The organism is Flavobacterium aestuarii, assembly GCF_040049115.1.
Classification (GTDB): Bacteria; Bacteroidota; Bacteroidia; order Flavobacteriales; family Flavobacteriaceae; genus Flavobacterium; species Flavobacterium aestuarii.
Window position 1 is genome coordinate 57,672 of record NZ_JBDLZZ010000015.1, and the last position, 55,242, is coordinate 112,913.

The window sequence follows — 55,242 nt, forward strand, 5'->3', positions numbered from 1 at the left end:
TCCGATGATGCTTTTTACATTGACCTCAAGCAATCCTAAATATGATTCAAAATTCCTGAATAACTATGCCAACATCAACATAGTGGATCAGTTGGCACGTATTAAGGGAGTTGGTGAAGTTTCCCTTTTCGGGGGAAGTGATTATTCCATGAGAATCTGGTTAAAGGCTGATGTAATGAGCAAATTAGGCATTACAGTAGATGATGTCAAAAATGCCCTTAATGCTCAAAATATGATTAGCCCTGGTGGAAAATTTGGAGCAGAACCAGCTCCATTGGGAACAGATTTCACTTATGGTGTTACCCTTCAAGACCGATTGGTTACTGAAAACGAGTTTGGAAAAATTGTCGTTAAAAGCAAGTCAGATGGCTCTGAAGTGTTATTAAGTGACATTTCAAGAATTGAATTGGGGACTGAAAATTATAGCTCAAATGCTCGTAGAAATGGCAGCGCCACAGCTGCAATTACTGTATTCCAAATGCCTGGAAGTAATGCTTTGGAAGTGGCTCAATTGGCTAAGGATGCCATGAAAAAAATGTCTGAGAAATTTCCAAAAGACATTGCTTATCAAGAGTCATTAGATACAACACTTGCCATTACAGCTGGGGTGGACGATATTGTCCATACATTATTTGAAGCTGTAATATTAGTTATTCTTGTGGTGTTTATTTTTCTTCAGAATTGGCGCGCCACTTTAATTCCGCTTATTACTGTACCAGTTTCGCTTATCGGTACGATTGCCGTTTTCCCGATGTTAGGATTTTCTATTAATACCTTATCATTATTAGGTTTGGTACTGGCCATTGGTATTGTGGTCGATGATGCAATTGTGGTTGTTGAGGCTGTAATCCATCATATCGAACACGGAAAAAATCCTCGCGAAGCGACAATTCAGGCCATGAAAGAAGTTTCAGGCCCCGTAATAGCCATTGCGCTTATCCTGATTGCTGTATTTGTGCCGGTGGCTATGACGCCGGGTATTACAGGCCGTTTTTACCAGCAGTTTGCGATAACTATTGCCGTCTCGGTAGCCTTTTCGGCATTTAGTGCCTTGTCTTTGAGTCCAGCGCTGTGCGCCATGCTTTTAAAGCCTACCAAACCAGTCAGTGAGCAAACAGGCTGGCTGGCCAAATTTTTTACCGGCTTCAATCGCATTTTCGAAAATGTAACAGAAAAATATCTTTCGGGAGCTACTTTCTTTGCAAAAAAAGCGATGCGGATTGTCCTTTTGCTGGTAGTAATATTGGTTGCAGTAGTGTTTTTAGGCAAAGGAATTCCACCAGGATTTATTCCTGAAGAGGATCAAGGCTATGTGTTGATAAATATTCAATTACCGCCAGCTTCTTCTATTCAGCGAACTGATGAAATTTCTAAAAAAGTAGATGGCTTTTTAAAAGAGGAGGAATCAATATTATCATATACTACAATTAATGGATTCAGTATGCTTACGAATTCATATCAACCTAATAATGCCTTTATTTTCATATCGTTAAAACCATGGGAAGAAAGACATGAAACTGCTAAACAGCTGGTTGATAGATTGAATAAGAAACTATCAACTCAAATTACCAACGCAACAGCTTTTGCTTTCGGTCCTCCTGCAATTCAAGGTCTTGGAGCTTCAGCAGGTTTCAGTTTAATGCTGCAGGATAGAGGAGGGAATTCGGCACAATATCTGGCACAGCAAACACAAGCCTTTATTGCGGCGGCTCAAAAAAGACCTGAAATTAAAAGAATCTATACTACTTTTAATGCTGGTACTCCGCAGATAAAACTTGATATTGATAATGAAAAAGCAATGAAATTAGGTGTTCCAGTTTCAAAAGTTACCGAAGTATTAGGTGCATTTTTAGGAGGAAGCTATGTGAATGATTTTAACCGTTTTGGACGTCAGTATAAAGTGTACCTGCAAGGTGACGCCGTAGATCGTTTACGTCCTGAAAATTTAAATAATATCTATGTTAGAAATAATAACGGGGATATGCTGCCAGTATCAACTTTAGTAACAGCTACCAAAGTTTCGGGGCCTGATTTTACTAACCGTCTTAATTTATTCAGATCTGCAGAAATTGGAGGAAGCCCGAATGATGGTTACAGCAGTGCCCAGGCATTAGATGCATTAGAAGAGGTGGCCAAAGAAACTTTGCCTGCCGATATGAGTTATGATTATATTAACTTATCATATCAGGAAAAGCATTCGCCAGGTGGAGGAACTGTATTTTTGATGGCTTTGATTTTTGTGTTTTTAATTCTTGCAGCACAATATGAAAGCTGGAAATTACCATTCAGTGTATTGCTTGGTGCTCCATTTGCTGTATTTGGAGCGTTTTTAGGCTTGTTTTTAGCAAGACTGGGCAGTGATGCTTATGTTAATAACGTATTTGCGCAGATCGGGCTTGTATTGCTCATTGGTCTTGTCGCCAAGAATGCAATCTTGATCGTAGAATTTGCCAAAGAAGAATACGAAAAAGGGAAACCGCTATACGAATCGGCTATGGTAGCAGCTAAACTCCGTTTCCGTCCGATTTTGATGACTGCTTTTGCTTTTATACTTGGTGTTGTTCCATTGCTTACCGCTACTGGAGCAGGATCTCAGGCACGTATTGTAATGGGGATGGCAGTATTCAGCGGAATGCTGGTAGCTACAGTTCTTGGAGTATTAATTGTTCCAGGCCTATTTGTTATGATTGAAAATATTGGCAAAAAGAAAGATGAAGTTGTAGCAATTGAAAATAATATGGATTCAAAAACTACGGGACATGATGAATAAATTAAAAATAATTATAATTATTCTTGCCTTGACCATACTTCCTGCAGGTTGTTTGGTAGGCCCTAAATATGCAAAGCCTGAGGATCAAAATGCAGCCCATTTTCAAAATGGAGCAGCAAATGCTGATACATTGGCTTCCATAGTTAATGTAAAATGGTTTGACCTCTTTAATGATGATGTTTTAAAAGACTTAATCACTAAAGGTCTGGAAAATAACTATGACATGAAAATAGCTATGGCCCGAATAGAAAGAACAAGAGCTGAATTAGGGTATTCCAAAGCAGATTTATTGCCAGCGATAGGCTATAGCGCAACAGTTAACAGCAATGAAAAGGCTTTTATGCCTTCTAATGCTTCTGCAAACCTGTCATGGGAATTAGACTTTTGGGGTAAAATACGCCATCAAAATCGAGCAGCCCAAGATGAATTGCTCGCCAGCGAAGAAGGAAGAAAAGTGATTCTTTCGAATTTAGTGAGCGATATTGCGGTTTCTTACTTTCAGCTCCGTGATTTTGATAACCGATTGATTATTTCCAAAAATACTTTCGAATCCAGAAAAAAGGCCTACGAAATTATTAATCAGAGATTTACCGCTGGTTATGTTTCAGAAGTGGATAAACTGCAAATTGAACAGCAGGTAGCCATTGCCGAGGCAACAATTCCAGCAATTCAGCGCCAGATAACACAATTGGAAAATATTATTTCGATATTGATCGGGCAGGCACCAGGACCGATTCCTCGTGGTAAAACAAACATGGAACTGGAAATAGCCAATGAACTGCCAGTATCTATCCCTTCAATCTTATTGCGAAACAGACCCGATGTAAATCAGGCCGAAAGGCTTTATATGGCTGCCAATGAAAGGATTGGTGTAGCGCAGGCTATGCGTTTTCCATCGTTTAATATTGCTGCTTTGGCAGGTTTTGCCAATAATGAAGTAAGTTCTTTATTTGATAGCTCTTCGTATCTGCAAAACGCAAGTGCATCTGTTGCTGGTCCTATTTTTAATTTTGGAAAAAATAAACGCAGAGTTGAGATTTATCGTCAAATGGCTGAAGAATCTAAGCTCGCTTACCAAAAAACCTGCATTGTTGCTGTAGCTGAAGTTGAGCAGTCATTGCAGGATGTAAAAACCTATAAAGAAGAATTATTAGCTAGAAACAAGCAGGTAGTTGCAGCTAGAAAAAATCTGGAATTATCGCAAGCCAGATATTATAATGGCTATGTTTCTTTCTTGGAAGTTCTTGAAATTGAGCGTTCTTTATTTGATGCCGAATTAAGCCTTTCGGAGCTGACACAAAATCAATTGAGCTCTACAATTCAATTGTATAGAGCTTTAGGAGGCGGCTGGAACTAGACATTCACTATTTATATAAATCATAAACCACGCAATCTGCGTGGTTTTTTTATGATATGTTATTTAAATGTTGAAGCATATTGCTATACAGAAAAATAGTTATTTCTTCAATTCATATTCATAATGAAGTATGTCAATTTCGTTATGAGGGAAATTCATCTCATTGATTTTTGCTGCTCCCAGCTTTAAAACTGCTTTTTGGGAACGAATATTTTCTGCACCCACATGAAATAATATTGAATTAACATTCTGAAAGGCATAATCAATCAATAATTTTTTAACTGATTGATTGTATGTTCCTCCCCAATATTTTCTGCCTATAAAAGTAAAGCCAATAGCAACACTGGCACTCTCTGGCTTATAATCATAGAAACGGGTAGTGCCTATTATTTCGCCTGTTTTTTTATCTAAAATCAAAAAGGAAGATTTAGCGTTTATCCCAGCATCAAAGAAAGTTTTAAATACATCTTCTTTATGTCGGTCTTTTATAGGATGCTGTTCCCAAATTAAAGGATCAGAAGCCACATTATATAATTCTTCGAAATGATGTTCCCGTAAAGGAATTAATTTTATCAAATCGTTTTCTAAAATTTCGGGCTGTAAATTTAAAAGCAATGAACTCATTTTTATTGGCTTTATAACTGTATTTTATTCATTTAAAGATATAAATTATTTCTGGGCTTTTGATTTTATGTCTTTTCGGATAAAGCAAGCTTGTGGGTTATAAGTTTTACAATTCCAAAAGAGTAATTGCTGACCCCTCTAAATCTTTAGTGATATATAATTGGCAGGAAAGCCGAACAGTTTCTTCTTTATAACCCAATTTTCGTAAAGTAGCAGGCTCATTACGTTCTTTTATTGCCGAATTTCCTTTTATTCCTGCAGCTTTAACTACACAAGTTGCACAGCGCCCTACACCGCCACATTCTCCAAAGGAATCCAGACTCAGCTGTTCTTTTAATAAAAACATTAAATTAGGATAACTGCCATACTTTGCTTTGATAGGATAATGCTGTTCATTGTCAATAACGGTGAACTCAATAAAAGGAAGATTTGTATTCATAACAGCAGTTTTAAAATGGGTCATAAACAAAAACGTACCGCTAATGCAGTACGTTTTATTTGGTATAGATCTGAATTAGCAAAATTCGTTGAAAGCATCTTTTAAATTTTCAGCAATTGTTTCTGCAGGACGTCCTTCAATGTGGTGGCGCTCCAGCATGTGAACCAATTCACCGTTTTTGAACAAGGCAATACTTGGAGATGATGGAGGGAAAGGGAACATGTGCTCTCTTGCTGCAGTTACAGCCTCTTTATCAACACCAGCGAAAACCGTGATTAAATGATCTGGTTTTTTTGAACCTTCTAAACTCATAATTGCTCCTGGACGCGCATTTCTTGCTGCACAGCCACAAACAGAATTTACTACTACAAATGTGGTGCCTTCTGATTTAATTGCATTATTTACTTCGTCAGCACTATGTAAATCTTGAAAACCAGCAGTTGTCAATTCAGCCTGCATTGGTCTTACCATTTCTTCTGGATACATATTTTTTAATTTAAGTTTAACTTTTAGAACTGCAAAGTTACAAAGTTTAATTGCAAGAACTTAATTTGAAATATAAAGTTTTGTTATAGTTTGATAAGATGTTTTGTGCTGATTTTGAGAACTTTTTTCAAAAAGGGATTATTTGGTCTTTTTCAGAACAGCCAATAATTCCTTGACATTCAAAAAAGAGTGCTTTTGGAATACAACGGAATAATCATCCTGCAGAATAGCAATCGTTGGATAAACTACTTGGGAATCAATTTCGGCCAAGGCTGTGGCGAGTTCGTGAATTCCAGTATTCGGACCTTTTGGCTTGAATTTAAAAGTATGACTATTGAACTGAATATCATTCTTGCTTTCGGCATCCAACGAAATGAAATAGAAATTTGAGTTTAAAAGCTGAATGATTTCGGGGTTTTTGAAAGTGGAGTTTTCCATCATTCTGCAATAATTGCACCAAGTGGTATGGATGAAAACTACAATTGGTTTGGGATTTTCTTTGGATAATTTTTCGGTTTCTTCAAAAGTATAGGTTTTCAACTGGGCAAAACCAGAAGGAATTACCCAAAAGAAAATTAATAATATGTAAACTGTCTTTTTCATTTAAATAATTAACTATGTGTATTCAACGCCTCATTTTTTGCCACAGATTAAAAAGATTAACACAGATTAAAAAAAGAAACTAATGATCAAAAATCCGTGAAAATCTTTTTAATCTGTGGCAATTAAGTCATTAGTTTATCGATAGCTTTTAAAACAAATTATAACGAAGCCCAAAGAAACCTCTAATGCCCTGATTGGACCCGTAAACATAGGTAGTGTCAAATGTTAAGCCATAGGGATTATCTGCGGTGACTAATACTTTTCCGTTCGAATCGTATTGTACATTTTTATCAAAAGGATCTTCGGTTCTGGAAATCAGGAACGGGTTGTTTCGCTTAGGAGTAAAGTTGAGCAGGTTTTTGATACCAAGATATAATTCAAAGTTTTTCCAGCCGGTATAAGTAAATTGAATGTTTTGTAAACTGTACCAAGGCGAATTTGGACTTCTTGGATCGGTTTCGCTTAATAATGGCAGTTTCATCGGACTGTAGACATTTCCGGTGTAATCAATAGACAAATCAATCGGACTGATTTTATAGGAAACACTCCAGGTTGCCGTGAAATTTTCGGTTAAATAAGGCCTTGTTTTAATGCCGTTTTCTACATTGGAAACATCCATATAAGTTGCGCCTAAAATGAATTTCAATCCGTTGGTGAAATTGATATCCGCATTACAGCTGATTCCTTGGCTCAATGCATATCCGTCAATATTGTTATAAATGATTTTGTTTGGATCAGTTTCATAATCCGATACAATTTTGTTGCTGAAACGGGTGTAAAATGCCGTGGTTTCAATCCCTAAAAATGTTCCGCTTGGGAAGTATATTTTTTTGATATAATTCAAATTTGCATTAACAGATTTTTCCGGATCTAAATCTTCGGTAATTACTACCTCGCGCGATCCTGTGAGGGCAGCGTGGTCTTCGGTAAATAAATTGACTACCCTAAAACCTGTTCCGGCATTGAAACGCAAAATATTGTTATCATTAATTTTTAATTTATAGGCAAAGCGCGGGGTAAAGATATTGCCATGAATGGAATTGTAATCGTATCGAATTCCCAACAGCACTTTGTGTTTTTCGCTGAAAGAGATTTCGTCCTGAAGGAAAATCCCAGGGAGCCATGTTTTTTCCGGATTGTTTTCGTTTAAAATGGATGTAGCCGTTGTGTTATCGTCATAATAAGTGTAACGCGATGCGATTCCGGACAGTAAATCGTTTTTTTCCAATTTCTTATCCCAAGTCAGTTGCAGAAAACCAATTTTTTGATTAGCAATGTAAGAAGTGATTCCATAACGGCTGTCCTGAAAATGCATCGTTCCCGAAAAGGAAAGCATCAATTTTTCGGTTGTAGGCAATTGATAACTTCCTAAAAGTTCGCCACGTTTGGTGTAAATGCTTTCGCCGTAAATTTCATCTCCGCCACGGTATTTTTTCTCCCAGCGGATATCACCTCCCCAGCGGTCTTCGTACATTCCGCGAACGGCAACAGTAAACAATCGGTTTTGTGGTCTTGAGAAATTCCATTTGTTAAAAACCGAAATTCTATTTTGAGCTGATACATCTGTAAATCCATCGTTATCATTGTCAATAGTCTGTCCGTAATTGTAATAATTCAGGCCCAATAATGATGTTGCTTTTTTTGCAATATTGAATTTCACGCCTAAATCGGCATTGGTTTCCAGCCAAGTCGTTGTAAATACATCGGCTGAAAATAGGGGAGCGTTACTTGGATTTTTGGTAATAATGTTGATTAATCCGCCAACAGCTTCGCTTCCGTAAAGAGAAGAAGCTGGGCCTTTTACGATTTCGATTCTTTCGACCAATGAATTTGGAATTCCGGATAATCCATAAACTGTGGACAAACTACTGACAATCGGCATTCCATCAATCATCACCGAAGTATAAGGGCCTTCCAGCCCGTTGATGTGAATGTCTCCCGTGTTGCAGACACCGCAGTTGAGCTGTGGCCGTACTCCGTTTACATTCTGCAAGGCTTCATAAATACTTGGTGTTGGGTTTTTCTTGAAGAATACAGGCGTATAGACTTCAACAGGAACGGTACTTTCGAGTCTTTTTATTGGTTTTAAAGTTCCCGAAACTACTACTTCATTGAGTTCGTTTTGGTTTTCCTTTAGTTCAAAATCAAGAATAAGATTTTCATTCTCTTTAATGATAATGTTTTTAGTTATCGTTTTTAATCCAAGGGATGAAATCTGAATTTTATAATTGCCTGCTGAAATATTTTCTAATTTATAATTGTTTAAACTATCTGTTTGGGTTTTGTATTTGGTTTTTAATAATTCTACGGCTGTTTGTTGAGTCTCTTTATTTTCAATTGTCACTTTTCCAGAGATTGAACTTGTATTCTGTGAAAATAAATGTACAAATGAAAACAAAGATAGTAATGGAAATAAATATTTCATTTTATTTAAATTAAATTTTAGACAAAGCTAAAAAAATAATTTCATTGATATAAAGTTATTTTTATATATTTGTTTATTAAAAGATTAATAAATGTCCAAGTCTCTTGAAGAAGTACACCAATCGGTGTCAACCCAGAATAAAAAAACAGTTTTCAAAAAAATATTAGCCTTTTTGGGGCCAGCCTATTTAGTAAGCGTTGGTTATATGGATCCAGGCAACTGGGCAACCGATATTGCCGGCGGAAGTCAGTTCGGATATTCCCTATTATGGGTTTTGCTGATGAGTAATTTGATGGCATTGCTTCTGCAGAGTTTAAGCGCCCGTCTCGGAATCGTAACTCAGCGTGATTTGGCACAAGCCTCCAGGGAAACTTATTCTCCTTTTATCAATTACATCCTTTATTTTCTGGCCGAAATTGCCATTGCAGCCTGTGATCTGGCCGAAGTTTTGGGTATGGCTATAGGAATTAATTTATTGTTTGGAATTCCGCTGATTGAAGCAGTTATGATAACTGTTTTAGATACTTTTCTGCTGCTTTTTCTAATCAATAAAGGAATTCGGAAAATGGAAGCTTTTATCATTGCATTGGTAATGATTATCGGATTATCGTTCATATTCGAAATGATATTCGCCCAGCCCGAAATGGATAAGGTACTTTATGGATTGATTCCTTCGCTGCCAAACGAGTCGGCTCTTTATATTGCAATCGGTATTATTGGTGCTACGGTAATGCCTCATAATCTGTATCTGCATTCGTCATTGGTACAGACCCGAAAATTCAGCCGCACTGATGCAGGAATCAAACAAGCCTTAAAATACAATTTTATTGATTCTACTATAGCCTTGAATCTGGCATTTTTTGTAAATGCGGCTATTTTAATTTTGGCAGCAGCCACATTTTACAAACACGGAATGCATGAAGTTGCCGAAATTCAGGATGCCTATCGTTTTTTGCAGCCTTTGCTAGGAACAAAATGGGCACCTATTCTGTTTGCGGTTGCGTTAATAGCTGCTGGACAGAGTTCTACGGTTACAGGAACATTAGCCGGACAGATTGTGATGGAAGGGTATCTTAATTTAAGAATCCAGCCTTGGGTGCGTCGTATTTTGACCCGTTTGATTGCGATTGTGCCAGCGGTTGTAGTTATTTTGATTTATGGCGAAAGCGTTACAGGCAGACTTTTAGTATTAAGCCAAGTCATCTTGAGTTTGCAATTAGGCTTTGCCATTATTCCGCTGATTCATTTTGTTAGTGACAAGTCGAAAATGAAAGGACACCATATTGGGAAATTAACTCAGGCGACAGCCTGGCTTATCGCAATTATAATAGTTTCATTGAATGCCAAACTGGTATATTCTGAAATTCAGAACTGGCTGGAAGCTTCCGAAAATCCAATTGTACTTTGGTTAACTGTAGTACCGTTAGCTTTTGGTTTTCTGATTTTATTGCTTTATATCGTTATAAAGCCTTTCTTTTCTAAGGCCAGGCTGAGTATTGAAAATCACTCGCCACACGATATGAATCTGAAGTTTACTGAAGTGGCAGTTCTAGACAATAAAAATATCGCAATAACTGTAGATTTTTCGTTTGCCGATGAAAATGCAATTAATCATGCTTTCAAAATGGGAGGCAAGGAGGCCAATTATACTTTGATACACGTTGTAGAATCGGTTGGTGCCATGATGTATGGCAAACAGATTGACGATCATGAAACTACGGTTGACGAAACCTTGCTGATGGAATACAAATCAATGTTTCAGGAAAAGGGATTTCATGTAAAAACCGTTCTGGGATTTGGGAGACCCAATAAAGTGATTCCAAAATTAGTGAACAAAGGCGACTTTGATTTGCTTATTATGGGAACACACGGTCATACAGGAATGAAAGATTTGCTTTTTGGCACCACCGTTGATCGCCTGAGACATAAAATAGCAATACCTTTGTTAATTGTAAAAAAATAGTTGCTGAGGTTCTGATTTTTTTTGATTTCTTAAAAAAAATCTTAGCCACTCAGAATCTTAGCCACTCAGTAACTTTATAAAAATGACTTTCTCCGAAGAAAACTACTTAAAATCCATTTACCATCTTACAACCAGTCTTGATGGTGAGGTAAGCACCAATGCCATTGCTGAAATGATGGAAACCAAAGCATCTTCTGTTACTGATATGCTCAAAAAATTAGCAGAAAAAGATTTGGTAAACTATAAAAAATACCAAGGTGTTTCATTGACTGAGGCTGGAAAATTGAGTGCCAAAATGATTGTGCGAAAGCATCGGTTATGGGAAGTTTTTTTAGTTGAAAAATTAGACTTTTCGTGGGATGAAGTTCATGATATTGCTGAACAATTAGAACACATTAAATCTGAGAAACTGATTAATAAGCTGGATGATTTTCTGGGAAATCCCACCGAAGATCCGCATGGTGACCCCATCCCTGATGCTCAGGGAAGAATTATTGCGATAGAAAAACAATTGTTATCAGAACTGCAGGCAAGCCAATCTGGGATATGTGTAGGTGTAAAAGACAATTCTTCTGAATTTTTAAAATATCTTGACAAACAGCAGATTGGTTTGGGAACTAAAATAGAGGTGCTTACTAAAGAAACTTTTGACTTATCTCTAAAAATAAAAGTGAATAATTTAGAAATGGCCATATCCAATAAAATAGCAAGTAATTTATTTGTAAAAGTGCTATAAATTAAATAGTTATAGTTTTATCTGTTTAACTGTAAACTAATTATTCTGGTCTCTGATTTCTTTAGCAGCAATCAGTAATGAGGCAGTATTTTGATTTTAGGCACAGTTTTTGATTTTTCAGATATATAAATTATAAAGGCAGAAATTTATTAGGTTTTCTTTCCTATATTTGTGTAGTTTATAGATGATACTTAATAAATTTTTCGGTTTTTAAGAGTATTATTGAATTGTTTATTTTAAAATTAAAATATTATGAAAATAAGATTTTTATCATTTCTAGTAATAGTAATGAGCTTGTTTGGATCAAGCGCTTTTTCTCAGACAAATAACGACACAGGAGAATTAGGTTTGCCGGGAGATAATCTGGATCTGTATGCGGTTTTGGATCTTTTCCAAAAATCAAAGACTATTGAGGAGTTTGAAAAGTCGTTAAATGACGACAAAGCAAAAATCAACAATCTGGATTTAAATGATGATAAAAAAATTGATTTTATCAAAGTTGAAACCAAGAAAGACGGGGATGATTTTACATTCATTCTTAGAGATCCTATCAGCAAAAATGAAACTCAAGACGTTGCAGTCATTCTGGTATCAAAGGACAAAAATAAAAAAGTATCACTTCAAATCGTGGGCGACAAAGACTTATATGGCAAGGATTATATTGTAGAGCCAAGCCCAAGCGGGAATGCTGGAGTTACTGCTAATCCTGCCTACACTGGTTCTGATCCTGTAACTGTAAATGTTCCAGCATCTACGACAACAGTAGTAGTCGAGCAGGCACCAATTGTGCAGTATGTATATTCTCCAGCGTATGTGCCTTATTATCCTCCGTATTATTATGGATATTATCCACCTTGGTTTGGGTTTGCAACTGTTATGGCAGTAGGGATTTACCGTCACAATCATTACCATTATCATGGAGGTGGTTATGGCTATCATAATACTAATGTTTATGTAAATCATAATAGTTTCAATAACTATAATAATAATAGCAGAAATACATCAAACCGGATTTCCCATAATAATATAAACAGCGGCAACAGAAACAATATAAATAACGGCAATAGAAATACTGCTTCCACAAGAGATGCTAATCGAAATTCTGCTTCTACCCGTGATTCAAGAAGTAACAGAGCATCAGCATCTACCAGAGAGGCAGGCAGTAACAGGTCTTCTGCATCTGCGAGGTCTTCTGCTTCGAACCGTTCCAGCAGTTTTGGCGGCAGCAGTGGAGGTGGATTCCGTTCCAGTGGCGGAGGTGGCGGTTTTAGAGGCGGCGGAGGCGGAAGAAGACGCTAATTCCTATGGTGTTAAACAGATATTGATATAAAAGCAAGAAACCCTGAATAATAGAAATTCAGGGTTTCTTGCTTTTGTGTTTTCTGCTCTTAATATTCGGGTTATATACTTTGAGTTAGTTTTTAGAATTCCTTTTCACCTATTTCACTGGAAGGTAATTTGTTTTTATTGCTGAGTTTATTAAAGCTGTAACTAAAATTAAGTAATAAAACATTGGTTTCATAAACATAATTGGTTGTGGTATAAAAATCACTTCCATAAGTTGTAATTCTCTGCTGATTTGATCCCATATTCCCAACATCTATATATTGCCATTGCAGGCCAAAACTTCCTTTTCCGTTCCAGATAGTTTTTTTGACTGACAGATTAGGGGAAAGAAAGCTCGAATCTTCTCCTTGTGCAGTAGGTTTTGAAGAAATGTAATTTACATTTGCCGTAAGGCTCCAAGTCTTATCCAGATTCACAGTTCCATTACCATTGATTGAATATACCCAATCTGAATTTTTAACTGTTGAAACATCACCTAATACATCTAAATTTCCGCTGATTTTGTAATTATAAATGTTGATTCCCACATATAACGAAAGCCATTTTACGGGTTTGTAATTGGATCCAAACTCTAAGCCGTAAACTCTGGCTTTATCTGCATTTGTATATACTCTATTCAAAATCGTATCATTGTAAACACTATTTACTCTTTGAATAGGATTTTTTATTTTTTGATAATATAGTGTCGTAAATAAAGTTCCTTTTTTGAAAGTATGATTCAATCCTAATTCTGCTAAATCTACAAACTGAGGTAATAAATCAGGATCTCCCTGTTCTAATGTTTCTGAATGCTCTCTTTCGGGAATTGGATTTAATTCTGAATTATTATTACGCTGTACCCTCTTGCTGTACCCGGCTTTTGTATTCCAGGAATCATTGAAAGTGTACAATAAATTAGCCGATGGAAACAGATTGCTGAAGTTTAGCCGGTGCGGATTAACATCTGTAGATAATATAACTTCTCTTTCCGAATATTCATATCGCAAACCCGCCACATACTGGAGTTTCTCAGTCTTAGCTGTATATTGAGAATAAACAGCATTGATACGGTTGTCAGTTTTGGCAGTTCCTGTAAAAATAGAATAATCCGTTGGTGGTACTGGTTCTGGATAAATGGTATAACCAAAGGTGCCATCCTGTTTATCGATGCGATACTGGTAACCGGTTTCCAGCTTGCCTTCACCCCAAGGCAACGCATAATCTAATTTGAATCGGAAACCATAAATTGGATTTGAGTAAGGATTATTAACTTCTTGAAATACATTTCTGTCTAAGGCATTATCCATGTTTAAATTGATCGTATTTCCATACAAATTGGCATGTTCATACAGAATAGAAGTGGTCAGTGCAGATTTATTAGCCCAGGTATGGGTATAATCTAGATTAGTTAAAGTAAACTTTCCTTCTTTTGTCTGCACATTGGAATTGAAATATGGAAATTCACTCAGAATTTCGCCTGTTGTCAAATCGGAAGTGCTATTATCGTAATTAAGATCGGCTCTTCTGGCTTGATACTTTTTGCCCAGATAAAGACCAAAGTTAAAAGCATTATTCTCATCTGCAGAATACAGAATGGCGGTTTTTCCAGCATAATTATACTTATCGAAACTTCTTTCTCCTTCTGACGGAAAACGGGTCATTGTATTAGTATCAAAATCTTTGGTATAAACATCACCTTCTCTATAGCCATTATTATCATTTCGGAGATAATTAAGGGTCAGCGCAATATCAAATTTGTCTTTTTTATAATTAGCAGTTATGTCAGCACCAAATCGGATGGGCTGTTCTAAATTATTGTAATCATTTGTACTGGGCAACCCGCCCATTGCATTTGCAGCTATGGCCAGACCATTGGTACTTCCTTTGGTAGTGACAATATTAATAATTCCCCCTTTACCGTCTGGATCATACTTTGCAGCTGGAGCGGTAATTACCTCAATGTTTTGAATGGTATTGGCTGGCAGCTGGCTCAAAATGGTAGCAGGGTCAGTCAAAACGGGCTTGCCATTTACCAGAACCATAAAGCCATTTGACCCTCTCACGCTAATATTTCCTTCGACATTTACTGTAACCGAGGGAAGATTTTTTATGACATCAATAGCAGTACCTCCCTTTGCTGTTTCAAACTGACTCGCTTTGTATTCCTGCTTGTCGGCTTTATTGTGCAAATTTCCGTTTTTCTGAATTATCGCCACTTCATTTAATACCTGACTGCTCATTGTTAATCGGATTGGGGCTAATTGTATCGATTTGTTTTTTTGTACTGTAATTTTATCCGAAAAATATTCTTCATATCCAATGAAGAATATTTTGAGCTTATATTCTCCTGGGTTCATTTTTTGAAAAGAAAATGCTCCTTTTTTATTGGTCAAGTTACCAGTTACCACAGAATTGTCAGCAGAATTGATTAACGAAACACTTGTATATTCAATGGGCTCTGAATTTTGACTATCTAAAACGATTCCTTTTATAGAACCATTCTGTGCAGAAATAATATGACTGAATACTAGCATCAGGGATGCTGACAAATAATTTTTTAATGACATTTTATCGGATTTAATTAAAACTATACTAATTATATATAGTTAGTGTAATAATTTTCAAATGTCTTAAAAAAATACTACAAATAAAAATCTCAAAGATTAATTAGATTGAGTATTTATCTTTGCTGTTTTTAGTAAATGTTTTTTTGAAATAAAAAAAGGCTCTCTGAATTGGTTCAGAGAGCCTTTTGTGTCGACAAAAAGTGTTTGGTTTTTTATTTGTTCGGCAAATCCGAAGTACTCATGTCTCTTAGACTATAATATTTTCCATCCTTTTTCACGAATAGCGTCATGTAATTCCCTGAATTTACTATAGCTTGCACCGAATCGACAACTTTATAGCTGCCTACTTCAACAACTTGTTCTCCATCTTTGGCAACAAACACTTCATTAGTCGTAAATGAAATTTTATTGCCTTTTGAAATAGTGTCTCTATGATTTTTTAAATACTCTATGATGGCTTCCTTGCCCGTTACAGGCTGATTATTTTGTGGGTAAGTTGTAGCGTCATCAGCAAAATATCCTATTTCTTTCATGATGCCAGAATTATATGTTTCTGCAAATTCATTTTCTTTGGCCTGAATTTCTTCTTTGATTTGATTAATATCAATTGCTGCCGCTGCAGTTTCTTCTTTTTTGCAGGAAAATAATAATAACAAAACAGCCGATAGCACTAATCCTTTACTAAACATTTTTTTCATAAGAATATGGTTTTATAAATTTAGGAAATTAACTGATTGAGAATTAATGACATAAATTTAAGATAAAAAATGTAATGAAACGCTTTTTGTAATATAAAATTATAATTTTCAAGCCATTAACTACAGCCACAATCGCCACCCCCGCAGTTTTTGTCCGATTTTTTTTTGAAGAAAAATTTCCTGATCAAAAAGCCAGATGCAATACCAAGGATAATAAAAGCTATTATTTCTTGAATCATGATATTTTATTTTAAGATTTGAAATGCAATAAGCGCCATTAAATATGCTAATGTACTCATAAATACTAATTGCCCGGCCGGCCATTTCCAGGAGTTGGTTTCTTTTTTTGTTATAGCAAGGGTACTGGCGCACTGCATAGCAAATGCATAAAACAGCAATAAGGAAATACCCGAAGCAAAGTTGAATATTTTTTTGCCGGTTACAGGGTTTATTTCGCCAGCCATTTTGTTTTTTATTGTGGCTTCATTATCAGTTCCGCCCACACTATAGATCGTTGCCAGAGTTCCTACAAACACTTCTCTGGCAGCAAATGAGCTGATGATAGCAATACCAATTTTCCAGTCGTAGCCCAAAGGGGCAATTACAGGCTCTATAGTTTTTCCCATTAAGCCAATGTATGAGTTTTCCAGTTTTTGCGAAGCTACAGCATTATTAAATTCTGCTGAAGACATGGGTTGTTCCTTAGCGTTTTCAAAGACTATCCTTTCGGCTTCTTTAAACTCTTTTCCTGGTCCGTAAGAAGCCAGAAACCATAAGATGATGGATATTGCCAAAATGATTTTTCCTGCTCCGGTAACAAAAGCTTTTGTTTTTTCAATAACGTTGATGGCAACGTTCTTAAACATTGGCAGCTTGTAATTGGGCATTTCTACCACAAAAAAGGTTTTGCCTTTTACTTTTAAAACAAGATTCAGAATATAAGCTGCTAATATCGCCATCCCAAAACCAATGACATACAAAAGCATTAAAGTCAATCCCTGAAGGTTTAAAAATCCTAAAATATAGGTATCGGGAATAACCAGGCCAATAATAATGGCATAAACAGGCAAACGTGCAGAGCAGGTGGTAAAAGGCGTTACGAGTATCGTGATTAAGCGTTCTTTCCAGTTTTCGATATTTCGGGTTGCCATAATTGCAGGAATAGCACAGGCTGTTCCCGATATTAATGGAACTACGCTCTTGCCCGATAATCCGAATCGGCGCATGATTTTGTCCATCAAAAAAACAACACGGCTCATATAGCCGCTTTCTTCGAGTATTGAAATGAATAGAAACAGAAAGGCGATTTGAGGGATAAATATCAAAATACCGCCAATTCCTGGTATTATACCTTGCGAAATCAAATTGGTCAGCATTCCCTCCGGTAAATGCTCACTCGCCAAAGTGCTTAACGATGCAAAAGAACTATCGATAAAATCCATCGGAATTTTGGACCATTCGAATATAGATTGAAAAATCACAAATAAAATCAGAAAGAAAATCAAATAGCCCCATATTTTGTGGGTGAGGACACGATCCAGCTTGCTGCGGAAATCCTTGGCAACACTAGAGTCGATTTTTAAGCCTTCTTTCAAAACATCATTGATAAATTGATAGCGCTTGATTGTTTCTTTCTGCTGTAATCGTTTTAAATCCGAATGAGATTTAGTAAAAGTGCTTCGGATTTCGTTGCGTTCCAAATTCAAAAAGTTGACATCCTGAGTAATTACCAGCCACAATTTATACAATAGCTGATTTGGAAAGGCATTTCGCAGGCTGTTGAAATATTCGGCATCAATCACAGATGCATTCAAACAGGGTTCGGCCGAAATCGTTTTGTAAGCAACAATAAGGTTTTTCAATTCTTCAATTCCATGTCCTTTTCTGGAACTGATTAATGCAATTTTGGTTTTTAAATGTTCTTCGAGATAGGGAATATCAAGACTGATGCCTTTCTGTTCCATTCTGTCGGCCATGTTAATGACTAAAATTGTTGGAATTTCAAGATCTTTTATCTGGGTATATAGAAGTAAATTCCGCTTTAGATTTTCTACATCGGTAACAACTAGCGCAACATCTGGATAGAGGCGGTCATTTTTATTCAGCAAAAGCTCTATAACAACACTTTCATCGATCGAACTGGCATTAAGGCTGTAGGTTCCAGGCAGATCAAGAATATTAGCTTTTACATTGTTGGGTAATTTACAAAACCCCATTTTTTTCTCCACGGTAATCCCGGGATAATTCCCAACCTGCTGGTTTAAGCCTGTAAGCTGGTTAAAAACCGAAGTTTTCCCCACATTTGGATTTCCAATTAAGGCAACGTTGATGTTTTTTAAACTCATTTGGAAGTATTATTAATGAGTTCTACTTCAATTAGTCTGGCAGTTTCAATACGAATAGCAAGATGGGAACCATTTATGTTTAAATACAAGGGATCGCCAAATGGAGCTATTTGAAGTAATTCGACATCATTGCCTGGCAAACAGCCCATTTCTAACAGTTTTAATGGGATTAAATCGATATCAAAATCCAGGATAGTGGCTTTTTGGCCTTTTTTAAGAGAATGTATCGTTGTCTGCAAAGCTTATTTAGATTGAATTAAGATTGCAAAAATACATTTTTTATTATAATTACAGCTGATTATTATCAGTTTTACTCATTTTTTTCATTGGAACAAAGCCAGTTAATATCTTCAATCAATCGCTGGATTTCTTCTTTCTTAGTCCCGTCATAAAAACCGCGGACTCTTTTCTTTTGATCAACCAAAACAAAATTTTCGGTATGTACCATATCGTATAATTGGTCTGGCCTGCCCATTTTTACGGCCAGGTATGATTTTCGAGCCATTGTGTAGATTTCTTTTTTGTCACCTGTTACCAGATTCCATTTGGCATCAATGACGCCATATTTTTTTGCATAGGCTTTTAATGCAGGTACAGTATCGGTTTCTGGGAAAACAGAAAGGGACAGCAGCTTTACTTTTGGATTGTTCTTGATTGCTTTTTGTACATCGACCAGATTGGTTGTCATTTTTGGGCAGATAGAACCGCAGGTCGTAAAGAAAAAATCGGCTACATATACTTTTCCTTCGTAATCTTTCTGGGTAATGGTTTTTCCGTTCTGATTCGTAAAGGAAAAATCAGCAATAGTGTGGTATTTGCTTACATATTGAACAGTACTGTCTACCAATTCCGGATTTACATCGGCAGGATTGAAAACAGGCAGTGTTTTATTGGGCTTTAGGGCCGAATAAAATAAGTATAGTGTTGTGATAGAAAAGATGGAAACAACACCTATGTAAGTTCTATATTTTTTTAAAAACGATGACATAATTTTAATTTGGTGCAAAATTAAATAAAAACCAGCCATATTAGAAATCTATGAGCATATTAACGGCTGGATTTAATAAAAGCCATTATTGCCAAAAAAATTCAGGATAGTCTGTTATGCTGTAATTAATTCACTTCTGTTATTGGCTCAACTCCGGTTTTCTTTTTTCGCATGGCGTAGTTTATCAGATATAGTCCGATTAAAGTAACGCTTCCGCCAATTATAATTGCCAGCGTTAAGTGTTCTCCAAAGATTAAAGAACCTAAAATTACTGCAACAATAGGATTGATGTATGCATAAAGGCTGCTCAATTCGGTAGGGAGTTTTTGTAGCGCATAAATAAAGGCAATAAAAGTGAGAATAGAGCCAAAAATGACTAAATACCCAATTGACCACCATGAATTGGCAGGAATTTCAGCTATTGGGATGCCAGTTCCAGTTGCTCCAATAAATGCAAAAAGCGAAATACTGGAAATGAGCATCTGGAGACCCAGACTGAAGTACGGATTGAAACTGGCCGCTTTTTTCTTCGTATATAAAGTACCAAAAGCCCACGTAATTGTTGCTGTTACCGAAAGCAATATGCCAAATTGAAAGTCGGGCTGTAAAAAATCAAGCAGATGCTCATAGAAAATGACACAAACTCCCGCAAAACAAACCAAAATTCCCAGTATTGCCAATCTGGTTATTCTTTCACCTTTAAAAATACTGATAAATACAATCCATACAGGAACCATTGCACCAATAATGGCTCCTAGTCCGCTACTGATATATTTCACTCCCCAAGTACTGAGGCCGTTGCTTAAAACAAAGTTGAGCAGGCTAAGAATCAGAATGCTTTTCCATTGTTTCTTTTTTGGCCAAGGCTTTTTTTTAAACAGAAAAAAACACAAATAGAGTGAGCCTGCAATGAATTGCCTGATTCCGGCAAGCTGCAGTGCGGGCATGTATTTGACACCTTCTTTCGAAGCTAACCAGGTAGTACCCCAAAAAAAACTAACCCAGCACAAAGCCAAAATTGGCAGACTTAGAACGTTAATTCTGGATTTAAAAGCGGTTTTTATTTTCGTTATCAACGTGTAAATTATTTTTTGATAAAGACAATCTGTCCAATAACCTTTCGATATATCCGCCAATAGCAATTTTATGAAGATCAGGAGCAGACAAAGTCAGGCAAAGGTAAGATTAAAACTGTGTTTTTTTACTGTAAATTTTATAGGAAGTTTTTTGAAATTAAATTCATGAAAATCATCCGGTTGCAACTTACGTGAGTGTTGTAACAAGTTCTGGGTGATTTTTGCATGGTTTTTTTCAAAGCATCTAAGATTTTACTTTGTAAAAACCGTAAAAAAGACTACTTTGTTTTTTGAAATTAATAAGTTTTTAACATAATTTTTCAGTATTATTATTTTTTATTAATTTGTCTTGATTGTTGAAAATATTTTTAAAGGTTTCCATACCGATTTCATACTTTTAAAACAAAATCATATTGCGATCAAGGCAGAGAGCCATCCTTTTCTATAAATTAATTTGATAGCCGAAGAAATAATTAAGATGCCAAATGTAAGACACACAAAAAATAGTATTGCAAAAAACCACAATCCATTGTGGAATTCTTTTGTAATTCTATTAATTGGGCTTATAATAACTTTTTGCGTTTCCCGTTATGTCAGCCAATATGATGAATCTCAGTCTCAAAAAGAATTTGTTCTGGGGTGTAATGAGGTTAAAACAAAGATTTTCTTCCGAATTAATCTGCATGTACAGTTCCTGCTCAACGCTTCTTCTTTTTTTGAAGCTTCCGAGTTAGTCACGCGGAAAGAATGGGAGCAATTCAATAAATTTTCTACAGTAAGCGAAAATTTTAAAGGAGTTCAGGGTTTTGGATATGCGCCTATTGTAAAAAAAGAACAGTTAAAAAAACACATACAGAATATCCAGAAAGAAGGATTTTCCAATTATGCAGTTTATCCTGCAGGAGAAAGGGATTTTTACACATCTATCATTTATCTTGAACCTAATAACGAAAGGAATGCCAGGGCTATGGGTTTTGATATGTTTTCAGAACCAGTCCGGCGCAAAGCGATGGAACAGGCGAGAGATTATAATATACCAGTATTGTCTGGAAAAGTTGTGCTGCGGCAGGAAACCAAAAAAAATATGCAGGCTGGAACAGTAATTTATGTTCCAGTATATAAAAATGTACCGGTAAATACGGTAGCAGAGCGGCGTTCCGCTATATTGGGATGGGTTTTCAGCCCTTTCCGGATGAATGATTTAATGAAAAGTATTTTAGATGAATGGAAGTCAGAAGGCAACAAAAATATTGATTTGAAAATCTACGACGATGAGATTATCACTCAAAAAAAATTATTGTTTGACAGTCACTCAGACAGTACAAAAAGTGATGATACAAAGTTTAGAACACGGATACTTCCAGTTGTGTTTAATAATAAAAAATGGACTTTGGTATTTTCCCAGCCATTGAAAAGTACCTTTTTCTTTTCAGGAAAAACACTCATGGCTGCAATTGGCGGTACAGTTATAAGCCTGCTGCTGTTTGCACTTTCTTATTCCTTATTAATTACAAAACGGAGGGCCAAAGCTATTGCGTGGCGTCTAAGCCTGGATCTGTCGATAAAAAACAAAGAGTATGAGCGCATAAATAATTCGCTCAAAAAAAATTACAAAAAATTAATTTCCTCTAAGGAAAAACTAAAAGAAGCGATCAGTGAACTGCAGAAAGCCAAAATAAAAGCAGAAGAAAGCGACCAGTTAAAATCAGCTTTTCTCGCTAATATGAGTCATGAAATCAGAACTCCAATGAATGGAATTATGGGATTTGCCGAATTATTGAAAGAAGCAGATCTAAGCAGTGAAGAACAGAAAAATTATATTGAAATTATCGAAAAAAGCGGTACCCGTCTGCTTAATATTATCAATGATATTGTCGATATTTCAAAAATTGAAGCCGGGCAGATGAACGCTGTTTTTTCTGCGACAAATATTGATGAACTGCTCCAGTACATACATACTTTTTTTAAGCCCGAAACACAGGAGAAAGGAGTGCTTCTTGTGCTCAAAACGCCTTCAGACGGCGAAGAAACCATAATCAGGACAGACCGCGAAAAATTATATGCCATTCTTATCAATCTGGTAAAAAATGCCATCAAGTTTACTATCAAGGGAATTATAGAATTTGGATATACAGAAAAGGATGATCATATAGAATTTTTTGTAAAAGATACTGGAATAGGAATTCCAAAAGACAGGCAAAATGCCATATTTGAACGTTTCATTCAAGCTGATTTCAATGATAAAATGGCGCGTCAGGGAGCTGGCCTCGGTCTCTCTATTGCAAAGGCCTATGTAGAATTGCTTGGCGGTAAAATCAGGGTAGAAAGCGAGCCGGAAAAAGGATCCATGTTTTACTTTACAATTCCAAGCAAGGTTAAATTGGAAGAAAATTATTGTACAGAAAACATTATGCCGGCAAATCAATTTGACTGCGAGATTCCAAAACTGAAAATATTGATTGCAGAAGATGATAAAATATCCAGATTGTTAATTCTACAAGTTCTAAAACCATTTGGTAAAGAAATCATAATAGCAAAAACAGGGATCGAAGCGGTAAAAATCTCGCGGAACAATCCCGATATTGATTTAGTTTTGATGGATATGCAGATGCCACAGATGAATGGATATGAAGCAACAAAAGAAATCAGGAAGTTTAATAAAAAAGTAATTATTGTCGCGCAGACAGCTTTTGCACTGGAAGGCGATAAAGAAAAATCAATAAAAGCAGGATGCGATGGCTACATTTCTAAACCAATTAAAAAGGAAGAATTGTCCAGGCTGCTGCAATGCCATTTTGGCCAGCAGCGAGAGCTTAATTAATTTTAGTTTTTGTTTATAAATTTGGTTTTATATACTGATATTCCAAAACCTTTCCAGCTTTTTCACCCGAAATCAGTTTGTCTGCCGAAGGTTTTGTATGGTCAAATTTAGGCGGTGATAAGTTTAGTCCTGCCGCTTTTCCAGTATAATATTTCTCTCTTGTGGGATGAAAAGGACTAACGCCATTGTAGATTTCGTTCCAGGAATCAGTGGTTATAATTTTTAGAATTATGCCAATGCAATCCTCTTGATGAATAAAGTTAATACAGGAATCAGGGTTTTCCAGATTTTCTTTTCCTGCTAGAAATTTAATAGGATTCCGGTCTTCGCCAATGAGTCCTCCAAAACGCAGAATCGTAGTTTTGAAACTGTGATTTTTTTGCAGCATCGTTTCTGATTCCAGTAATTGTTTGCCGCTTTCGGTATCAGGATGGGGAAGGGTTTCTTCGGTAATTGTTCCGTTGACTTCACCATAAACCGAAGTGGAACTTATAAAAAGCACATTTTTCACATCAGATTTTTCGAGAAGCGGAATCAGGTTTTTTATTTTTCCGACAAATGTTTTTTCATTTTCTGCGGTAGAGTCTTCTTTTTTTCTATTCAGCTGAGGAGGAATATCGATAATTAAAGTTTTGCTTCCGTTGAGAAAATCCTGAACATCACCATTTATCTTTTTGCTGTCAAGCGAAACCAGAAAAGGCTTAATTCCTGATGACTTTAAAGCAGGAAGTTTATTTTCGGATGTGGTCGAACCTTTCACAGAAAATCCATTTGTCAATAAGGCTTTCGCTAAAGGGAAACCCAGCCAGCCACAGCCTAATATGCTTATTTGTTTCATTTTATTTCCAGATGGATTCCTTTAGAATGGAGTCGTAGGTATTGTTTTCTATAAAATAAGTTATTCGGACTAATTGATAGCAGATTAAAAAACAGGCTAAAACATAAGCTAGTTTTTTATTGTATAAAATTCCGTTGAAATATTCTTTTTTGGTAATTAATTCGGCTGCTAAAACTATTATTGTCACCAGACAAAACAGTACCACAAACGGCCCTAAAATATGATAATAAAAACTTTTATATAAATCACCTTGATAAAAATACACCAATGACTTTGTTATGCCACAGCCTGGACAAGGAAACCCGGTAAGCATTTTAAAAGGGCACAACGATTGATCCGTCTCCAGATGGTTATTCTGATTGTGAAGCATTAAAAAAAACGGAACTATAAGAGTTATTACTGCTCCTATAATTCCGAGTATTTTTCGTTGTCGTTTCATTTTTTATTAATACAGCTTATTGATTTCGCTTTGTACAATCATTGCGGCAACCATTGGGAATAATAGCCCTAAAATTAAAAATAGGATAGAATCATCTTTAACTGTAATACCCATTCTTTTTTGTGCAGCTGGCAAACCATCTTTTCCAACCAGATAAAAGAAATAAGCATTTACAGGGAAACAGCATCCTGCAAAAATTGCAATTGGCTGCGAAATTATTTCTCTTTCAGCAACGGCATTCAGTACTTCTGATGCTTTAATGTTCCAATAAATCAAGTATAATCCACAGGTTACAAAACCTAACAGCAATACAATAATTGGGTCAACTTTAAACACAGGAATAGGGTTCTTAGGGGTATTCCAAGTTTCTTCTGTTTTAATTTCCATAATTTATTAATTAAATGATTGATAGTAATGGGACTAAATTATAAAAATTAAGCAGAATTATAACATATTAAACAATTAAAATCTTACAGTATTATTTTTTATTGTATAAAGCCTTGATTTTATCTACAATAACCTGTGCCAGACGCTCGTGACTTTCATAAGTCCAGCCTGCAATATGCGGTGTCAAGATCACTTTTCGACCATCCAATAAATACTGAAAAGCTTCTGGTGTATTTTTGTCTTGAAAGAGTGTTTCGAAAGACAATTTTTCGTATTCCAAAACATCCAAACCTGCTCCAAGAACTTTTCCAGATTCCATTGCGGTAACCAAGTCGGCAGTTATGATATTTTTTCCTCTCGAAGTGTTGATAATCCAGATGTTTTTTGCGAAAGCATTAATAAAATCCAGATTTACCATTTTATCAGTTTCAGGAGTCCACGGGATATGCAGGCTCAACACATCTGTTTTTTGCTGTAATTCCTGCAATGTTACCTGTCTGGCATTGGCATCGCCCACATTTTCCTTGATGTCATAACACAAAACTTCCACATCAAAACCGCGCAGTTTTTTGGCAAAGGCTTTACCCATGTTCCCGTATCCAATAATCCCAACTGTTTTGCCATCGAGTTCATGTCCGCGGTTTTTTTCCCTGTTCCATTCACCCACACGGATTTCGCTATCGGCTATATTTAATTTATTGAAAAGTGACAAAATCATTCCCAGTGTATGCTCGGCAACGGCATTGCAATTTCCTTCGGGTGCGGCAATGAGCGAAACGTTTTTGGAACTGGCATAATCACAGTCAATACTTTCCAATCCTGCTCCAACTCTGGCTATAAACTGCAGATTTATTGCCTTATCAAGAAATTGTTTGTCAATCTTAAACCTGCTTCGGATAACTATGCCTTGATAATCTTGAATCTTGGCTTCAATTTCTGCCTTGGAAGAAGTAAAATCGGCGTGATTAATAAATCCGGCTTGTTCCAATTGCTCCCAAAGCAAAGGATGATTGCTGTCGATATGTAGAATTTTGATGTCCATAATGCGGATTAGTAAATTTTAGTTTCAAAATTAATTAAAATATAATGGTTTGACAGAAGATTTTCATTTTAAAAGTTCATCGTCAAGAATTGATGAATAAATCCATTATAACTGTTATCATTTGCACTTTTTTTATCATTTTTGTTTTGGAAGTTTAAAATGTTTTCTATTATATTTGTAACCAATGTCTAATGTTGTATAATTTGGTTATGAGTGAATATTTAACTATTTCAGAAACAGCAAAGTTGCTTAACAAGAGTACAAAAACATTACGCCGTTGGGATGAAGAAGGAAAACTTTCTGCTGTTCGTGAACCTATGAGTAATTATAGAGTTTATAGAAAGGATGATGTTGAAACCTTATTTGCTGATTTTCTTCAGAAAGATGTTAGAGAAACTATTTCCAATTTTGTCGAGCCCGAAAATGAATACAAAGTTTTAGAATTGTTTGCTGGTGCTGGAGGTTTGGCTGTCGGTCTGGAAAAGGCGGGTTTGAAGTGTGTCGCACTCAACGAAATTGACAAATTTGCTTGTCAAACATTACGTAAAAATCGTCCAAATTGGAAAGTCTTGGAAGGTGATATAAAAGCGTTTGATTTTTCTGAATATCATAATAAGGTGGATATTGTGACAGGTGGATTTCCTTGTCAGGCCTTTAGTTATGCGGGGAAAAAACTAGGATTAGCCGATGCCAGAGGAACTTTATTTTATGAATTTGCTAGAGTTGTAAAAGAAGTTAATCCACCGATTTGTATTGGCGAAAATGTTCGTGGCCTGCTGAGTCACGAAAACGGAAAAACCCTGCAAGGAATGATATCTATTCTGGATGAAATTGGATATAACGTAGTTCCTGTACAGGTATTGAAAGCAATAAATTTTAAAGTTCCTCAAAAGCGTGAACGCCTGATTTTAGTTGGTATAAGAAAAGATATTGATTTAAAATACGAGTATCCAAAGCCTTATAAGAAAATTTATAATTTAAAAGATGCCTTGAAAAAAGGTGAATTATTCGATACAAATGTTCCAAAATCAGATGGTGCTAAATATCCAAAAAGTAAAATTGAAGTATTGGATTTAGTTCCTCCCAAAGGTTATTGGCGTGATTTACCTTTAGAAATTCAGAAATCCTTTATGGGCGGAAGTTTTCATTTGGGTGGCGGAAAAACTGGTATTGCCCGAAGAATTGGTTGGGACGAACCTTGTCTGACCTTAACTTGCAGTCCTGCTCAAAAACAAACAGAACGTTGCCATCCCGAAGAAACCCGACCTTTTACCGTTCGAGAATATGCCCGCATTCAAACTTTTCCTGATGATTGGAGATTTGAAGGTTCTATTGCCCAGCAATATAAACAGATAGGAAATGCTGTTCCTGTAAATCTAGGGAAAGAGCTTGGGTATTCGATTGTGAAATTTTTAAACCGATATTATAGCTTGTCAAACCCTAAATAATAACTGTAATTTTCGAATGTTATTTGGTCCAAAATACTACGTTTAGAAATTTCTGTTTCTTTTTTTATTTCGTCAATAGCAGAATTTTCAGCGATTGAATTGTTATGTTCGATAGAATGTAAATAGTCTGCTATTGCTACTGGTAAAGCTTTGTACAACTGTAAAAGAGCGTCTTGTTGTCCTGAAAGCAATGCGTAAAACTGATCGCCCGAAATTTTGTAAACTCGGCTGTGACTATATTCTTTACCATTGATTTCGCCTTTCCAGAGTTCATTAAAACTATTTTTTGCTAAAATCTGAACCCAATAGCATTTTGCTTTTTTGTAATTATCTGCATAACGAGCCAATTTTTGAAACAAACTTTCTGCCGAACTGCTATTCATTGTATTATGTTTGTTTTTAATGTCAGCAAACAAAGTATCGTCAGTAGCTTTAATATCGAAACCACTCAAATTTCCAACTTCAAAACCTTTAATTCCGCCTAAAATCTGTTCGTGAAATGTGCCGATTGAATTATTAATAGACTTGTCTATTTGTCTTAAAATTTCAGATTGAATGAGGCTTTCTTCATCAATATCATTAAATTTTGCGTCAAAAGTCAGCTTTATGGCATCTACCTTATTTGAATAAAAATTTTTCTTAGTGATATTGTTTTTGGCTTTCAAATAAGACTTATGAAGATTGCCCACACAAGTCAATAAATGTTCGTCCGATATAAAATTTACATACTTATTTTTCATTAATCTTTGTTGTTACAATTGGTAGCTAATATAGTATTTTTCGTGTAATCTTTTAGGTTATGGATAGTATTACGCTGGTCAAGCAGGATGACAGATCACTATACACTAATGTTTTATTGACATTTGCCATTTGAACCCGAATTAATTTACAAATGCTTAAATTAGCGACTCCTATTTAAATCTTTTAATACATGAAACTCACAAAAACGTTTGCCGATTTCTTTCAAAGCGAAAAAGCGGGTGGCATACTATTGCTTATTGTAACCATAGTTTCATTATTATTGGCTAATTCTGCTATTCAAACCGAATATATTTCTTTTTGGGAAACCGAAATTGGACATCATTCCATCACACATTGGATTAATGACGGTTTGATGACCATTTTCTTTTTATTGATTGGATTAGAACTAGAGCGCGAAATATACCATGGTGAATTGTCCGATATCAAAAATGCTGCGCTTCCTATTTTTGGTGCATTAGGCGGTATGATTATTCCCGCTGGAATTTTCATGGCTTTAAATTACGGAACACATACTCAAAATGGAGCCGGAATCCCAATGGCTACCGATATTGCTTTTGCCATTGGCGTTCTTTCCTTATTGGGCAACAGAATTCCTGCCTCGCTAAAAATATTCTTGACAGCACTTGCTGTTATTGACGATTTAGGAGCGATATTAGTTATTGCTTTATTTTATACCCAGACAATTGCATTTGATAATTTATTGATAGCATTTGCCATTATGGGCTTCTTATTTATTTTGAACAGACAAAAAGTGCATAATTTAATTCCCTATTTAGTTGGCGGAGGATTCATGTGGTATTTTATGCTCAATTCTGGCGTGCATGCTACTATAACAGGGGTTTTACTGGCATTTGTCATTCCGTTTGGAGATGGAGGAGAGAAAACTTCTTCCTACCGGTTACAGCATTTTTTGCATACGCCAGTAGCTTTTATTATCCTGCCCTTATTTGCTATTGCCAATACCTGTATTGCCATAAATGGCGATTGGCATGAAGGATTAAGCCATGTGAATTCTATTGGAATCATACTTGGGCTAGTAGTGGGAAAACCGTTGGGAATTTACTTGTTTTCATTAATAGCAGTAAGCATAGGAATCTGCAGACTGCCAAATGATTTAAAATGGAAAAACATTCTAGGTGCAGGAATGCTGGGCGGTATCGGATTTACTATGTCTATTTTTATCACTTTATTGGCTTTTAAAAATAATGGAGAAGAAGTAATAACCTATTCTAAGATTGCTATTTTAATTGCTTCTTTTGTGTCGGGAACTTTTGGTTTTATCTGTTTGAGAGTAACTTTCAAAAAAAACGATTAAAGTCAAATATATCTGGATAAAAAACGTGACGAAAAAATCCATACAACAAAAATTATCCTTTTCTTTGCAATCCATTGCTTACAAACTGAACCCGTAAAATTGTGAAGCAAAAACACTATGATGAAAAAGATTTATTTTTTACCCTTATTATGCTTTACCTTTTTGTTTCAAAGCTGTTTTGAAGTCATTGAAGAAGTGCAGATGAAAGATGATGGATCGGGTCATTTTAATTTTGTAATAAATTTGAGTCAAAGCAAGACAAAAATAAATTCGATTTTAAAAATGCAAAAAATAAACGGTTATGATATTCCATCCAAAGATGAAATCAGGAAGGAAGCTTCAAAAATAGAAACATTGGCACAGAACACAGCAGGAATAGCCAATGTAAAAACCAGCATTGACTTAACGAATTATATTTTTGCAATTAATCTTGATTTTCAAAAAATAAGCTGTCTTAATGCCATTTTTTTAAAGCTGAAAAACAGCAGAAAAATAAGCCAGGCAATTGCTACAGATTATTTTACTTTTAATGACAAAAAATTTGTCCGCAGTCAAAAAGTGCCTATAAAAGCATTATATGACAAATTAGAAAAAAGCGATAAGGAAGTTTTTCAAACAGCTAAATACACATCGGTTTACAAATTCGATTCTACTATAAAATCATTTTCAAATAAAAATGCTACACAGTCCAAAAGCAAAAAGGCTATCAAATTAAATGGGTCTGTTTTAAATGTGATTAATGGAAATGAAAAAATAGAAAACACCATTATGCTTAACTAAATTCATTCAATTACAATTATTTATAATATATATGAAAAATTATTTTCTCTTCATTGCTGCTTGTTTTTCGGTGACATTATCTGGCCAGGATTTAGCTGGAAAAGTTCCTCAAAACGCTCCTTTTGCATTGTGCTTTAACAGCAGAAACCTAACAGATAAAGTAGCAGTAAAAACGATTCAGGAATATCCTTGGATGCAGGCCTTACTGGACAAAGAATTAAGTTTTCTGCCAAAGGATCTGAGCCAGACTGGAATTGATTTTTCTCGTAACCACTATCAATATTATGTTACCAGGGATACTGTCATGAATTATGCAATATTAATTCCACTAAGCAATGCAGTGCAGTTCGAAAAATTACTGCAGCATAAATATGGCGATAGCTTAAAGGTAAAAAAACAAGCAAACTATACCAGTGTAAGTACTTCCAAGAATCATCACTTGGCTTGGAACGATAAATTTGCCGTTTATGTAAATGCCAATTATACAAAACAAAACAAGAACTATTACACAGAACCATATTCGGATCTTACATACATAGACAGTGCCGCTGTAGTGGTTGATTCGGCAAGCGTGAATTATGATTATGCAGCGCCTGCATATATCCCTGAAGAAACAGCCGCCGCTCCTGTCGCAAAAAAGTCTAATAAAACCAAAGGCAAAGCCAAAAAAGGAAAAAAATCTAAAAAAACGGCTAAGAAAATCCCTGAACCAACCTTAGAAGAGATTTATGCCGCACAGGACAAAGCTCAGGCAGAACTGGAAGAAACCAATAGAAAACTTCAGGAACTGGAATTAAAAAAGACTGACTCTATTGAACGATTGAAAATAAACTCGGTTGTGGAGCTTATATTCAATGAAAATTTTGGTGATTCAAAAGAAAAATCAGCTGTAAATACAGCTATTTTCAAAGATAATGATGCCAAATCCGATTTCTATGCTTTCGCAGATATAGATGCTTTAACCACTCAATTGTACAGCAGTTTTGCAGGAAGCAACAAAGCTTTTCTTGGTCTTTATAAAACGGGAATTTTAAACAGCAATTACCACATCAATGGCTATTTTGAAAAAGATAAAATAAGGCTCAATCAAATGATTACGCCCAAAAACGATGAAACCAAAAAATCATATCAGGAAATGTTTGCTTCAAAAATGGATAAAAGCATGCTCAATTATGTTGGGAACAACATCATGGGATATTACTCCATCAGTATGGATACAGAGGCTGTCATGAATTATGAATACAAGGTTTTAAAAAGTACCATAAACTCAGTTTACCAATCGTACACAAAAGATGCAACAGGCAATGAAGCAGATGTTATAATTGATGCCATTGCTTTATTTCTGGACGAAAAAGCCATTGCTGATTTAGTTCCTGGTAATGCAATTTTTGTTCTTCATGATCTTAAAAAAGTAAAAAGAGATTACATTACTTTCGAATACAATGAAAATTACGAACAAGTTGAAACCACTAATACTAAAGATGAAATCCAGCCCGATTTTACTTTTCTTGCAAATACCCGGAACGAGGCTTTTGTGAATAAGCTGCTTAAGCTTCCTCTAAACACTGATAAACTTACAGGAACCGACTATAAGCTGACTAATGGGTATTACACTATTCATTTTGAAAAAGACAATCTATTGGAAAACTTGTATTTTGGACTGAAAAATGGTGTATTGATGATAACTTCTTCTAAAGAAAATATTGAAAATCTTATCCAGGAGAAAGTGATGCCTCTGCAATCTGGTTTTAAGAAGTCTATCTCTAAAAACAATTCTTCAGGGTGGTTTGATCTCCAGAAAATCATCACTGCTTCCAAAACGGAGTCGCAAGCTGGCATTAGCGATAATTACTGGGAAATCGCATTGAAAAATGCTGGTGAAATTGCAGTGGAATCCAAGGTTAAAAACGGTGCAATTACTTCTGAATTGACCTATACAATTAAAGGAGAACACGCCAATAGCTTACAATACTTTTTTGATGTGATCAATGATTTATATGCCGAAAAGCAGAAAGAAACAATCGTTACCGAATAAACTCATGAAGAGGATACAAAACTATTCTCTTAAAACAGCCATACTTTTTATTGTAATAGGAAGTATGGCTTTCCTTTACTGGTACGGATTTTACAAACAATTTGATCAAGAATACATCCCGGATAATGCTGATGGAGTTGCAATTGTCGATATCAAGAATATTAGAAATCATTTTGTTTTTTCCTTCCTCAAAAATCCTTCGCAATGGGGCGGAAGAAAGGGGTCTGAAACCAGAAACAGTTTCAGTTTTTCAAGCTGTGGACTCCAGACACCAGATTTTTTAAGTTTTTTCCATATACAGAACCAGCCACTCAACCAGTGGTGTTTTGCTGCCAAAATTGAGAATGAAGCCAAATTTAACAAGGCTCTGATTGACTTGCATTTTGTGAAAAATAATGTCAGAAATCCATTTAGCAGTTATTATTCTAAAATCAGAAAAGTCAATATTATACGTTATGGAAATCAAGTTTTATATTGCACAAATACCCCAAAAGAGCAAAAATCAAGCGTTCGAATTGCCGAAGATTTATTTATAAAAAAAAACTGTTTTGATTCCAGAAAAATAGAAAAGGCAATAAAAAACCCGAATGCTGTCACCATTTGGATCGAGAAAAATTACCTGCTTACTGAAGATGCAATCATTACTATAGCTTTGAAAGAAGATGAAATCACAGCTCAAGGACAGTTGAAGCTGAAACCAGAATTTAGAAAAACAGCGTCTTTTATTCAAAATCCAGATGCGCTGCTGTCATTAGGAATTAATTTCGGCATGATTCGTGAACATTATGCAATTACGCATGATAAAGCAAAAATCAGCAAAATAATTGGTTTTAATGTAGATTCCATTTTAATGTATCGTCCTGCTAAGACCGAATTAGTGCTTCATAATATAATTGAAAAGAAAGATACGGCAATTACAACTGACTATGATGATGATTTTAATCCAATAAAAAAGACCGTTGTGCATTCCATTCGTGAACCCTCGTTTTATTTCTCAATGCAGACGGATAACTCCAGAAAAATCTATGATTATTTAAAAAATCAAAATGCAATTGATGGTCATCAGGTGTTTGTCAATTTTCCTTTTGCAAAAACCAGAGCTTTTGCCAAAAACAATTTTTTTATACTTGAAGCCAATTCTCCTAAATATCCGGTTTCAAAATCTTTCAGCCCTGAAATTGGCTTTCTGCAGATAAATTTCAGTAAAATACAAAACAATGACTGGAATTACATGATTGCAAAAAATAAAAACCTGAAGTTTTTAAAGTCCTTCAAAACTTTTGGAATGTATCTTACGGAAGAAAATAATACAGCTCTTTTTCGAGCCAATCTGAAAGCAAAAGAGGGAAAAAGGCTGATTGAAATTATGGAATAAAATCTAAAAAACGATTTTTTAAATTTTTATGTTATTTACTTACAAAACAAGTAAAAATACGTGTTTTAACGTTTTATATATACCTGCTATGCCGATTTCGATATATTTGTCGTTTGTAATTTGTCATTAAACGAGACAGATAATTGAAATTATATCTATGGGAAACAATACTCTTTCTAGGCGCGACTTATTTGCTAAATTACTTAAAAGACTTTTGAAAAGTGCGCAGGAAAAAGACCCTTTATTCGAAAAATATTCCCGTAAAATCTATAACGGACGCCGTTATTCATCTTTAATCAGTCTCAAAAAAGACCTCACTGGAAAACCTGGTTCGATGACAGAACGTGTTACAGAGGTTACCAGCGGACTAGCCCCATATACTGGTTTATGGACCATTTCGGAAGCATTGCATTTACTAAAAAGAACAGGTTATGGATTCAAAAAATCCGATGCTGACATGATATTGGGACTAGGCATGAATCAGGCTGTAGATTTAATTCTGACTGTCGACAGTACTCCTCCACAGCCACCAGTAAATCATTATGGAAAAGAAAATCCAGATGAAAATGGGCTTCCTTATGGAGCAGATTGGACCAATGATGCTTTTGTCTCAAATGATATTGGCGGTGATACTAATGGTCACCGCACATCGAGTTTGAGTTCTTGGTCATTGGGACTTGCCTTTAATCAGGATATTACGATTCGTGAGAAGATGACACTTTTCTGGTATCATTTTATCCCGGTAGATTTCGAATTTGTAAAACAGTCTTCCAATGAATTTTGCAATACGAATTCTGCTCGAATCTGCTACAAATACATGAAAATGTTCCGTGATAATGCTGTCGGAAATTACAAAACTTTGATACGTGAAATGGCTACACAGCCAGCAATGATGTTTTATCTGAACAATCAGGCGAATACCAAATCTGCTCCCGATGAAAATTTTGCCCGAGAAGTCATGGAGTTGTTTACCCTTGGCAAAGATGAAGACAGCCAATACACCGAAGCCGATGTGATTCAAGCGGCAAAAGTATTGACTGGATGGAGAGTACAAAATTTGAATACCACCGCCGAAGCTACCAATTTTGTTGACAGTCTGCACGATACATCAACCAAAAGATTTTCCTCTTTTTTTAACAATACAGTGATTCCAAATACTGGAGCTGGTGAGCTGGATTTATTTATCGATATGATTTTTGCGAAATCGAAAGTGGTATCCGAATACATCTGCAGACGATTATACCGTTTTTTTGTCTATTATGATATTGATGCTCATATCGAATCGAATGTCATAGTTCCTCTGGCACAGCATTTTGTTGCCAATAACTGGAATATACTTCCTGTTCTGGATAAGCTTTTTAAGAGTGAGCACTTTTTTGATATGGCTAATAGGGGTGTGTACATCAAATCTCCTTTGGATGTTATTGTGGGAACCATGCGTACCTTCAACATCAATTATAATGTACAGAACTCAACTGATTATGAAGCTCAATATCATATCTGGAACCAGTTTAATTATGCCATGTATGACATGCAGCAATCTATTGGAGCGATTCCAAATGTGGCGGGATGGCAGGCATTTTATCAAAAACCATCCTTTCATGAATATTGGATTAATTCAAATTCTATTCAGCGGCGTTACGGACTTATAGAATATTTATTTTACGGTTTTGATATCGAAAAAAATGGGGCAACCACACGAATGGAGGCTGATGTTATTGCTTTTGTCAAACAATTTCCAAATGCCATCTGCGAAGATCCGAATTTATTGGTGCATGAATGTATACAATATTTACTGCCAATAGATTTCAGCCTGAATGCCAAAAACGCAATCAAGACCCAAACACTTTTAACAGGCCAGGATTCCGATAATTATTGGACCAGGGCTTGGCAATCCTACATAAGCAGCCCAAACGAAATGACATTATCTATCGTAAAAACCAGAATCCGAAGCCTGCTGCTTACAATCGTTGAATTTGCTGAATATCAGTTAATGTAATTTATAAGAAATGGAAAGAAGAAAATTTATAAAGACAACTGCTATTGCTTCAACAATACCATTGGTTTTTAATCATATTCCAGTGCTTGCTTCATCCCAAATCGAGAGTGAAAGCTTGCAATTGCTCGCAGCAGCCGCAGCGGGTTGTGGCAAAATATTAGTCATTATTCAGATGAATGGCGGCAACGACGGCTTGAATACAGTTTTGCCTAGAGACAAATGGAGCGAATTGACCAATGCACGTTCCAATATTTTGATGAAGGAAACTGATGTTTTGCCTTTGCATTACAACGAAACAACAGGTTTGCATCCTGCGATGAAAGAAATGCAGCAATTGTACAATAACGGAAAAATGCTGATTGTTCAGGGAGTTTCCTATCCGAATCCAAGTTACAGCCATTTTAGGGCTACAGATATTTGGTTTACCGCCTCGGATAGTGACAAGACATTGCAGTCTGGATGGTTAGGGAGAGCATTAGACAGCATGTACCCAAGTTTTCCGACAGCTTATCCCAACAAGGATATGACCGATCCATTAGCAATCCAAATAGGTTCAACTTTGCCTTTTTCATTGCAGGGGCCAAAAATCAATATGGCTTATAGTGTATCAAGACCCGAGGATTTATTAAATGTAATCAATGAAACTTCAGATCCGGCTCCAAACTCCGATTATGGTCATGAGCTTACTTTTTTGCGATTAATGAAAGACCAGAGTAATGCCTACAGGCAGACTATTCAAAAAGCATATAACGTTCCCAAACCGCAATCGGCCGATTATCCTAATAAAAATGGGCTGGCAGATCAATTAAAAATTGTAGCAAAGCTTATCAATGGAGGCTTGCAGACACCCATTTATGTGGTGAATCACCCAAAAACTTTCGATAGCCACGAAAATCAGGTTTTGGATAGTGACAGGACTTTAGGAAAGCAAGCCGAAAATCTGGGTATGCTGTCGCAAGCGATAGGTGCTTTTCAGCAAGATTTAAAATTGATGGGCAAAGCCGATATGGTAACAGGGATGACTTTCAGCGAATTTGGGCGCAGAATCAAGAGCAATGACAGTTCTGGAACCGATCATGGATCTGGTGCGCCAGTACTTTTCTTTGGAGCGGCACTAAATACTGGACGAGGTACGGTTGAGGGAACAGCAAATCCTGTTTCGGGGATGATTGGCACTTCGCCAGATCTGCCACAAAATGCAGCTGTAAATGATCAAGTACCTTTCCAGCATGATTTCAGGCAGATATATGCTACAATTATGCAGGACTGGTTGTGCATGACCGAAGAACAGTCTGATGCGGTATTGGGAGGATCTTTTGAAAAACTCCCTATTTTTAAAACAGACAAATCGATTTATTATCCAAATACCGACTTTGTAAAGATTTTTCCAAATCCAGTGGTTAATAATCAGATTAATCTGCTGTTTTATAATTTTATAAACAGTACAGTTGAGGTATCTATTTACACAATGCTTGGCTCGAAGCTTTTTGGGAACATGTACGCTGTCGATGGAGATATTTTGAGTTTTACTCCCAATCAAATACTCGCTTCAGGCACTTATATTGTCCAGGTACTTTATAATGGGACCAAATTTTCAGCCAAAATGATTATTTTGTAAAAACACTTTAGAATTAGTAAATACCTGCAAATTATGTAATTAAAAAAAGAAAGATTGTAACAGTTTTTTAAAAAGTTTAATTGATCCAGAAAATGATTAAATAAAACATAATAAAACTATATTTTTGCGTTGTATTAAAAAAAAAATTATGAGAAGACTTATTTTAATTATTGCTTTTGGTATTTTATCAAATGGCGTATTTGCTCAAAATCCGTTAGGAGAAGGGAGAACACAAATTAACGCTGGTGTTGGTATTTCTGGCTGGGGAGTTCCAGTTTATGTAGGTTTCGATTACGGAATTTCAAAAGACTGGTCACTTGGAGGACAGCTTTCATTTCAAACTGACGATGATCATTACAATGGTTACAAATATGAATCATCCGCCATTGGAATAGGAGCTAATGGAAATTATCATTTCAATAGAATAATGAATATCCCTCGTGATTTCGACTTCTACGCAGGAGCGAGTCTTACCTATTACATTTGGGATTATGATGATCATTATGATGGGCACGATCCCGATAATACTTCCTTAGGTCTTGGATTGCAAGTAGGGGGACGTTATTTCTTTAATGATAAGTTTGGTATAAATTTAGAATTTGGAGGAAATACAGGTACTAGCGGTGCTAAACTTGGATTTACTTTCAAATTGTAAAAAAACATATCAGTATGATATACAAGAGGCTGTCTGAAAAGGCAGCTTCTTTTGTTTTGGCAAAATGCGAAAGGATTGATTATATTTGGTACAAATAGAATTCAGATGAAAAAAAGCTTTTTGCTGATTGTACAGATTGTAATGATTTCGGCTTATGCCCAAAAAAATACTAGCCATATATCCGATATTGCCCAGCAGGAGCAAAAGCTGGCAGTAAAAAAAATGTACTGGAGCGTGAACCCAGATACCCAAAACTATGATATAACCTATCAAAAACTTGAATTCACTGTTGATCCTGCCAAGTACTTTATTTCTGGCATAGTAACTAGTACCTTTACAGCACTTTCTGATATATCAACCGTAACTTTTGACTTAACTGGTCAGCTTACTGTAAGTACTGTTATTAGAAGCGGAGTTTCGCTACCTTTTGTGCAGCACAGCAACGAACTGGTCATAACTTTGCCAGCTGTATTGACAGCAGGCACTCCCGCAACTGTCGAAATCCGATATTCAGGAACCCCAGCAAGTGGTGAGCAGGCTTTTAATGTAACAGCTCATGATGGTGTTCCAATTTTATATACGTTATCAGAGCCTTATGGTGCACCTGACTGGTGGCCCTGCAAGCAGGATTTGAATGATAAAATAGATGCAATAGATGTTTATATTACAGCACCATCGCAATATGTAAGTGTTTCCAATGGAACTGAACCAGAAACTCCTGTAATTAATGGCACCAGCAAAACGACTCATTTTCACCATGATTATCCAATTCCTGCTTATCTGGTTGCTATAGCGGTGACAAATTACAGTGTCTATAACCAGATTGGCGGAACTGCACCCAAACAATACCCTATTGTTAATTACATTTATCCTGAGAGTTTGGCTGCTGTACAAGCACAATTGGATCAGACACCATTGATTCTGAATTTATACGAAAGCCTTTTTGAAATTTATCCATTTCATACCGAAAAATATGGGCACGCCCAGTTTGAATGGGGTGGAGGAATGGAACACACAACCGTTTCTTTTATGAATAGTTTTGGCAGGGACTTGATAGCTCATGAAATGGCACACCAATGGTTTGGTGATAAAATTACTTGTGGTGCTTGGAATGATATCTGGCTAAACGAAGGTTTTGCCACGTATGTCGCTTCTTTAGTCATAGAGAATTTTGACGGCCAGACAGCTTTTATTTCAGAAAAAAACAAAATGATTAACAATATCACCTCCAAAACCAATGGAGCTGTCTATGTAACTGACGCTGAACTTTCGGACGTGAATAGAATCTTCAGCTCTCGTCTAACTTACAACAAAGGGGCAATGGTTCTTAATATGCTTCGATTTAAAATGGGTGATGCAATGTTTTTTCAAGCCGTAAAAAATTATTTGAAAGATCTGAATCTTGCTTATAAATATGCCAGAACGCCCAATCTGCAATCTCACTTAGAAGCGGTTTACGGCAGCAGTCTTACAGAATTTTTTAACGATTGGGTTTATAATCAGGGATATCCAAGTTATTCCATAACAGCACAGAATTTAGGCAATGGCCAGGCCAAATTTACAATCAGCCAGACGCAATCTGATGCTTCGGTTTCTTTTTTTGAAATGCCTGTGCCAATCCGGGTTTTTGGGAGCGGAGGACAGCAGTTGGATTTGGTTTTAAATAATACTGTCAATGGAGAAAGTTTTACAGAAAATGTTCCTTTCGCAATTACAAGCTTCACATTTGATCCCGAAAAAAATATTATTTCCAGAAACAATTCAGTGAATTTAACTCGAAAAAAGTTCGAATTAACTTCGTTGCAGCTGTTTTTAAATCCCGCCAATCAGCTTCTTTCACTTGATATGTCTGGCGATATAAAAATTGAAAAGGTACAATTTTTCAATATGGCTGGACAAAAAATAAAAACTACAAGTTCAGCATCTTCCTGGGATATCAGCTCTTGGGCAACAGGTGTTTATTTCATCAATGTAAAAACTGATTCCGGCTCCCAGCGTTTAAAATTTGTAAAACAGTAAGCCGAAACTATTTCGAAAATCCAAATTCAGCAGTCCATCAGGCTTTTTCTGTTAATTTGCAGGAGTTATTCTCTTTTAATCTCGTGCCCGGCAAATTCCTCTAATGTGGCAAACATGTCGTCTATAGAAAGCACTTCGGTATCTGGGTGCGATTTCAGGAAATTAGCATTCAGCTCAACTAAGTTTTCTTCAATCTCAAAAAATGTATCGCTGATTAGCAAATCCCTAGTAGGATTTACTCCTTCCAGTTTGCCTTTCAGGAATTTATTGAGCTTTACACTGCTCATTAATTTTACTTTTTTGGAAAGCTGCTGGAATAATTCCAGATGTTTCTCAGCCCCAATCAATGCTAAACCTTCTTCAATCAATTCGTTTAACTCGGAGTTCCATCCCGAATGATGTACAAATTTTGCAAAATTACCAGTAATATACTGGGTGTAATAATAGTCCAGATAATAACTCATAAGGGCATCTTCATGAATTAAATCATCATCAATTTTTTCTTCGCGCATCAGGTTGATTACCGAGATATTAGAATTGATAATATCTTGAGGATTTCCGCTATTTGCAGCGGTTTCCGAAATAATGATTCTGCCAAATTCCATGTGCGTCTGTTTAAGGTTTTGAGTGCAAATTTCGGATAAAATAATGAGAGGGTTTATGTTTTTTTTGCATGAAATAAAAACATAGCAGCAGAAATTAAAGTTTATTGCACATAAAAAACAGAAAGGCTTTTTTATTTGCACAAATATTCAAACTGCATATTTAATAAAATCCTTAGTTTTGTTACTATTAATTTTCCAAACCACCCTTATGAAAAAATCATTTTTAGCCTTAGTTATTGTGTTTCTTTTCACTTTAACTTCTTTAACAAAAAATACTTGCAGCAAAGATGATGGCTGGGTAAATTTACTGGACGGCAATCTTAGCAGGTGGGAAATGTATCTTAGCTATAAGCACAAGGATGGATATAATGGTAAAATTCCGAAAGACAGTGACGGAAAAGAAATTCTGCCAATTGGTTACAACAAAAACGTGAACAATATGTTTACAGTAATCCAGGAAAACAATGAGGCTGTACTCAAGGTTTCGGGTGAATATTATGGCTGTGTTTTTACTAAAGAAAAATTTAAAAACTACCGTTTGAGGCTGAAAGTAAAATTTGGTACCAAAAAGTGGGAGCCTAGATTAGATAAGCTTATGGATGCTGGTGTTTTGTATCATTCACAAGGTGAGGCAGGTGTTGATTATTGGCGAGCCTGGATGCTATCGCAGGAATTTCAGATTATGGAAGGCCATTTTGGTGATTACTGGAACATCGCCAATGCTGCTATCGACATACGTGCATATATTTCAGAAGGTTCGATGAATTCAGTAGCTGACGAAAGCCAGAATTTTATCCCTTTTGGGACACACACGGAGAATACGGGTTTTTGTATGCGAAAAATGAGAGCCGATACGCCTGATAATGGCTGGACAGAAATTGAACTAGTTTGTTTTGAAGGGAAAAGCCTCCATATTGTAAACGGTAAAGTGGTTATGGTTCTGCAGAATTCGCGCTATTTTGATGGTGAAAAATTCCAGCCGTTGACAGAAGGAAAAATCCAGTTGCAAAGTGAAGCTGCTGAGGTATTTTATAAAGACATCAAAATAAAACCCATACAGAAAATGCCAGCAGAATTCGAGAGATTTTTTAGATAAAAACAATATTTATTAAAATATAAACAGAAAGTGACTAGGCAGTCACTTTCTGTTTATATACATTGCTTCTCAAAATCGGGTATAATTACCTGATATAAACAGAAACAGCATTTCCGTTTTTCAGCTTCAGCTCATTAACAGTTAAATTAACAATATCATACGTTGTTGATGTACCACCTATGCTTAGTGTTAATTTACTGCCCGATCTGGAATATGTTCCAGATGTAGTCGTAAGCGCACATGGACTGATAGTAGAATCGTAGTCGCCAGATTCTAGTGTATTATTAATCTTTAGATTAATAAAATCATGGTCACAGCCGCTTACATTTTGTGGCGGATCAGATAATGTTTCGGTTCCATTAATATTGGTGCCTACTTTTACAATATCCCATTTACCCTCTATAGGTGCAATTGTTTCCCCTTCGTTTTCGTCATTAGAATTACAAGATGCTGAAAATAATCCTATGCTTAATAATAATGCCGCTATTATCCTTTTAGTTTTCATGGCTCACTGTTTTTAAAAATTAATAATGACTAAATTAGCTTTGCAGTGCATGAATTCTGTTATATAATTATCGATATTTTTTACATTATTAATATTGAAATGCAAGAATACAGTGATTTTTATCAATAAAATTGCCGAAATAGCATTGTGCAATAAATTGTTTTTTAGTGATTTAGCGGTCAGATTGGAATTGCCATTGTTTTTTTTCTGATTTATCTTGGTGATCAGAGTTTTCAAACGCAAAGCCTTTTCTTTCTTCTCTTCCTGAAGTTTAGCCTTTTTTCGATTGAGCAATTTGGTATGCAAAGCCTTGTTTTTGGTGTTTTTTTCAGGTCCTTTTGGCATAATTTATATTTTCTGATGATTTCTTTGCAAAGATATAAAAGACACTCTTTTATGACACATCTGCCCATAAAACAAATTCTTTAATTCTATTGATTTACAAGTCTGAAAGAATTTAATTTTTAGCATAAAAAAAGGCTGTCAGATTGAAGACAGCCTTTTTGAAAAATAATATTTGGTATTTACTTGATAGAACTGCTTAACTCACTAAAATCTTTAGCTTTGATGTTATAGCTCATGATATCATATTCTCTATATATAACCTCACCTGTTTTACCATTTACAACACTGATGAATTTCTGTGAATTGACTTTGGTATACATCAGATAATAAAAGTCTTCCTTCGCATTCAGAATCATTTCATTAAGCTTGTCTGTATCAATAAATTCATATTTGTAGCTGTACTTTTTAAGTAATTCATCCGGACCTTCTCTATCAGAATCAGTTCCTTTGAAAGCATCATACTTTATTTTAATATAATCAGGAATATAAAGAGTCGAAGTTTTTAATGCTTTTATCTTCTTTTTATCATAATCTGTAGCATACGCAAAACTGTACCATTCATCTTTAAGAGTAGTATTAACAAACTGAAGGTAATTTTTCATAAAACCTAATTTATAATTATACAAGTTCTCGTCCAGATTGTAAAATGTTTTACTGTTAATCATACCCCACATACCTTCAGCATTTCCAGCAAAAAAGATAGCAGCTACTTCATTGATATCATACTTTGTTTTATCATTTTTGACTTTAATATCAGAGTAATAATAATACTTATACATCAAATGCAGATACTCATTTGTTATCCCCGATGTTCCCGGAGCAGGACTACTGGTAACAACATCGCCTTTAAACTCAAAAACAGCATATTCCTCAGTTAGATAATTAGCCTTTGTGTGTTCATACTCCTCTCTGGAAACAACTATATATTTATTCAAATCCCAAAATGAACTCAGCATTTTTTCAAATTCTGGAACATTAAAATCATCGATTACAAAAACAGTTTTTTTTGCTTTAATAATTTTATAATCGCCTTTTTTGAAATCATCAAAAGGACCACGATGGCTTCTGCCTACAGAAATCTGAGCTGTAGCCGTTAAACTTAACAATAGTATTGATAAGCCTATAAATTTCTTTACTGTAAACATTAAAAGAAGGTTTTTATAACCGAAAAACTGATGAATTTAGTTTTACTGAAAAAAACATAATCTACTCAAAATCGAAAATAGTTAAAAATGATTTCTGCTATTTGAGCTATAAAAGCAAATTCAAACTAAAAGATCAAAAAAAGATTTCCGGAAAATTTAAAAGTTTTTTTAAAGACGGAAAATCGTGTTTAAACGGAGAAATAGATTTGATTGAATTCAAAAAAGCCCAAAAAAAGATTCATAAAATGAATTCAAAAATTCAGAATTCAAAGCTTGTCCCAAAAGAGAAAAAAGATTCTATTAATCTGGACAAAATGCTGGATGAGCTAACAATAAATAAAATCACAAAAGACCAGGTAACATCAGTTTATTGGAATACTGACGAATTAGAATTAGAAATTTGGGATGCAAACCAGGAAGACGGTGATGAGATTTCAATTATGGCCAATGATCAAATCGTTCTGAAAAATTATAAAACACTGAATACTAAAAAGCATTTAACGATAAAATTACCAGCAGAAATTACCAGCATAAAAATTACTGCCAATAGTGTCGGACGATTTGCTCCGAATACTGCCAAAATAAACATTAAAAACTCTGAAAAATCAATTGATCTGGTTTCTAATTTAGAGAAAAATGAAACTACAGTAATTCAGGTTATCAAGGAAAAGTAACCGCTGTCAGTTATAAAACAGTTCTGTTTAATTTTACTTACTAACTGTTTCCGTCAGCAGTCATTCAACACATTTACTGCACACAGCTGAAGATTACCTCTAATAAAAACCATTAAACTCTCGATTCTATTGCTTATTTTTGCACTCAATAAAATTGAATCATGACACACAATCCAGAAAGATATACGATTACGGCAGCTTTGCCTTACACTAACGGACCAATACACATTGGACATTTGGCGGGGGTTTATGTACCTGCTGATATTTATTCGCGTTACCTGCGTCTGCAAAACCGCGATGTGCTGTTCATTTGCGGCAGCGATGAACATGGTGTTGCTATCTCGATGAAAGCCAAAAAAGAAGGCATTACACCACAGGAAGTAATCGACAAATACCACGGAATCATTAAAAAATCGTTCTCGGATTTTGGAATTGCATTTGACAATTACTCCAGAACTTCGGCAGATATTCATCATGAAACCGCTAAAGAGTTTTTTAAAAAACTATACGATAACGGTGATTTCATCGAAGAAGTAACCGAACAATTGTATGATGCGAAAGCAGATCAGTTCCTGGCTGACCGTTTTGTTACCGGAACCTGTCCAAAATGTGATAATCCAGAAGCTTACGGAGATCAATGCGAAAAATGCGGTTCTACGCTTAATGCAACTGATTTAATCAACCCAAAATCGACAATAACAGGAGAAACCCCTGTTTTGAAATCAACGAAACACTGGTTTCTGCCTTTGGATCGTTATTCGGACTTTTTGAACGAATGGATTCTTGTTGGGCACAAAAATGACTGGAAACCTAATGTTTACGGACAGGTAAAATCCTGGATTGACGGCGGACTCGAGCCTCGTGCAGTAACCCGTGACTTAGACTGGGGAATAGACGTTCCTGTTGAAGGTGCCGAAGGAAAAAAATTATACGTATGGTTTGATGCGCCAATTGGTTACATTTCGTCTACCAAAGAATGGGCGCAGAGAGAAGGAAAAAACTGGGAACCATACTGGAAAGATAACGGGACTAAACTGGTTCACTTCATTGGCAAAGACAATATTGTTTTTCACTGCGTAATTTTTCCAGCAATGCTAAAAGCTGAAGGAAGCTACATTTTGCCAGACAATGTACCAGCGAATGAGTTTCTGAACCTGGAAGGAAATAAATTATCTACTTCCAAAAACTGGGCGGTCTGGCTGCACGAATATCTGGAAGAATTCCCAAATCAGCAGGATGTGCTGCGTTATGCCTTGACATCGAATGCTCCTGAGACTAAAGACAATGATTTTACCTGGAAAGATTTTCAGGCTAGAAACAACAACGAACTGGTAGCGATTTTTGGAAATTTCATCAATCGCGTGGTGGTTTTGACCAATAAATATTACAACGGAATCGTTCCTGAACCAAATGAATTATCTGAAGTTGATGAGGCTGTTTTAACTGAATTGAAAGCCTATCCGGCTGTAATTTCAAGTTCGGTTGAAAGATACCGTTTCCGTGAAGCGCTGGGCGAAATGATGAATGCGGCCAGGCTTGGAAACAAATATTTAGCTGACGAAGAACCTTGGAAAATGATTAAAACGGATGAAGAGCGTACTAAAACCCAAATGTATGTGGCTTTACAGATTGCTGCTGCTTTGAGTTCATTATGTGAACCTTTCCTGCCGTTTACAGCTGCTAAATTGTCCCGAATCCTTAAAATTGAAAATCCAATCAGCTGGGATACTATTGCGGACAATTCAGATTTAATTCCGGCCGGGCATCAGATTGGCGAACCCGAATTGCTTTTCTCCAAAATTGAGGACGAAGAAATCCAGAAACAAATAGACAAACTCGAAGCTACCAAAACCGCTAATATCGCCGAAAACAAAGTAGCAGAACCACAGAAAGATTTGATTCAGTTTGAGGATTTTGCCAAAATGGATATCCGTGTGGGAACAATCCTAGAAGCTGAAAAGATGCCAAAAGCAAACAAGCTTTTGATTCTGAAAGTAGATACCGGAATTGACGTTCGTACAATAGTTTCCGGAATTGCTGAAAGTTTCAAGCCTGAAGATATTATTGGCAAACGTGTGACTGTGCTTGTGAATTTGGCACCAAGAAACCTTCGTGGTGTAGAAAGCCAGGGAATGATTTTGATGACAACAAATGCAGAAGGAAAATTGGTTTTTGTAAATCCAGATGCTGATGGTGTTGGAAATGGGGAGACGATAAATTAGCGTTTTTTGCCATATATGTGTAGAGACGTTGCACTGCAACGTCTCTTTTTGTTTCCACGCACCGTTTTTGTTTTAATGCGGAAAAATATTACATTCGTGATTGTCAATTATGCGTTTAGACGTGAAGTGCAACGTCTCTACATCAATCAAACGAATTAATATGAACGGTAAATTCCAAACAAATACCGAATTTCTTCTACCCGATTGAAAAATTGGGATTATGGTCAAAATGGTGTTTATTTTATAACGATATGCACTAAAAACAGGGAATATTTTTTTGGCGAAATTGTATCAGCCAATGGTGAAAATGAAATGCAGTTAAATGAAATCGGAAAAATGGCAGATGCATTTTGGACAGAAATCCCAAAACATTTTCCATTTATTGAATTGGGAAATTATGTGGTTATGCCAAATCATGTTCATGGAATATTGATTATTAATAAAACAAATATTGTTGATGACGCGGTACAGACGTTGCACTGCAACGTCTCTACGCCCCCGATTGATGAAAATGCGTCACAGAAAAACGAACAAATGTCAAAAATTTCACCATTAGCAGGGACAATTTCTACAGTGATACGTTCTTATAAATCGGTAGTAACTAGAAATGCCCATTATATTCACGCTGATTTTGAATGGCAAGAACGTTTTCACGATCACATCATACGTAATTCTGAATCTTTTGAAAGAATTCAAAATTACATTCAAAACAATGTAACAAATTGGAAGGAAGATAAAATTTATAATTAATTCACATAGAGATGTTGCACTGCAACGTCTCTGCATAATAATATACAATGAAACTCACAAAACCAAGATTAGCCCTAATCTACGGCATACTCTGCATTTCGATTTTCCCGATATTGGTAAAATTGCGTTTAACGCCGGGATTAATTTCGGCTTTTTATCGAATGTTTTTTGCTTTGGTGATGCTTTTGCCCTATGTGATTTTGAGCAGGAACTTCAAGATTCCTTCTTTAAAATTTGCCTTTTTGGCTGCATTTTGCGGTGTATTATTTTCTTCGGATGTTGCCGTTTGGAATATTGCTATTCAGGAGTCGAGTGCAACACAGGCATCATTGCTGACAAATCTGTCTCCGGTCTGGGTTGGAATTGGTTCTTTTTTGTTTCTAAAATCAAAACCGGCACCAAATTTCTGGATTGGCACTATCGTTTCCTTATTCGGAATGGTGGTTTTGGTTGGTTTTGAAATTTTCATCGAAATGAATTTCAATCAGGCATTCCTATTTGCCGTTTTGTCTGGAATATTCTATGCGATTTATCTTTTGGTCAGTAAAAATGTTCTTTCAAAAGTTGATGTTTTATCCTTTATGACCATCAGTTTAACGGCTTCGAGCATTTACTTGGGAATTCTTTGTTATAGTTTGAATGAGCCTTTTACCGGTTTTTCAGATATGGGCTGGTTCGTTCTTGTGCTTCAGGCTTTAATCTGCCAGCTGTGCGCATGGCTTTCGGTTAGTTATGCAACACAGCATATGCGTGCAACGAGAGTTTCACTGAGTTTATTAAGCCAGGCTGTAATTACATCCATTTTGGCTTGGCTGTTTTTGGAAGAAAAAATAAATTTACAAATGATTATTGGTGGAATTATTTTATTATTCGGAATCAGGATTACTTTTTATGATAAAACAATTTCATTGAAGGGCATTTCTTGAATTGAAATGATATGAATTATAAAATAATTTAGATAAAAACAACTTTACGATATGCTGCAGGAAAACAAAATTCCAAACCTAAAAGTTATCGCCTTCGACGCTGATGATACTTTATTTATCAACGAAACCTATTTTGACGAAACCGAGAAAAAATTCTGCGGTTTGATGGAAGATTATTTATCACATCAAGGAATTTCGAAGGAATTATTCAAAATTGAAATTGATAATCTAAAATTGTATGGCTACGGCATCAAAGGCTATATACTTTCGATGATTGAGGCTGCAATGAAGATTTCAAACAATACTATTCCTGTTGCTGTCATTGAAAAAATCATTCGCTATGGAAAAGAACTGCTCGAAAAACCCATTGTTTTATTGGATGGAGTAGAGGAAACTCTGGAAGCGCTGCATGGAAAATACAAACTGGTTGTTGCAACTAAGGGTGACCTGCTGGACCAGCGCCGTAAATTGCACAATTCGGGTTTAGGCGATTATTTTCATCACATCGAAGTAATGTCAGACAAACAGGAAATAGATTATCTGGACTTGATCAAGCGTTTAGAAATAAAGCCAGAAGAGTTTTTTATGATTGGCAATTCGTTAAAGTCTGATGTATTGCCTGTTTTAGCCATTGGCGGATACGCGGTTCATATTCCGTTTCATACGACTTGGGCGCATGAAAAAATTGATCATAAAGTTGTCCATAATAACTTTCATGCATTTGATAAAATAACAGAAGTTTTATCGCTATTTGAATTGTAAAAACTCTTTTTTAATATATTTTGAACCTGACTGGAATACTTTTTATTTAGTATTTTAGCTAGGTTTTTAATTTAAAACAAATTGATCCTCAAAGTGCCTAAAATTCGATTATTTACTAAATGCTAAAAAATGAAAACGCTTGTTGATTTGGACAATTGGAATAGAAAAGAACATTTTCTTTTCTTTAAACAAATGCAGGAACCTTTTTTTGGGGTAACCATCACTATAGATTGTACCAAAGCCTATGCTGCATCCAAAGCACTTGGTACTTCGTTTTTTATATATTATCTGCACAAGACATTGGTTGCCGTAAACGCTTTTGAGAGCTTCAGATACCGTATCGAGAATACTCATATCTATAAATATGACCGGATTGATGGTTCGGCAACCATAAGCCGTGCCGATGGTACTTTTGGGTTTTCATTGATAGAATTTCATCCTGATTATACCATTTTTGAGCAAACGGCAAAAACTGAAATTGAACGCATTCAAAACACAGCGGGTTTATTTACCCGTGAGTTCAAGGATGATAATGTTATTCATTTTTCGGCAATCCCGTGGCTTAATTTTACCTCGCTTTCGCATGCCCGCAATATGACTTTTCCAGACAGCTGTCCAAAAATTTCTTTTGGCAAGGTAATTGTATCAGATAATGGAACCAGAACGATGCCTATGTCTATTCATGTGCATCACGGTTTGATGGATGCCATGCATGTAGGGCAAATGGCAGATTATTTTCAAGGGATAATGAACCAGTAATAACGCAGCAATCTGATTAACCTGTATTTTTTATAAAACGATATGAAAAAGATAATCACTTTTTTAATTCTTTTCCAAAGCTCTTTCCTTTTTAGCCAGACACTCTTGGCCGCTTTTCCGCTGGAACTCAAAAAATCCAAAGAATACAGGCAAATAGTCAATGCCGAAAACATTCTTACTCATGATATCTTTGTTTTTGCTTCGGATAAAGAAAATCTCACGATCTTAAAATACAATAGTGCATTGTTTCTATCCAATCAATATGCATTGCCAAGACCAGACATTAGCTATAAGGAGATTGCAGGATATAGTTTTGGCACCGATGGAAATCCAACTTTGTATTGGTCCAGTCAAGATTTCAGAAAAATATTGGCTGTCCAATATGATTTGAATACCAAATCTACTGTTTCTATAATCGATTATGACCTGCAGTTTTTCAATCAGACAGTAATTACCCAATTTCAGGAAAACAATGGTTTTTATATTCTTGCAAAAAAGGAATTTGAAGAAAAACTGGTTCTGTATACTTTTAAAAATGGTACAAAAGATGAAAAAATACTCGATTTCAGTTCTTTTAAATTCCAGAACAGCAAAAGTAAAGCTATAAAGTTCAGCCAGATTCTGGAAGCGCTTCCAATTGAAAAAATAGAAACCAGCCAGTTCAATCCACTATTCAAAGGTGCGCAGAGAACAAAATTATACGTGCTAAAAAACCGCTTGCTTCTCACTTTTGATCATAATGATAACGAAACACAGGCATTCGAAATTGATCTTGGCACTTATGCAATTCAGGAAAAAAAATTCCCGAAGACTTCTACAAAAAATTACGTGAGCCTTTCTAATTCTTACTATCATGAAAATAAAATATACCAGCTCAAAGTAAATGCTGATGAGCTGCTGTTTGAGATAAAAGATTACAAAACCACAGACAGCATCAAGAGCATTCTGGTTTCAAAAACGGATACAATTCCTTTTAAGAGTTCTCCTTTGAGATTACAGCTGGAAGGACAAAGGCCAAAAGAGTTTAAGACTACGGCCAAGTTTTTGAATCAATTGGTGTATCTAGAAGTAGGACTGACGGTTTATAAAACTCCTAATTCTATTTTGATTACAATGGGAGGGACTGGCACTATCCAATTTACGGATATTATCAATTCATTGTCAAGCAATCAAATCAATGGTGATTTAATGTATCGTGATGTTCCCACAACGGTCTATTTTGAAAGTGTTTTCGATAAAAAACTAGAACATGTCAAAAAAGATCAGGAACCACTTGCTTTTGATTTTATTTCGGGTTTTCAGCAAGAACATCCCGAAGTAACTTTATCGAGCATTATACGCTACAAAAACTACTATATTCTGGGGTATTATGACAGTTATGTCAAACAATATACCATGCGGAAGTTTATTGATGGATTTGAGCGTAATTTTTAGAATTATTAGTTCTCTGAGATTATTTTTTTCATTTTTCTAAACTCCGAAGGACTCATGCCTTTATGCTTTTTAAAAAGTTTATTAAGATGGCTTACATCTGTCAGTCCAAATTCGGCAGCGATTTCTTTCAAGCGATAGGAAGTATGCAATAATCGTGCTTCTATCAGCTGCATTTTATAAGTGATAATGTATTGCTGAAGGCTTTCTCCTGTTTGTCTTTTAAAATATTCACTAACGTAGCTTACAGATACTTTAAAATGCGATGCAAATTGTTCCATTTTCAATGCATCTGGAGAGTATATATTTTGATGCACATATCCCAGAACCGACAAGGATTGGGTGGGACGATAGTGTCCAGCGGTGTCAATCATCGCAATATTCCGGGCTGCGATAGTGATAATTGTGTTTAATAACTGTTGCATTACTTCCATTTGATTAGCATCATTTCTGAGTTGTTCCATTATTAAAGCTTCTGCCAACGCTTTGATTAATTGTTTATCGGCAGTATTTTTGAGGATACAGCCTGGAAGGTGATTGTGATTGTAAAAAATATATTCCAGCTTTTGCAGCCATTCCTTAGGCTGGTTTTTTAGATAACTTTCATTAAACCTGAGAAAGAAAAACCGGGTGGTTTCCTTTATCTCGAAACCATGTGTGTCTTGCGGAAAAAGCAGGAATAGTTTATTGGGACTATACGCCAGCTGATGATTGTTAATGATTTGGTTTCCTGTTCCATCCAGAATGTAAACCATCTCAAAATAGCTGTTTTTGTGCTGTTGGCCAACGTATTCATCTGCTTCAAATATGCTCACTTCAAATGGCTTGTATAAGTTTTTAATCTGCATCTTTAAATTATACTGATTTATCTAGTAAATATACCAAATTTATAAAAATTATCTGTAGAAATTTGCATCATCAGTTAATAATTAAAATTTGAACTATGAACACCACTTCTTTTTTAGTACTCCGATTAGGAATTGCCATTAGTATGTTTGGACACGGTCTTGTCCGGTTACCAAAACTCGCTGCATTCAGTCAATGGATGGCCGGCAGCTTTGAAAAATCAATATTGCCCAAATTAGTAGTTACACCGTTCAGTTATGCATTGCCTGTTGCCGAACTTGGCATCGGGCTGCTGCTGCTTACAGGTTTGTTTACCAGACCAGCACTTTTGCTTTGCAGTATTGTGATGCTTGCGCTGCTTTTTGGCACTGCCATGATCGAAAATTGGGAAGCTATTCCGTCACAATTGCTGCATCTTCTTTTTTGTGCTGTTTTACTTCAGTTTATAGAGAGCAACAGCTGGGCATTGGACAATTTATTTGAAAAATAAAAAACAGCAGCTATGAACTCACGCAGAATATTTATAAAACAAGTAGGAATAGCCAGTGCAGCGAGCATGATGCCTTTTTCTGACGGAATGTTTAACGATAAAACACAGCCATCTTTGCAATCTCCATCAAAATGGGCCGATGGTTCCAGATTAGTCGTTTCGGTATCGATGCAATTCGAGTCGGGCGGAGAACCAGAAAATGCAGAAAGTCCTTTTCCGCAAAATCTGCAAAAAGGATATAAAGATCTGCCTGCTGCTACCTGGTATCAATACGGTTATAAAGAAGGAATTCCAAGAATGCTCGACAGCTGGGACAAGCTGGGTATCAAGGTTACCTCTCATATGGTAGGTACAGCAGTACTGAAGAATCCACAATTGGCCAGAGAAATTGTCGAAAGAGGACACGAAGCAGCTGCGCACGGGATGAACTGGAGCTCCCAATATAATCTGCCTTATGAGGCAGAAAAGAAATTCATTCAGGACGGTGTCGATGCCATAAAAAAAATAACAGGAACAACGCCAGTTGGTTATAATGCTAACTGGCTGCGCAGGGGAGAAAACACTTTGGAGATACTGTCCGAACTTGGCTTTAAATACCATATTGATGATTTGAGCCGCGACGAACCTTTTATCATTCAGGTCAAAAACAAAGACTTTGCAGTTGTTCCTTACACTTTGCGCAATAACGACATTCTTTTAATTGAAGGAAAAAATTTCTCAGCCGATCAGTTTTTCAATCAGGTAAAATTGGAGTTTGATCAACTGTACGCCGAAAGCGAATTCAGAAGAAGACAGTTGTCTATTAGTTTCCATGACCGTATTGGAGGAACGCCACAAATGGTAAAAGCAACGCAAAATCTAATTCAATATATGCAAAAACATACAGGGGTTTCGTTTAAAAGAAAGGATGAAATAGCCACATTAGCATTACAGGATAAAACGAGTATTAGAGAGTGAAAAGTTCAAATTAAATTTCAGTTTGGATTGTCATCTGGAAAGAGAAGGAATTTAGCGAAGTTGTTTAACGAAAACAAAAAAACAATATAAATACATGAAATACTCTCGGTAATTAAAACAGAAAGTCAATTGCAAATTTTGCCTAATGTGCCAATTGCTTGTAGCGTGTGTGGCTGTTGCACAACTCAAAAACAAGTAATATTAGTCAAGAAATGACAAGACACATAATTATATTTAATTGACTTACAATGTTTTACGAATTAAATATTTATGAAAAACAATCAAAATTAAACTAAGAGTTAGTTGTGCAATAGCTACAAGTGTTGGCAGTAGTGTTTTATTTTCTACAGAATATTCCAAATAATACCATAATTAATATAAATAGAATCAGAAAATAATTTAAACCTTTTCTTTTTTTTTCTGTTTCAACATAATGTTTAAATGAGAAAGGTATATTGTATTTATTAGAAATAATTTTAAGTATTTCATTCGCAAATTCATACGATTTAGTTTGACTACTTAATTTTGCTTCTTCAAATACACAAAATCTAAAAAACTCTTCAGCTTCAAGTTGGTTTTTTTTCAAATAATATATTACCGCTTCTTGAGTTACGAAATATCCTTTATGTTGTATATCCTCTATTTCAAATTGAAATTCAATAATTTCTTCCGGAATGACTATAATCTCTTTAAATTTTAATTTTTCATTTAAAAATAGTTCCCATTGTATAGCTTTATTAGCTAGATATAAATACTCGCATTCTATTTTATCGGCGCTAATTTTAATATTACAGTTTTTATGAGATAATTCCATTTAAAATTAAACTTTTTTAGTTTTCTTTTTTCAAAATTACTGCCAACGTCAGTCTGTGAATAAACTCAGAAGGAGGCTGTGAGAATCGACTGTATTAATTTTTTCTCCTACAGGTATCCGAATAATTTCTCTTTTTGACTTAGTTTTTTCACAGCCTGACGTTCTCTTGTAGCAAGTGTTAGCGGTAGTGCTTTTATTTATATTCTTTGAAATTAATTTACCATGGCATTCTCATAAGACATTCTTTAAGATGATTCTTGAGTTTGTCGTTAACTAAACATTCTTTTGGCGTCAAGTTATCTAAAGCCGGTATTTTTTGATTTATCCATGTCAAGCTTTCAATTCCAGATACTGCAAAAATTACGTTTGCAAGTTTAGTATCGTTTTCTAAAATTTCAATGAGTGTCAATTTTTCAGACTTTTCATCAAATTTATTTTCAAATAACGAAGAAAATTTAATCCAATTATCTTCATTGAAAAATTTTTCTATTTCACTCATTTTGTATTTATGTTGTGTTTCTGAATTATGCAACTGATGTTAGCGACAATCTTTACTAATTTATTATGCAATTACTTCATTGAATAAAAACCATGTAAATATACCAGTAATAATAATCTGAACTATGATGTAATTTTTTGCAAGTTCAATTTCCATTAACTTTTTTTTCTTTTGCCACATATAAAGATTAAAAATTGTAGGTGGCAATATAAGTAATGATATAAAAAATATTCCTGCAATTTGTGATTGATTTAAAACGTTGCCCAAAAGCATTAGTAATAATCCAATGCAAAATAAAATTCCTAAATAATATAGAAATTCGATTGCGATGATATTTATTAAATGATTGAATTTTATTTTCATTTTAGTTCAATAGTAGTTTTCGCAAATGTGACGCATTACCGCTAACGTCAGTCTGTGAAAAAACCTCCGTTTTAATTGCAAACAAATATAGTAAAATACTGTTGTTAAAACAGGAAT

General features: G+C 35.6%; 50 protein-coding genes (1 of these 50 cut by a window edge). 25 read left to right on the forward strand and 25 right to left on the reverse strand.

What is annotated here, in order from left to right:
* Together ABEG11_RS14955 and ABEG11_RS14960 are read left to right on the forward strand one after the other, a co-directional pair.
* Positions 1-2,770, forward strand: partial view of an efflux RND transporter permease subunit gene (locus ABEG11_RS14955; RefSeq protein ID WP_348824977.1) — the 3' portion only. Its footprint begins 404 nt before the window's first position; 2,770 of the gene's 3,174 nt are visible here — the last part of the coding sequence; its start codon lies off the left edge, out of view; its stop codon occupies positions 2,768-2,770.
* Complete coding sequence (locus tag ABEG11_RS14960; protein WP_348824978.1) at positions 2,760-4,127, forward strand: efflux transporter outer membrane subunit; 1,368 nt, start codon at positions 2,760-2,762, stop codon at positions 4,125-4,127. The genes ABEG11_RS14955 and ABEG11_RS14960 overlap by 11 nt, the downstream gene beginning before the upstream one ends.
* A 99-nt stretch (positions 4,128-4,226) precedes the next feature.
* On the opposite strand, the gene ABEG11_RS14965 is transcribed toward ABEG11_RS14960, so the two are convergent.
* The 5 genes from ABEG11_RS14965 to ABEG11_RS14985 form a co-directional block, all read right to left on the reverse strand.
* A complete protein-coding gene (locus tag ABEG11_RS14965) occupies positions 4,227-4,751 on the reverse strand; it encodes a GNAT family N-acetyltransferase (protein WP_348824979.1) in 525 nt (174 codons plus the stop codon).
* Between the two features lie 106 nt (positions 4,752-4,857).
* Positions 4,858-5,190: a 2Fe-2S iron-sulfur cluster-binding family protein gene (locus tag ABEG11_RS14970; RefSeq protein ID WP_348824980.1), complete on the reverse strand. Its 333-nt coding sequence runs from the start codon at positions 5,188-5,190 to the stop codon at positions 4,858-4,860.
* A 75-nt stretch (positions 5,191-5,265) separates the two neighbouring features.
* A complete protein-coding gene (locus ABEG11_RS14975) occupies positions 5,266-5,676 on the reverse strand; it encodes a BrxA/BrxB family bacilliredoxin (protein WP_348824981.1) in 411 nt (136 codons plus the stop codon).
* Positions 5,677-5,814: 138 nt separating this feature from the next.
* Positions 5,815-6,279: a thioredoxin family protein gene (locus ABEG11_RS14980; RefSeq protein WP_348824982.1), complete on the reverse strand. Its 465-nt coding sequence runs from the start codon at positions 6,277-6,279 to the stop codon at positions 5,815-5,817.
* A 148-nt stretch (positions 6,280-6,427) separates the two neighbouring features.
* A complete protein-coding gene (locus ABEG11_RS14985) occupies positions 6,428-8,704 on the reverse strand; it encodes a TonB-dependent receptor (RefSeq protein WP_348824983.1) in 2,277 nt (758 codons plus the stop codon).
* 91 nt (positions 8,705-8,795) lie between these two features.
* Between ABEG11_RS14985 and ABEG11_RS14990 the strand changes: the two genes are divergently transcribed.
* The 3 genes from ABEG11_RS14990 to ABEG11_RS15000 all read left to right on the forward strand — a co-directional run bounded on the left by ABEG11_RS14990 (position 8,796) and on the right by ABEG11_RS15000 (position 12,702).
* Positions 8,796-10,667: an Nramp family divalent metal transporter gene (locus tag ABEG11_RS14990; RefSeq protein WP_348824984.1), complete on the forward strand. Its 1,872-nt coding sequence runs from the start codon at positions 8,796-8,798 to the stop codon at positions 10,665-10,667.
* Positions 10,668-10,749: 82 nt separating this feature from the next.
* Positions 10,750-11,403, forward strand: a complete 654-nt coding sequence (locus ABEG11_RS14995) for a metal-dependent transcriptional regulator (protein ID WP_348824985.1) — start codon at positions 10,750-10,752, stop codon at positions 11,401-11,403.
* Positions 11,404-11,655: 252 nt separating this feature from the next.
* Complete coding sequence (locus ABEG11_RS15000; protein ID WP_348824986.1) at positions 11,656-12,702, forward strand: hypothetical protein; 1,047 nt, start codon at positions 11,656-11,658, stop codon at positions 12,700-12,702.
* 122 nt (positions 12,703-12,824) lie between these two features.
* Here ABEG11_RS15000 and ABEG11_RS15005 read toward each other — a convergent pair whose 3' ends face one another.
* From ABEG11_RS15005 to ABEG11_RS15035, 7 genes are all read right to left on the reverse strand, one after another.
* Positions 12,825-15,296, reverse strand: a complete 2,472-nt coding sequence (locus tag ABEG11_RS15005) for a TonB-dependent receptor domain-containing protein (RefSeq protein WP_348824987.1) — start codon at positions 15,294-15,296, stop codon at positions 12,825-12,827.
* Positions 15,297-15,508: 212 nt separating this feature from the next.
* The gene (locus ABEG11_RS15010) at positions 15,509-15,994 is read right to left on the reverse strand and encodes a YybH family protein (protein ID WP_348824988.1); all 486 of its coding nucleotides are present in this window, start codon (positions 15,992-15,994) and stop codon (positions 15,509-15,511) included.
* 116 nt (positions 15,995-16,110) lie between these two features.
* Positions 16,111-16,233, reverse strand: coding sequence for a FeoB-associated Cys-rich membrane protein (locus tag ABEG11_RS15015; protein WP_435302846.1), 123 nt, complete (start codon positions 16,231-16,233; stop codon positions 16,111-16,113).
* 6 nt (positions 16,234-16,239) lie between these two features.
* Positions 16,240-18,339: a ferrous iron transport protein B gene (feoB, locus tag ABEG11_RS15020; protein ID WP_348824989.1), complete on the reverse strand. Its 2,100-nt coding sequence runs from the start codon at positions 18,337-18,339 to the stop codon at positions 16,240-16,242.
* Entirely contained in the window at positions 18,336-18,578 is a 243-nt protein-coding gene (locus ABEG11_RS15025; protein WP_348824990.1) for a FeoA family protein, read from the reverse strand. Before ABEG11_RS15025 ends, feoB begins: the two co-directional genes overlap by 4 nt.
* Before the next feature lie 71 nt (positions 18,579-18,649).
* Complete coding sequence (locus ABEG11_RS15030; protein ID WP_348824991.1) at positions 18,650-19,327, reverse strand: SCO family protein; 678 nt, start codon at positions 19,325-19,327, stop codon at positions 18,650-18,652.
* Positions 19,328-19,452: 125 nt separating this feature from the next.
* Positions 19,453-20,403, reverse strand: coding sequence for a DMT family transporter (locus tag ABEG11_RS15035; protein ID WP_348824992.1), 951 nt, complete (start codon positions 20,401-20,403; stop codon positions 19,453-19,455).
* Positions 20,404-20,881: 478 nt separating this feature from the next.
* Here ABEG11_RS15035 and ABEG11_RS15040 point away from each other — a divergent pair, with 478 nt between their 5' ends.
* Positions 20,882-23,224, forward strand: coding sequence for a CHASE domain-containing protein (locus tag ABEG11_RS15040; RefSeq protein WP_348824993.1), 2,343 nt, complete (start codon positions 20,882-20,884; stop codon positions 23,222-23,224).
* Positions 23,225-23,237: 13 nt separating this feature from the next.
* Here ABEG11_RS15040 and ABEG11_RS15045 read toward each other — a convergent pair whose 3' ends face one another.
* The 4 genes from ABEG11_RS15045 to ABEG11_RS15060 form a co-directional block, all read right to left on the reverse strand.
* A complete protein-coding gene (locus ABEG11_RS15045; protein WP_348824994.1) occupies positions 23,238-24,062 on the reverse strand; it encodes an NAD(P)H-binding protein in 825 nt (274 codons plus the stop codon).
* A 1-nt stretch (position 24,063) separates the two neighbouring features.
* Entirely contained in the window at positions 24,064-24,501 is a 438-nt protein-coding gene (locus ABEG11_RS15050) for a DUF2752 domain-containing protein (protein ID WP_348824995.1), read from the reverse strand.
* A 6-nt stretch (positions 24,502-24,507) separates the two neighbouring features.
* Positions 24,508-24,888: a DUF4234 domain-containing protein gene (locus ABEG11_RS15055; protein WP_348824996.1), complete on the reverse strand. Its 381-nt coding sequence runs from the start codon at positions 24,886-24,888 to the stop codon at positions 24,508-24,510.
* Between the two features lie 91 nt (positions 24,889-24,979).
* Positions 24,980-25,930 (reverse strand): 2-hydroxyacid dehydrogenase, encoded by a 951-nt coding sequence (locus ABEG11_RS15060; protein ID WP_348824997.1) that lies wholly within the window; start codon positions 25,928-25,930, stop codon positions 24,980-24,982.
* Between the two features lie 209 nt (positions 25,931-26,139).
* Between ABEG11_RS15060 and dcm the strand changes: the two genes are divergently transcribed.
* A complete protein-coding gene (dcm, locus tag ABEG11_RS15065) occupies positions 26,140-27,378 on the forward strand; it encodes a DNA (cytosine-5-)-methyltransferase (protein WP_435302847.1) in 1,239 nt (412 codons plus the stop codon).
* On the opposite strand, the gene ABEG11_RS15070 is transcribed toward dcm, so the two are convergent.
* Positions 27,354-28,118, reverse strand: a complete 765-nt coding sequence (locus ABEG11_RS15070; RefSeq protein ID WP_348824998.1) for an Eco47II family restriction endonuclease — start codon at positions 28,116-28,118, stop codon at positions 27,354-27,356. The two genes, dcm and ABEG11_RS15070, sit on opposite strands and share 25 nt — an antisense overlap.
* A gap of 191 nt (positions 28,119-28,309) precedes the next feature.
* On the opposite strand from ABEG11_RS15070, the gene nhaA reads away from it, so the two are divergent.
* The 8 genes from nhaA (at position 28,310) to ABEG11_RS15110 (ending at position 39,936) form a co-directional block, all read left to right on the forward strand.
* Positions 28,310-29,455, forward strand: a complete 1,146-nt coding sequence (nhaA, locus tag ABEG11_RS15075) for a Na+/H+ antiporter NhaA (RefSeq protein ID WP_348824999.1) — start codon at positions 28,310-28,312, stop codon at positions 29,453-29,455.
* Positions 29,456-29,572: 117 nt separating this feature from the next.
* Positions 29,573-30,235 carry a hypothetical protein gene (locus ABEG11_RS15080; RefSeq protein ID WP_348825000.1) on the forward strand — a complete coding sequence of 221 codons (663 nt, stop codon included), beginning with the start codon at positions 29,573-29,575 and terminating at the stop codon, positions 30,233-30,235.
* A gap of 31 nt (positions 30,236-30,266) precedes the next feature.
* Positions 30,267-32,270 (forward strand): hypothetical protein, encoded by a 2,004-nt coding sequence (locus ABEG11_RS15085; RefSeq protein ID WP_348825001.1) that lies wholly within the window; start codon positions 30,267-30,269, stop codon positions 32,268-32,270.
* Between the two features lie 4 nt (positions 32,271-32,274).
* Positions 32,275-33,645 (forward strand): hypothetical protein, encoded by a 1,371-nt coding sequence (locus ABEG11_RS15090; protein WP_348825002.1) that lies wholly within the window; start codon positions 32,275-32,277, stop codon positions 33,643-33,645.
* 157 nt (positions 33,646-33,802) lie between these two features.
* A complete protein-coding gene (locus tag ABEG11_RS15095; protein ID WP_348825003.1) occupies positions 33,803-35,644 on the forward strand; it encodes a DUF1800 domain-containing protein in 1,842 nt (613 codons plus the stop codon).
* A 10-nt stretch (positions 35,645-35,654) separates the two neighbouring features.
* Positions 35,655-37,262 carry a DUF1501 domain-containing protein gene (locus ABEG11_RS15100; protein WP_348825004.1) on the forward strand — a complete coding sequence of 536 codons (1,608 nt, stop codon included), beginning with the start codon at positions 35,655-35,657 and terminating at the stop codon, positions 37,260-37,262.
* Between the two features lie 148 nt (positions 37,263-37,410).
* Positions 37,411-37,917: an outer membrane beta-barrel protein gene (locus ABEG11_RS15105; protein WP_348825005.1), complete on the forward strand. Its 507-nt coding sequence runs from the start codon at positions 37,411-37,413 to the stop codon at positions 37,915-37,917.
* Positions 37,918-38,022: 105 nt separating this feature from the next.
* Positions 38,023-39,936, forward strand: coding sequence for a M1 family metallopeptidase (locus ABEG11_RS15110; RefSeq protein WP_348825006.1), 1,914 nt, complete (start codon positions 38,023-38,025; stop codon positions 39,934-39,936).
* A gap of 65 nt (positions 39,937-40,001) precedes the next feature.
* On the opposite strand, the gene ABEG11_RS15115 is transcribed toward ABEG11_RS15110, so the two are convergent.
* Positions 40,002-40,541: a DMP19 family protein gene (locus ABEG11_RS15115; RefSeq protein ID WP_348825007.1), complete on the reverse strand. Its 540-nt coding sequence runs from the start codon at positions 40,539-40,541 to the stop codon at positions 40,002-40,004.
* A gap of 208 nt (positions 40,542-40,749) precedes the next feature.
* Between ABEG11_RS15115 and ABEG11_RS15120 the strand changes: the two genes are divergently transcribed.
* Positions 40,750-41,637, forward strand: coding sequence for a 3-keto-disaccharide hydrolase (locus ABEG11_RS15120; RefSeq protein WP_348825008.1), 888 nt, complete (start codon positions 40,750-40,752; stop codon positions 41,635-41,637).
* Positions 41,638-41,722: 85 nt separating this feature from the next.
* Here ABEG11_RS15120 and ABEG11_RS15125 read toward each other — a convergent pair whose 3' ends face one another.
* From ABEG11_RS15125 to ABEG11_RS15135, 3 genes are all read right to left on the reverse strand, one after another.
* On the reverse strand, positions 41,723-42,142 hold the full coding sequence (locus tag ABEG11_RS15125; protein ID WP_348825009.1) for a lipocalin family protein: 420 nt from the start codon (positions 42,140-42,142) through the stop codon (positions 41,723-41,725).
* Between the two features lie 12 nt (positions 42,143-42,154).
* Positions 42,155-42,487, reverse strand: a complete 333-nt coding sequence (locus tag ABEG11_RS15130; RefSeq protein ID WP_348825010.1) for a hypothetical protein — start codon at positions 42,485-42,487, stop codon at positions 42,155-42,157.
* 179 nt (positions 42,488-42,666) lie between these two features.
* Positions 42,667-43,632: a hypothetical protein gene (locus ABEG11_RS15135; protein WP_348825011.1), complete on the reverse strand. Its 966-nt coding sequence runs from the start codon at positions 43,630-43,632 to the stop codon at positions 42,667-42,669.
* Positions 43,633-43,877: 245 nt separating this feature from the next.
* Between ABEG11_RS15135 and ABEG11_RS15140 the strand changes: the two genes are divergently transcribed.
* The 7 genes from ABEG11_RS15140 to ABEG11_RS15170 all read left to right on the forward strand — a co-directional run bounded on the left by ABEG11_RS15140 (position 43,878) and on the right by ABEG11_RS15170 (position 51,159).
* Positions 43,878-44,306, forward strand: a complete 429-nt coding sequence (locus ABEG11_RS15140) for a hypothetical protein (RefSeq protein WP_348825012.1) — start codon at positions 43,878-43,880, stop codon at positions 44,304-44,306.
* A gap of 161 nt (positions 44,307-44,467) precedes the next feature.
* Entirely contained in the window at positions 44,468-46,528 is a 2,061-nt protein-coding gene (gene metG, locus ABEG11_RS15145; RefSeq protein ID WP_348825013.1) for a methionine--tRNA ligase, read from the forward strand.
* A 204-nt stretch (positions 46,529-46,732) separates the two neighbouring features.
* Complete coding sequence (locus ABEG11_RS15150) at positions 46,733-47,278, forward strand: transposase (RefSeq protein ID WP_348825014.1); 546 nt, start codon at positions 46,733-46,735, stop codon at positions 47,276-47,278.
* Positions 47,279-47,325: 47 nt separating this feature from the next.
* Positions 47,326-48,204 (forward strand): DMT family transporter, encoded by an 879-nt coding sequence (locus ABEG11_RS15155; RefSeq protein ID WP_348825015.1) that lies wholly within the window; start codon positions 47,326-47,328, stop codon positions 48,202-48,204.
* A gap of 51 nt (positions 48,205-48,255) precedes the next feature.
* Positions 48,256-48,966, forward strand: coding sequence for an HAD family hydrolase (locus ABEG11_RS15160; RefSeq protein WP_348825016.1), 711 nt, complete (start codon positions 48,256-48,258; stop codon positions 48,964-48,966).
* 129 nt (positions 48,967-49,095) lie between these two features.
* Positions 49,096-49,725, forward strand: coding sequence for a CatA-like O-acetyltransferase (locus ABEG11_RS15165; protein WP_348825017.1), 630 nt, complete (start codon positions 49,096-49,098; stop codon positions 49,723-49,725).
* Between the two features lie 42 nt (positions 49,726-49,767).
* On the forward strand, positions 49,768-51,159 hold the full coding sequence (locus ABEG11_RS15170) for a hypothetical protein (RefSeq protein WP_348825018.1): 1,392 nt from the start codon (positions 49,768-49,770) through the stop codon (positions 51,157-51,159).
* A 5-nt stretch (positions 51,160-51,164) separates the two neighbouring features.
* Here the strand turns inward: ABEG11_RS15170 and ABEG11_RS15175 are convergent, their stop codons facing one another.
* On the reverse strand, positions 51,165-52,004 hold the full coding sequence (locus ABEG11_RS15175) for an AraC family transcriptional regulator (RefSeq protein ID WP_348825019.1): 840 nt from the start codon (positions 52,002-52,004) through the stop codon (positions 51,165-51,167).
* 95 nt (positions 52,005-52,099) lie between these two features.
* On the opposite strand from ABEG11_RS15175, the gene ABEG11_RS15180 reads away from it, so the two are divergent.
* Both ABEG11_RS15180 and ABEG11_RS15185 read left to right on the forward strand, forming a co-directional pair.
* Entirely contained in the window at positions 52,100-52,492 is a 393-nt protein-coding gene (locus ABEG11_RS15180; RefSeq protein ID WP_348825020.1) for a DoxX family membrane protein, read from the forward strand.
* Between the two features lie 12 nt (positions 52,493-52,504).
* On the forward strand, positions 52,505-53,449 hold the full coding sequence (locus tag ABEG11_RS15185) for a polysaccharide deacetylase family protein (protein WP_348825021.1): 945 nt from the start codon (positions 52,505-52,507) through the stop codon (positions 53,447-53,449).
* A 337-nt stretch (positions 53,450-53,786) separates the two neighbouring features.
* Here the strand turns inward: ABEG11_RS15185 and ABEG11_RS15190 are convergent, their stop codons facing one another.
* The 3 genes from ABEG11_RS15190 to ABEG11_RS15200 form a co-directional block, all read right to left on the reverse strand.
* Positions 53,787-54,263: a hypothetical protein gene (locus ABEG11_RS15190; RefSeq protein WP_348825022.1), complete on the reverse strand. Its 477-nt coding sequence runs from the start codon at positions 54,261-54,263 to the stop codon at positions 53,787-53,789.
* Between the two features lie 217 nt (positions 54,264-54,480).
* Entirely contained in the window at positions 54,481-54,762 is a 282-nt protein-coding gene (locus ABEG11_RS15195) for a hypothetical protein (RefSeq protein WP_348825023.1), read from the reverse strand.
* A 63-nt stretch (positions 54,763-54,825) separates the two neighbouring features.
* On the reverse strand, positions 54,826-55,125 hold the full coding sequence (locus ABEG11_RS15200; RefSeq protein ID WP_348825024.1) for a hypothetical protein: 300 nt from the start codon (positions 55,123-55,125) through the stop codon (positions 54,826-54,828).
* Between the last annotated feature and the right edge of the window lie 117 nt (positions 55,126-55,242).

Coding starts and splice junctions, on each gene's coding strand:
- ABEG11_RS15080 (WP_348825000.1), top strand. CDS start 29,573: ATGATGAAAAAGATTTATTTTTTACCCTTATTATGCTTTACCTTTTTG.
- ABEG11_RS14990 (WP_348824984.1), top strand. CDS start 8,796: ATGTCCAAGTCTCTTGAAGAAGTACACCAATCGGTGTCAACCCAGAAT.
- ABEG11_RS14980 (WP_348824982.1), bottom strand. CDS start 6,279: ATGAAAAAGACAGTTTACATATTATTAATTTTCTTTTGGGTAATTCCT.
- ABEG11_RS15165 (WP_348825017.1), top strand. CDS start 49,096: ATGAAAACGCTTGTTGATTTGGACAATTGGAATAGAAAAGAACATTTT.
- ABEG11_RS15185 (WP_348825021.1), top strand. CDS start 52,505: ATGAACTCACGCAGAATATTTATAAAACAAGTAGGAATAGCCAGTGCA.
- ABEG11_RS15100 (WP_348825004.1), top strand. CDS start 35,655: ATGGAAAGAAGAAAATTTATAAAGACAACTGCTATTGCTTCAACAATA.
- ABEG11_RS15090 (WP_348825002.1), top strand. CDS start 32,275: ATGAAGAGGATACAAAACTATTCTCTTAAAACAGCCATACTTTTTATT.
- ABEG11_RS15045 (WP_348824994.1), bottom strand. CDS start 24,062: ATGAAACAAATAAGCATATTAGGCTGTGGCTGGCTGGGTTTCCCTTTA.
- ABEG11_RS15040 (WP_348824993.1), top strand. CDS start 20,882: ATGCCAAATGTAAGACACACAAAAAATAGTATTGCAAAAAACCACAAT.
- ABEG11_RS14960 (WP_348824978.1), top strand. CDS start 2,760: ATGATGAATAAATTAAAAATAATTATAATTATTCTTGCCTTGACCATA.
- ABEG11_RS15055 (WP_348824996.1), bottom strand. CDS start 24,888: ATGGAAATTAAAACAGAAGAAACTTGGAATACCCCTAAGAACCCTATT.
- ABEG11_RS15125 (WP_348825009.1), bottom strand. CDS start 42,142: ATGAAAACTAAAAGGATAATAGCGGCATTATTATTAAGCATAGGATTA.
- ABEG11_RS15060 (WP_348824997.1), bottom strand. CDS start 25,930: ATGGACATCAAAATTCTACATATCGACAGCAATCATCCTTTGCTTTGG.
- ABEG11_RS15115 (WP_348825007.1), bottom strand. CDS start 40,541: ATGGAATTTGGCAGAATCATTATTTCGGAAACCGCTGCAAATAGCGGA.
- ABEG11_RS15200 (WP_348825024.1), bottom strand. CDS start 55,125: ATGAAAATAAAATTCAATCATTTAATAAATATCATCGCAATCGAATTT.
- ABEG11_RS15155 (WP_348825015.1), top strand. CDS start 47,326: ATGAAACTCACAAAACCAAGATTAGCCCTAATCTACGGCATACTCTGC.
- ABEG11_RS14985 (WP_348824983.1), bottom strand. CDS start 8,704: ATGAAATATTTATTTCCATTACTATCTTTGTTTTCATTTGTACATTTA.
- metG (WP_348825013.1), top strand. CDS start 44,468: ATGACACACAATCCAGAAAGATATACGATTACGGCAGCTTTGCCTTAC.
- dcm (WP_435302847.1), top strand. CDS start 26,140: ATGAGTGAATATTTAACTATTTCAGAAACAGCAAAGTTGCTTAACAAG.
- ABEG11_RS15170 (WP_348825018.1), top strand. CDS start 49,768: ATGAAAAAGATAATCACTTTTTTAATTCTTTTCCAAAGCTCTTTCCTT.
- ABEG11_RS15135 (WP_348825011.1), bottom strand. CDS start 43,632: ATGTTTACAGTAAAGAAATTTATAGGCTTATCAATACTATTGTTAAGT.
- ABEG11_RS14995 (WP_348824985.1), top strand. CDS start 10,750: ATGACTTTCTCCGAAGAAAACTACTTAAAATCCATTTACCATCTTACA.
- ABEG11_RS15140 (WP_348825012.1), top strand. CDS start 43,878: ATGAATTCAAAAATTCAGAATTCAAAGCTTGTCCCAAAAGAGAAAAAA.
- ABEG11_RS15190 (WP_348825022.1), bottom strand. CDS start 54,263: ATGGAATTATCTCATAAAAACTGTAATATTAAAATTAGCGCCGATAAA.
- ABEG11_RS15000 (WP_348824986.1), top strand. CDS start 11,656: ATGAAAATAAGATTTTTATCATTTCTAGTAATAGTAATGAGCTTGTTT.
- ABEG11_RS15105 (WP_348825005.1), top strand. CDS start 37,411: ATGAGAAGACTTATTTTAATTATTGCTTTTGGTATTTTATCAAATGGC.
- ABEG11_RS15010 (WP_348824988.1), bottom strand. CDS start 15,994: ATGAAAAAAATGTTTAGTAAAGGATTAGTGCTATCGGCTGTTTTGTTA.
- ABEG11_RS14975 (WP_348824981.1), bottom strand. CDS start 5,676: ATGTATCCAGAAGAAATGGTAAGACCAATGCAGGCTGAATTGACAACT.
- ABEG11_RS15015 (WP_435302846.1), bottom strand. CDS start 16,233: ATGATTCAAGAAATAATAGCTTTTATTATCCTTGGTATTGCATCTGGC.
- ABEG11_RS15195 (WP_348825023.1), bottom strand. CDS start 54,762: ATGAGTGAAATAGAAAAATTTTTCAATGAAGATAATTGGATTAAATTT.
- ABEG11_RS15175 (WP_348825019.1), bottom strand. CDS start 52,004: ATGCAGATTAAAAACTTATACAAGCCATTTGAAGTGAGCATATTTGAA.
- ABEG11_RS15160 (WP_348825016.1), top strand. CDS start 48,256: ATGCTGCAGGAAAACAAAATTCCAAACCTAAAAGTTATCGCCTTCGAC.
- ABEG11_RS14970 (WP_348824980.1), bottom strand. CDS start 5,190: ATGAATACAAATCTTCCTTTTATTGAGTTCACCGTTATTGACAATGAA.
- ABEG11_RS15130 (WP_348825010.1), bottom strand. CDS start 42,487: ATGCCAAAAGGACCTGAAAAAAACACCAAAAACAAGGCTTTGCATACC.
- ABEG11_RS15005 (WP_348824987.1), bottom strand. CDS start 15,296: ATGTCATTAAAAAATTATTTGTCAGCATCCCTGATGCTAGTATTCAGT.
- ABEG11_RS15095 (WP_348825003.1), top strand. CDS start 33,803: ATGGGAAACAATACTCTTTCTAGGCGCGACTTATTTGCTAAATTACTT.
- ABEG11_RS15180 (WP_348825020.1), top strand. CDS start 52,100: ATGAACACCACTTCTTTTTTAGTACTCCGATTAGGAATTGCCATTAGT.
- ABEG11_RS14965 (WP_348824979.1), bottom strand. CDS start 4,751: ATGAGTTCATTGCTTTTAAATTTACAGCCCGAAATTTTAGAAAACGAT.
- ABEG11_RS15050 (WP_348824995.1), bottom strand. CDS start 24,501: ATGAAACGACAACGAAAAATACTCGGAATTATAGGAGCAGTAATAACT.
- ABEG11_RS15110 (WP_348825006.1), top strand. CDS start 38,023: ATGAAAAAAAGCTTTTTGCTGATTGTACAGATTGTAATGATTTCGGCT.
- ABEG11_RS15070 (WP_348824998.1), bottom strand. CDS start 28,118: ATGAAAAATAAGTATGTAAATTTTATATCGGACGAACATTTATTGACT.
- ABEG11_RS15120 (WP_348825008.1), top strand. CDS start 40,750: ATGAAAAAATCATTTTTAGCCTTAGTTATTGTGTTTCTTTTCACTTTA.
- ABEG11_RS15030 (WP_348824991.1), bottom strand. CDS start 19,327: ATGTCATCGTTTTTAAAAAAATATAGAACTTACATAGGTGTTGTTTCC.
- nhaA (WP_348824999.1), top strand. CDS start 28,310: ATGAAACTCACAAAAACGTTTGCCGATTTCTTTCAAAGCGAAAAAGCG.
- feoB (WP_348824989.1), bottom strand. CDS start 18,339: ATGAGTTTAAAAAACATCAACGTTGCCTTAATTGGAAATCCAAATGTG.
- ABEG11_RS15085 (WP_348825001.1), top strand. CDS start 30,267: ATGAAAAATTATTTTCTCTTCATTGCTGCTTGTTTTTCGGTGACATTA.